General features: G+C 57.9%; 53 protein-coding genes and 4 pseudogenes (1 of these 57 running past the window's edge). 30 read left to right on the top strand and 27 right to left on the bottom strand.

Features of this window, described 5'->3' with window-relative positions; all coding sequences use genetic code 11:
* The first annotated feature begins 429 nt into the window (after positions 1-429).
* Positions 430-1,506 (top strand): acyltransferase, encoded by a 1,077-nt coding sequence (locus tag GSF67_RS24750; RefSeq protein WP_006312255.1) that lies wholly within the window; start codon positions 430-432, stop codon positions 1,504-1,506.
* A gap of 106 nt (positions 1,507-1,612) precedes the next feature.
* Here the strand turns inward: GSF67_RS24750 and GSF67_RS24755 are convergent, their stop codons facing one another.
* The 6 genes from GSF67_RS24755 to GSF67_RS24780 all read right to left on the bottom strand — a co-directional run bounded on the left by GSF67_RS24755 (position 1,613) and on the right by GSF67_RS24780 (position 8,806).
* Positions 1,613-2,074 carry a DUF411 domain-containing protein gene (locus GSF67_RS24755; RefSeq protein WP_006312256.1) on the bottom strand — a complete coding sequence of 154 codons (462 nt, stop codon included), beginning with the start codon at positions 2,072-2,074 and terminating at the stop codon, positions 1,613-1,615.
* Complete coding sequence (locus tag GSF67_RS24760) at positions 2,071-5,241, bottom strand: efflux RND transporter permease subunit (protein WP_006312257.1); 3,171 nt, start codon at positions 5,239-5,241, stop codon at positions 2,071-2,073. The genes GSF67_RS24755 and GSF67_RS24760 overlap by 4 nt, the downstream gene beginning before the upstream one ends.
* Entirely contained in the window at positions 5,238-6,644 is a 1,407-nt protein-coding gene (locus GSF67_RS24765; RefSeq protein ID WP_006312258.1) for an efflux RND transporter periplasmic adaptor subunit, read from the bottom strand. The genes GSF67_RS24760 and GSF67_RS24765 overlap by 4 nt, the downstream gene beginning before the upstream one ends.
* Positions 6,641-7,039 (bottom strand): FixH family protein, encoded by a 399-nt coding sequence (locus GSF67_RS24770; protein WP_006312259.1) that lies wholly within the window; start codon positions 7,037-7,039, stop codon positions 6,641-6,643. Before GSF67_RS24770 ends, GSF67_RS24765 begins: the two co-directional genes overlap by 4 nt.
* A gap of 94 nt (positions 7,040-7,133) precedes the next feature.
* Positions 7,134-7,496 (bottom strand): hypothetical protein, encoded by a 363-nt coding sequence (locus GSF67_RS24775; protein WP_244399809.1) that lies wholly within the window; start codon positions 7,494-7,496, stop codon positions 7,134-7,136.
* 743 nt (positions 7,497-8,239) lie between these two features.
* Positions 8,240-8,806 carry a cytochrome c gene (locus GSF67_RS24780; protein ID WP_006312263.1) on the bottom strand — a complete coding sequence of 189 codons (567 nt, stop codon included), beginning with the start codon at positions 8,804-8,806 and terminating at the stop codon, positions 8,240-8,242.
* An 804-nt stretch (positions 8,807-9,610) separates the two neighbouring features.
* On the opposite strand from GSF67_RS24780, the gene GSF67_RS24785 reads away from it, so the two are divergent.
* Complete coding sequence (locus GSF67_RS24785; protein ID WP_006312264.1) at positions 9,611-11,056, top strand: multicopper oxidase family protein; 1,446 nt, start codon at positions 9,611-9,613, stop codon at positions 11,054-11,056.
* An 11-nt stretch (positions 11,057-11,067) separates the two neighbouring features.
* The gene (locus GSF67_RS24790) at positions 11,068-13,296 is read left to right on the top strand and encodes a copper-translocating P-type ATPase (RefSeq protein WP_035215071.1); all 2,229 of its coding nucleotides are present in this window, start codon (positions 11,068-11,070) and stop codon (positions 13,294-13,296) included.
* A gap of 160 nt (positions 13,297-13,456) precedes the next feature.
* Here the strand turns inward: GSF67_RS24790 and GSF67_RS24795 are convergent, their stop codons facing one another.
* The 4 genes from GSF67_RS24795 to GSF67_RS24810 all read right to left on the bottom strand — a co-directional run bounded on the left by GSF67_RS24795 (position 13,457) and on the right by GSF67_RS24810 (position 16,658).
* A complete protein-coding gene (locus GSF67_RS24795) occupies positions 13,457-13,789 on the bottom strand; it encodes a four-helix bundle copper-binding protein (RefSeq protein ID WP_006312266.1) in 333 nt (110 codons plus the stop codon).
* 1 nt (position 13,790) lies between these two features.
* Complete coding sequence (locus tag GSF67_RS24800) at positions 13,791-14,213, bottom strand: DUF305 domain-containing protein (protein WP_006312267.1); 423 nt, start codon at positions 14,211-14,213, stop codon at positions 13,791-13,793.
* Between the two features lie 425 nt (positions 14,214-14,638).
* Complete coding sequence (locus GSF67_RS24805; RefSeq protein WP_006312268.1) at positions 14,639-15,994, bottom strand: ATP-binding protein; 1,356 nt, start codon at positions 15,992-15,994, stop codon at positions 14,639-14,641.
* A complete protein-coding gene (locus GSF67_RS24810) occupies positions 15,981-16,658 on the bottom strand; it encodes a response regulator transcription factor (protein ID WP_035215103.1) in 678 nt (225 codons plus the stop codon). The genes GSF67_RS24805 and GSF67_RS24810 overlap by 14 nt, the downstream gene beginning before the upstream one ends.
* Before the next feature lie 194 nt (positions 16,659-16,852).
* On the opposite strand from GSF67_RS24810, the gene GSF67_RS24815 reads away from it, so the two are divergent.
* The 10 genes from GSF67_RS24815 to GSF67_RS26165 all read left to right on the top strand — a co-directional run bounded on the left by GSF67_RS24815 (position 16,853) and on the right by GSF67_RS26165 (position 24,942).
* Entirely contained in the window at positions 16,853-17,125 is a 273-nt protein-coding gene (locus GSF67_RS24815; protein ID WP_083815839.1) for a hypothetical protein, read from the top strand.
* 102 nt (positions 17,126-17,227) lie between these two features.
* The gene (locus GSF67_RS24820; protein WP_128822131.1) at positions 17,228-17,674 is read left to right on the top strand and encodes a hypothetical protein; all 447 of its coding nucleotides are present in this window, start codon (positions 17,228-17,230) and stop codon (positions 17,672-17,674) included.
* 87 nt (positions 17,675-17,761) lie between these two features.
* Complete coding sequence (locus tag GSF67_RS24825) at positions 17,762-17,983, top strand: hypothetical protein (protein WP_083815840.1); 222 nt, start codon at positions 17,762-17,764, stop codon at positions 17,981-17,983.
* A gap of 5 nt (positions 17,984-17,988) precedes the next feature.
* A complete protein-coding gene (locus tag GSF67_RS24830) occupies positions 17,989-19,449 on the top strand; it encodes a TolC family protein (RefSeq protein WP_006312271.1) in 1,461 nt (486 codons plus the stop codon).
* A gap of 13 nt (positions 19,450-19,462) precedes the next feature.
* Entirely contained in the window at positions 19,463-20,821 is a 1,359-nt protein-coding gene (locus GSF67_RS24835) for a multicopper oxidase family protein (RefSeq protein WP_006312272.1), read from the top strand.
* A gap of 33 nt (positions 20,822-20,854) precedes the next feature.
* Positions 20,855-21,331, top strand: a complete 477-nt coding sequence (locus GSF67_RS24840) for a plastocyanin/azurin family copper-binding protein (RefSeq protein WP_006312273.1) — start codon at positions 20,855-20,857, stop codon at positions 21,329-21,331.
* A gap of 20 nt (positions 21,332-21,351) precedes the next feature.
* Positions 21,352-21,636 carry a copper-binding protein gene (locus GSF67_RS24845; RefSeq protein ID WP_006312274.1) on the top strand — a complete coding sequence of 95 codons (285 nt, stop codon included), beginning with the start codon at positions 21,352-21,354 and terminating at the stop codon, positions 21,634-21,636.
* Between the two features lie 165 nt (positions 21,637-21,801).
* Positions 21,802-23,052, top strand: coding sequence for an adenylate/guanylate cyclase domain-containing protein (locus GSF67_RS24850; protein ID WP_244399811.1), 1,251 nt, complete (start codon positions 21,802-21,804; stop codon positions 23,050-23,052).
* 808 nt (positions 23,053-23,860) lie between these two features.
* On the top strand, positions 23,861-24,199 hold the full coding sequence (locus GSF67_RS26160) for an acyltransferase (RefSeq protein WP_006312276.1): 339 nt from the start codon (positions 23,861-23,863) through the stop codon (positions 24,197-24,199).
* Between the two features lie 245 nt (positions 24,200-24,444).
* Positions 24,445-24,942: a hypothetical protein gene (locus GSF67_RS26165; protein WP_244399813.1), complete on the top strand. Its 498-nt coding sequence runs from the start codon at positions 24,445-24,447 to the stop codon at positions 24,940-24,942.
* A 241-nt stretch (positions 24,943-25,183) separates the two neighbouring features.
* Here GSF67_RS26165 and GSF67_RS24860 read toward each other — a convergent pair whose 3' ends face one another.
* A complete protein-coding gene (locus GSF67_RS24860; RefSeq protein ID WP_006312279.1) occupies positions 25,184-25,798 on the bottom strand; it encodes a recombinase family protein in 615 nt (204 codons plus the stop codon).
* A gap of 125 nt (positions 25,799-25,923) precedes the next feature.
* On the opposite strand from GSF67_RS24860, the gene GSF67_RS24865 reads away from it, so the two are divergent.
* A complete protein-coding gene (locus GSF67_RS24865; RefSeq protein WP_035215076.1) occupies positions 25,924-28,809 on the top strand; it encodes a Tn3 family transposase in 2,886 nt (961 codons plus the stop codon).
* Between the two features lie 88 nt (positions 28,810-28,897).
* Here the strand turns inward: GSF67_RS24865 and GSF67_RS24870 are convergent, their stop codons facing one another.
* Positions 28,898-31,102 (bottom strand): tetratricopeptide repeat protein, encoded by a 2,205-nt coding sequence (locus GSF67_RS24870; RefSeq protein ID WP_157998608.1) that lies wholly within the window; start codon positions 31,100-31,102, stop codon positions 28,898-28,900.
* A gap of 347 nt (positions 31,103-31,449) precedes the next feature.
* Positions 31,450-32,577 carry an RHE_PE00001 family protein gene (locus GSF67_RS24875; protein WP_006312283.1) on the bottom strand — a complete coding sequence of 376 codons (1,128 nt, stop codon included), beginning with the start codon at positions 32,575-32,577 and terminating at the stop codon, positions 31,450-31,452.
* Positions 32,578-32,767: 190 nt separating this feature from the next.
* On the opposite strand from GSF67_RS24875, the gene GSF67_RS24880 reads away from it, so the two are divergent.
* Positions 32,768-33,916 carry a site-specific integrase gene (locus GSF67_RS24880; protein WP_035215106.1) on the top strand — a complete coding sequence of 383 codons (1,149 nt, stop codon included), beginning with the start codon at positions 32,768-32,770 and terminating at the stop codon, positions 33,914-33,916.
* Between the two features lie 94 nt (positions 33,917-34,010).
* On the opposite strand, the gene GSF67_RS24885 is transcribed toward GSF67_RS24880, so the two are convergent.
* From GSF67_RS24885 to GSF67_RS24920, 8 genes and pseudogenes are all read right to left on the bottom strand, one after another.
* Positions 34,011-34,607, bottom strand: a complete 597-nt coding sequence (locus GSF67_RS24885; protein ID WP_006312285.1) for a sulfite exporter TauE/SafE family protein — start codon at positions 34,605-34,607, stop codon at positions 34,011-34,013.
* A 96-nt stretch (positions 34,608-34,703) separates the two neighbouring features.
* Positions 34,704-35,900 (bottom strand): arsenite efflux MFS transporter ArsK, encoded by a 1,197-nt coding sequence (gene arsK, locus GSF67_RS24890; protein WP_006312286.1) that lies wholly within the window; start codon positions 35,898-35,900, stop codon positions 34,704-34,706.
* Positions 35,897-36,621: pseudogene (gene arsH / locus GSF67_RS24895) on the bottom strand (arsenical resistance protein ArsH). The gene arsK and the pseudogene arsH overlap by 4 nt, the downstream one beginning before the upstream one ends.
* The gene (gene arsC / locus GSF67_RS24900; protein WP_006312288.1) at positions 36,596-37,018 is read right to left on the bottom strand and encodes an arsenate reductase (glutaredoxin); all 423 of its coding nucleotides are present in this window, start codon (positions 37,016-37,018) and stop codon (positions 36,596-36,598) included. The pseudogene arsH and the gene arsC overlap by 26 nt, the downstream one beginning before the upstream one ends.
* A 4-nt stretch (positions 37,019-37,022) precedes the next feature.
* Entirely contained in the window at positions 37,023-38,063 is a 1,041-nt protein-coding gene (gene arsB / locus GSF67_RS24905) for an ACR3 family arsenite efflux transporter (RefSeq protein WP_006312289.1), read from the bottom strand.
* A 5-nt stretch (positions 38,064-38,068) separates the two neighbouring features.
* Positions 38,069-38,512, bottom strand: a complete 444-nt coding sequence (gene arsN2, locus GSF67_RS24910; protein ID WP_006312290.1) for an arsenic resistance N-acetyltransferase ArsN2 — start codon at positions 38,510-38,512, stop codon at positions 38,069-38,071.
* Positions 38,509-39,039, bottom strand: a complete 531-nt coding sequence (locus GSF67_RS24915; RefSeq protein ID WP_006312291.1) for an arsenate reductase ArsC — start codon at positions 39,037-39,039, stop codon at positions 38,509-38,511. Before GSF67_RS24915 ends, arsN2 begins: the two co-directional genes overlap by 4 nt.
* On the bottom strand, positions 39,036-39,392 hold the full coding sequence (locus GSF67_RS24920; RefSeq protein ID WP_006312292.1) for a helix-turn-helix transcriptional regulator: 357 nt from the start codon (positions 39,390-39,392) through the stop codon (positions 39,036-39,038). The genes GSF67_RS24915 and GSF67_RS24920 overlap by 4 nt, the downstream gene beginning before the upstream one ends.
* Positions 39,393-39,433: 41 nt before the next feature.
* Here GSF67_RS24920 and GSF67_RS24925 point away from each other — a divergent pair, with 41 nt between their 5' ends.
* A complete protein-coding gene (locus GSF67_RS24925; RefSeq protein WP_006312293.1) occupies positions 39,434-39,955 on the top strand; it encodes a DUF6428 family protein in 522 nt (173 codons plus the stop codon).
* Between the two features lie 190 nt (positions 39,956-40,145).
* On the opposite strand, the gene GSF67_RS24930 is transcribed toward GSF67_RS24925, so the two are convergent.
* Positions 40,146-40,577 carry a hypothetical protein gene (locus GSF67_RS24930; RefSeq protein ID WP_006312294.1) on the bottom strand — a complete coding sequence of 144 codons (432 nt, stop codon included), beginning with the start codon at positions 40,575-40,577 and terminating at the stop codon, positions 40,146-40,148.
* The gene (locus GSF67_RS24935; protein ID WP_006312295.1) at positions 40,564-40,842 is read right to left on the bottom strand and encodes a type II toxin-antitoxin system Phd/YefM family antitoxin; all 279 of its coding nucleotides are present in this window, start codon (positions 40,840-40,842) and stop codon (positions 40,564-40,566) included. Before GSF67_RS24935 ends, GSF67_RS24930 begins: the two co-directional genes overlap by 14 nt.
* A gap of 74 nt (positions 40,843-40,916) precedes the next feature.
* Between GSF67_RS24935 and GSF67_RS24940 the strand changes: the two are divergent.
* Positions 40,917-41,435, top strand: a pseudogene (locus tag GSF67_RS24940) (integrase); the annotation flags it as partial.
* Between the two features lie 7 nt (positions 41,436-41,442).
* Positions 41,443-41,897 (top strand): annotated as a pseudogene (locus GSF67_RS24945) (DUF305 domain-containing protein).
* A 36-nt stretch (positions 41,898-41,933) separates the two neighbouring features.
* On the opposite strand, the gene GSF67_RS24950 reads toward GSF67_RS24945, so the two are convergent.
* The 4 genes from GSF67_RS24950 to repA form a co-directional block, all read right to left on the bottom strand.
* Positions 41,934-42,905, bottom strand: coding sequence for a ketopantoate reductase family protein (locus GSF67_RS24950; RefSeq protein ID WP_006312303.1), 972 nt, complete (start codon positions 42,903-42,905; stop codon positions 41,934-41,936).
* Positions 42,906-43,510: 605 nt separating this feature from the next.
* Positions 43,511-44,755 (bottom strand): plasmid replication protein RepC, encoded by a 1,245-nt coding sequence (gene repC / locus GSF67_RS24955; RefSeq protein ID WP_035215080.1) that lies wholly within the window; start codon positions 44,753-44,755, stop codon positions 43,511-43,513.
* A gap of 157 nt (positions 44,756-44,912) precedes the next feature.
* On the bottom strand, positions 44,913-45,908 hold the full coding sequence (repB, locus tag GSF67_RS24960; protein WP_006312309.1) for a plasmid partitioning protein RepB: 996 nt from the start codon (positions 45,906-45,908) through the stop codon (positions 44,913-44,915).
* A gap of 84 nt (positions 45,909-45,992) precedes the next feature.
* Positions 45,993-47,183, bottom strand: a complete 1,191-nt coding sequence (gene repA / locus GSF67_RS24965) for a plasmid partitioning protein RepA (protein ID WP_006312311.1) — start codon at positions 47,181-47,183, stop codon at positions 45,993-45,995.
* Positions 47,184-47,560: 377 nt separating this feature from the next.
* Here repA and GSF67_RS24970 point away from each other — a divergent pair, with 377 nt between their 5' ends.
* From GSF67_RS24970 to trbI, 12 genes and pseudogenes are all read left to right on the top strand, one after another.
* Positions 47,561-48,199: an acyl-homoserine-lactone synthase gene (locus GSF67_RS24970; protein ID WP_006312313.1), complete on the top strand. Its 639-nt coding sequence runs from the start codon at positions 47,561-47,563 to the stop codon at positions 48,197-48,199.
* Entirely contained in the window at positions 48,196-49,167 is a 972-nt protein-coding gene (gene trbB / locus GSF67_RS24975) for a P-type conjugative transfer ATPase TrbB (RefSeq protein ID WP_006312315.1), read from the top strand. Before GSF67_RS24970 ends, trbB begins: the two co-directional genes overlap by 4 nt.
* Entirely contained in the window at positions 49,157-49,567 is a 411-nt protein-coding gene (locus tag GSF67_RS24980; protein ID WP_006312317.1) for a TrbC/VirB2 family protein, read from the top strand. Before trbB ends, GSF67_RS24980 begins: the two co-directional genes overlap by 11 nt.
* A complete protein-coding gene (locus tag GSF67_RS24985) occupies positions 49,560-49,859 on the top strand; it encodes a conjugal transfer protein TrbD (RefSeq protein WP_035215083.1) in 300 nt (99 codons plus the stop codon). Before GSF67_RS24980 ends, GSF67_RS24985 begins: the two co-directional genes overlap by 8 nt.
* Positions 49,860-49,869: 10 nt before the next feature.
* Positions 49,870-52,332 (top strand): conjugal transfer protein TrbE, encoded by a 2,463-nt coding sequence (locus tag GSF67_RS24990; protein WP_006312326.1) that lies wholly within the window; start codon positions 49,870-49,872, stop codon positions 52,330-52,332.
* On the top strand, positions 52,304-53,113 hold the full coding sequence (gene trbJ / locus GSF67_RS24995) for a P-type conjugative transfer protein TrbJ (RefSeq protein ID WP_035215087.1): 810 nt from the start codon (positions 52,304-52,306) through the stop codon (positions 53,111-53,113). Before GSF67_RS24990 ends, trbJ begins: the two co-directional genes overlap by 29 nt.
* Positions 53,110-53,343: an entry exclusion protein TrbK gene (trbK, locus tag GSF67_RS25000; RefSeq protein WP_006312336.1), complete on the top strand. Its 234-nt coding sequence runs from the start codon at positions 53,110-53,112 to the stop codon at positions 53,341-53,343. Before trbJ ends, trbK begins: the two co-directional genes overlap by 4 nt.
* On the top strand, positions 53,337-54,527 hold the full coding sequence (gene trbL / locus GSF67_RS25005) for a P-type conjugative transfer protein TrbL (RefSeq protein WP_006312337.1): 1,191 nt from the start codon (positions 53,337-53,339) through the stop codon (positions 54,525-54,527). The genes trbK and trbL overlap by 7 nt, the downstream gene beginning before the upstream one ends.
* A 14-nt stretch (positions 54,528-54,541) precedes the next feature.
* Positions 54,542-55,204: a conjugal transfer protein TrbF gene (locus tag GSF67_RS25010; RefSeq protein WP_006312340.1), complete on the top strand. Its 663-nt coding sequence runs from the start codon at positions 54,542-54,544 to the stop codon at positions 55,202-55,204.
* A gap of 50 nt (positions 55,205-55,254) precedes the next feature.
* Complete coding sequence (gene trbG / locus GSF67_RS25015; RefSeq protein WP_006312341.1) at positions 55,255-56,076, top strand: P-type conjugative transfer protein TrbG; 822 nt, start codon at positions 55,255-55,257, stop codon at positions 56,074-56,076.
* Positions 56,076-56,555 (top strand): conjugal transfer protein TrbH, encoded by a 480-nt coding sequence (gene trbH / locus GSF67_RS25020; RefSeq protein ID WP_006312342.1) that lies wholly within the window; start codon positions 56,076-56,078, stop codon positions 56,553-56,555. Before trbG ends, trbH begins: the two co-directional genes overlap by 1 nt.
* A gap of 11 nt (positions 56,556-56,566) precedes the next feature.
* Positions 56,567-57,671, top strand: a pseudogene (gene trbI / locus GSF67_RS25025) (IncP-type conjugal transfer protein TrbI); it runs 202 nt beyond the window's last position.

Genomic DNA, 57,671 nt, shown 5'->3' on the forward strand with positions numbered 1-57,671 from the left:
GCCTTCGACTTCTTCCGTGGCACTTGCACGCGCGGCATCTACGACAATATGAAGACGGCGGTCGAGGCGGTCTTCATGGGGTCGTTTGCGGCAGGGGGCGAAATCCTACGCTAAGCTAAATGCTTCAAACTGCTGGACGCTATAGCACTTATGCATTGCCACGATGCGGGCGGGAGGAACTTGACGAGGTTGAATCTGCGATCGTGGAACGATTTCGGAGAAACCGTCGATAAGTTCAAGCGGCCGGGTGTAAAGGGAAGGCCTCCGGAAGTTCGTGCGCGAGAATCTCTGCGGCGGTTCGCCCCCGAACATTCAGTAACGATCTCTGCGAACATAAATTAACTGTCAGCATGCTAACGTTTGCGAACGGAAGTTGAAGAGCGTGCGGTTACCTCGAACAGAGGCGAAATTATGGTTCGGTGAGCTAAAATGTTGTTCAGTAGAGACCCAAATACGCATCGCATTTTCGAAATCGAGTGTTTACGTGGCTTCGCGGCCCTCTACGTCGTTTTCTTCCATGTCCTGAGACCGGAAATTCAGACCTATTCTTACGTCCTGTCCATCCCGTTCCGGTTCGGGCAGGAGGCGGTTATTCTTTTCTTTCTACTGTCTGGTTTTTCTATCAACTACTCTTGGTCGAAAAAAAATGAGAGAAGCTTCAAAATTTTTGCAACGGACAGGCTTCTCAGGATCATGCCGATTTTTCTAGTCGCTCTTGTCGTTTCTTATTTCTGCGCGGCATTCTCCGTCCGTGAATTGATCGACATGGACCTTGGTGCGTTCGCCGGAAATGCTATGATGCTTCAGGACAGACCTAGACCCGGAACAATCGTCGAGCCTTACATGGGTAACAAAGCCCTATGGTCTCTCTCTTATGAAGTCGCTTTTTACCTATTCTATTATGTGCTCACCCGGTTTTCTCCTGCGAATCGGAGAACATTCATAGTTGGTGTCACCTCGTTCGTGTTCTTTCTTCTGATGCTGGTTTATCCCAATCAGCTCAGCCGTTTCCTTTCTTATTTCTGTATCTGGTGGCTGGGCGCGGTGATGAGCGAAATTTACCTTGGACGCATTCAAACGAGAGAGTTTTTCCTGGCGCTCGTGCCCGTTTTTCTCGTTGCCTTGTGCCTTGCCGTTCTAGCATCCGACGCCCCGGCCGAAATCGATGTCGGAAGCAGCATCCTGTTCCCCTTTCTGGAACTGCGACATTTTGCAGGTGCTATAGTCATTGCTCTCGTCATTTTCGGGTGGTCCGTTATGGGATGGAAAGGCTTCAGGCGGCTTTTTGGGCCTTTTGTTGTATTAGCGCCGGTTTCCTACGCACTCTACGTACTTCATTACCCAATTATGTCCGTTGCAAGAGAGAATTTGAACCTATCTCCGTGGCTGGCCATCCCCCTGACAGCGATGCTGACCCTAGTAATTTCCGGTGTTCTCGAAGGTCCTTTTCAGCAAACCGTTAATCGTGTGATCAAAACCCGTCAGAAAAAAAGCAAGGCATTTTAGTACCGGCCTGCAACGCGGACAGGTGGTCAGTCAACAATCGGCCGCCTGTACAAGTCCCGCGAGACAGTGGCTGCCATTCGGCGGATCGGCCAATATGCCAATTCCTTTAATAGCTGATCGGCCTCACGCGCATGTAGATCGCCGTTCCTCCGGTTTTGTCGACGCTCAATACATCGTAGGATGCGACCGCCGGATCGTCTCCCATACCGAGCGAGCCGACTGGCATCCCTGGAACGGCAAGACCAAGAATATCTGGTGCCTCACTCCTGAGTTTCACGACTGCTTCGAGAGGAACGTGACCCTCGATGAAATACCGGCCGATAATTGCGGTGTGGCAACCTTCGGCAGTTTTCGGTACGCCGTGCTTTCTCTTTACTGCATCCAGATCAGCAACATCCTTGACGTCGACCTGGATGTCGGCATCAGCCATAGCGCTGGCCCAGGCCCCACAGCACCCACAAGATGGATCCTTGTAGACCACCATCACCGGCTGGGACGCAGTGGCGGGTTGTGTGCTGCTAACCGCCAACGTGGCAACAGCGGTGCAGATAAATTGTCTCCTGTTCATGCAAGAGCTCCTTCGCTTTGGTTTTCATGGAATACTGGAATATGATCGCCGGAAGATCGCGGTAGCCGCCATCCCTTTACCAGGGCGTAGACAGCTGGAATGACGACTAGCGTGAGGATCGTGGACGATACCATGCCTCCAATCATTGGCACGGCTATTCGTTGCATGATTTCCGATCCTGTTCCTGTGCTCCAGAGGATAGGGATCAGACCGGCCATGATCGCGACTACTGTCATCATTTTCGGCCGGACGCGTTCAACCGCACCCACCATGATCGCATCCCGCAGATCATCCTTCGTCAACGGGCGTTTCTCGACGAGACACAATTCGCGTTTTTCACGGAGGGCATGGTCAAGGTAGATGAGCATGATTACGCCTGTTTCCGCTGCGACACCCGCAAGTGCGATGAAGCCCACAGCCACGGCGACTGACGCATTGAACCCCAGCCACCACATCAGCCAGATGCCTCCGACGAGCGCAAAAGGCAGCGAGAGCATAACGATGAGAGTTTCCGTCAGCGCTTTAAAATTCAGGTAAAGAAGCAAAAAAATGAGTGCCAGGGTGACAGGCACCACGATAGCAAGTCTGGCCTTTGCGCGTTCCAGATATTCGAACTGGCCACTCCAGGCGACCGAATAGCCAGAGGGCATCTCGACGCTTTTCTCGACGGCGTCACGCGCATCAGCAACATATCCGCCGAGGTCGCGTCCGGCGATATCAACGAAGACGTAAACTGCTAGTTGACCGTTTTCCGTTCGAATGCTTGTTGCGCCACGGCTCAAACGAACCTCCGCCACCTGACCAAGCGGAACTGACCCACCGCCTGGAATGGCAACCTGGACATCCCGAGCAATCGATTGTGGGTCACTACGGAATGCCCGGGGATAGCGCACGGCAACCCCGTATCGTTCACGCCCTTCTACTGTGGATGTTACGACCTCTGCTCCGAGCGCTATGGAAATGACGTCCTGGACGTCATCGATTGTCAATCCGTACCTGCCAAGCGCGAGCCGGTCTGGAATGATATCTAGGTAATAGCCACCTATCACCCGTTCTGCATAAGCGCTTGATGTGCCCGGAACTGCTTTCAGAACAGTTTCGATATCGCGGGCAATCCGCTCCATTTCCTTGAGATCGCTGCCGAAGACTTTGACACCGACAGGCGTGCGAATACCAGTCGAGAGCATGTCGATGCGAGCTCGGATCGGCATGGTCCAGGCGTTCGACACACCAGGGAACTGGAGCGCGGCATCCATTTCCTGTTTGAGGCTATCTATCGTTACGGCTGGTCGCCATTCGGACTTCGGTTTTAGCGTGATGATCGTCTCGAACATTTCGGTTGGTGCGGGGTCGGTGGCGGTCAATGCCCGCCCGGCTTTCCCGAAAACTGTCTGAACTTCAGGGAAGGACTTGATGATCCTGTCCTGCGTTTGGATCAGCTCCGCCGCCTTGGTAACGGACAGACCTGGCAGCGTTGTCGGCATATACATCAACGTTCCCTCGTTCAAGCTGGGCATGAACTCGGTACCAATCTGGCGAGCGGGCCAGATCGTCATAGCAAGCGTCACGATAGCCAACAAAATGGTAAAGACTTTCGCTTTCAGCACCCCATTTATGATCGGACGATAGACCCAAATCAAAAAACGATTGAGGGGATTTCTATGCTCGGCAACAATCTTTCCGCGAACAAAGACAATCATCAGAGCTGGCACAAGCGTGACGGACAGGAGCGCGGCGGCAGCCATCGCGAAGGTCTTCGTGAACGCCAGAGGCCCGAACAGTCGGCCCTCCTGAGATTCGAGCGTGAAGATTGGCAAGAACGATACGGTGATAATCAGCAAGCTGAAGAAAAGCGCAGGGCCGACTTCGCTCGCGGCCCCAATCAGGACCTCTGACCTGCTCTTGTCAGGGTGAGCGCGCTCGAGATGTTTGTGTGCATTTTCGATCATGACGATGGCCGCGTCGATCATCGCTCCGATAGCAATCGCGATGCCACCAAGGCTCATGATGTTCGCGCCAATTCCAAGCGCTCGCATCGCGACGAAGGCCAAGAGGATGCCCACCGGCAGCATAATAATCGCCACTAACGCGCTTCGGATATGGAGAAGGAAGGCAATTGTCACGAGCGCAACCACAACCGATTCCTCGATCAGCGTACTCTTCAAAGTCTCGATTGCGGCCTCGATCAGCTGGGACCGGTCATATACCGGAACCACTTCCGTTCCAGCTGGTAGACTCTTCGAAATGGTTGCCAGGTTGTCCTTCACGCCTTCGATTACCGACAACGCGTTAGAACCGAACCGCTGAAGCACAATCCCGCTTGCGACCTCACCTTCGCCATTCAGTTCAGCTATGCCACGCCTTTCGTCCGGAACGACTTCGACGCGAGCGACATCCTTCAAACGAAGTGGCGCACCCATCTCGGTCGCAAGAACGATGTTCTCGATATCTGAACTGCCCTGGAGATAGCCTTTTCCCCGCACCATGAACTCGAACTCGGACAACTCGACCGTGCGACCGCCGACATCGCGGTTGCTGCCACGAATTGCGGCAGTCACTTGTCTAAGCGTGATCCCTTGAGCCCGAAGTCGAATAGGATCGACCACAACAGAATACTGCTTCACAAAGCCACCGACGCTGGCAACTTCTGACACGCCGTCGGCTTTGGCCAATCCGAAACGGACCACCCAATCCTGCAGAGAACGCAGTTCGGCCAGCGACAGCTCTTTGGCAACAAGGGCATACTGATACACCCAACCAACGCCCGTCGCGTCTGGCCCAAGACCGGGTGCGACGCTATCGGGTAGTCGGCTGGCTGCTGCGTTCAGATATTCCAGAACCCGGCTGCGCGCCCAATAGGGATCGGTACCATCTTCGAAGATGACGTAAACGAACGAAACTCCGAAGAATGAAAAACCACGCACCACCTTTGAGCGTGGCACCGTCAGCATTGATGTCGTCAGCGGATAGGTCACCTGATCTTCAACGACTTGCGGCGCTTGGCCCGGATAGTCCGTGTAGACAATCACCTGAACGTCGGACAAATCCGGAATGGCGTCCAGAGGCAGCGTTCTGATAGAATAAATCCCCGCAGCAACCGCGAGTGCAGCGCCAACGAAGATTAAAACGAGGTTCCGGGCTGACCAGGAAATCAGGTTTGCGATCATGGCTTGCTCTCCGTCTTAACGAGGGCGTTAAGGGCCGAGGTCAGGTTGCTTTCCGCATCGAGAAGGAAGTTTGCGGTTGCGACAACGCGCGCACCAGGGTCGATACCCCTGACTATTTCCACTTCGTCGTTCCCTCGAACGCCGAGCTTTACATCACGGGTTTCAAATCTGCCTTCGCCCTTGTCGATGAAAACAATCTGGCGGTCTCCGGTATCAATGACCGCCGAAGCCGGCACCGAAAGAACTGGTGCCTCTCCACCCGTTTCCACCTCGACTTCTGCGAACATGTTCGCGCGCAGAGTACCCGTCGGGTTCGGAACCTCGATCCGGATTTTCGCCGTCCTCGTCTGCGTTTGCAGGTCCGGGTAGATGAGGGCTATTGAGCTCTGGGTTTGCTCACCCGGTGCGTTAGAGAATCTAACGGTTACGGGCTGGCCGACCTTAATTGCTGCAAGATCATATTCTGGCACGTCAGCGATGACCCAAATCACCGAATTGTCGGCGAGCCTGAAAAGCGTGGCACCGGCCTCGGCCATCATGCCCGGTATTGCCTGCCGTTCGAGGACCACGCCACCCATTGGCGCGAAATATTCCAAAGAGCGCGGTACGACCCCTCCTTTGGTAATTTCATCTATGGTCTGATCCTGGAGGCCCAGGTTACGCAGTTGTTGTCTGGCACCATTGGTTGCCATGCCGCTCATTCCGGCTCTTACAGAAGCCGAAAATTCGGCCGCAGCGCGTGCGATATCTCCCGAATAGAACGAAAAAAGATGATCACCTGCTTTGACCTCGTCACCTGACGTAACGCTCGCGACGTTGTCGATAAACGCGTCTGTTCGCATCGAAACAACACGGCTGCGACGCTCGTCGAATTGCACCGTGCCAGGTATTCTGATGCGCCGCGACATCTTGCGACGCTCGGCGATGGCTGTTCTGACGCCGGTTTTCTGTAGCTTGCCCAACGGCACACGCAGTTCCCCTGCCTGAGGCTGGTCACCGTCGTAGACCGGAAGATAGTCCATCCCCATGGAATCCTTCTTCGGAACCGGGGATGTGTCTGCGAGGCCCATGGGATTGCGGTAGTACAGCACCCTACGCGCGCCGACCTGTTGGACGTCAGGTTTGACAGGTTCGAAGCTGACGTCCTCACTTTGTCGCACCTCCAGGAATGCACGGCCATCCAGCGTCTTTTTGGGACTGAGTGAATACTCCGGTAACCCATCCGGGTGGCGGAAATAGATTACCTTCCCCGAGCCTTTTGCCTGAACAGGCGATGAAATCGCCCTCATCGCAACCAAGGTTTTGAGTTGCTCACGACCGATACCGTTTATCCCGGCGGCATAGGTCCCGGCCCCAACGATGACGAGCGACGATGAGGTGAAAATAATCCTGCCAATGCTCATGGCTTAGCCTGCAGCACGAGTTCGCCTTGAACCGTCTCTGGCTCGCCCTGCATCTTGACCGCGAGCTTAAAGCGCCAGCCGCCCTCCATGGGAAGATTGGCTTTGAAGCGGTAGACACCGGCTTCATCCGAGGGAAGTGGGTCCAATGTCGTCGTCATGGCTTCCATTCCCTCGGGAGCCATATCCAGGCGGGTCGCGAAAATGACCGCATCCGGGACCGGTTTGCCGGTACGCTTGTCTTTGAGAAGGACGGAGACAAGCGCTTCCGGACCTTGGGGAACTGACGAATGAACCAGTTGGAATTCATAGTCGGTAGAGCCCGCCAGAGCTGCAGGCGGGATGGAAAGCAGGAAGGCAGCGATCAGAGACCGCGAAGTATGAGAGAAGTTTTTCATTGGAATCCCACCAAAGCGCGCAACAGGCGTCGCTCGTGCGTTTACGTTCAAGCAGACCAGCAATGGCACTGCTTTTGTTCGAAAAAGGGTGAGATTAAATTTTCGGTGGACGTGCGGGTGGCTCTGAGACAGCAGACCGGAAATCGTCCTCGCTTGGCAGAGAGAACTTCAGGTCGTGCATCGCGAAAACAGACTTCCATTGTGCGTTTGAGCCAAAGCTCCCAATCAGGCTGGTGGAGCAGATCAAAGCAAGCGGGCAAGGTTTACCGCAGTCGAGCTTTTTCACTGGCTGCTCGTCCGGGCAGCCCTGCACATTCGTCCCGCTGCCCATATTCATCTGCGCATCCAGTCCAGGCGTCATCGCAGCCATGGCCACACCAATGGTTGCCGGAGCGAACAGCAGTCCCAGCAAAGCAACTAGCAAAAGGGCGCGCCGCAGCGCAGCAATGACTACCATGTTCATACTCTGGCACAGAGCGATGCGCCTGTGAAGTAGGTGGTTGCGTCGAAAACCGCGACCGAAAGGCGCGGAAAGTTTTTAAAGACCTCTTGACCTCCTTGCGTTGGAAGCCTCAACTCAGTCTCATCAATAAATCGGAGAGTCCCTATGATCAGTTTGAAGTTCTCGATATGATCTCCGGCCATCGTGTTGGCACAGTAGACAAGGCGATCAAAATCGGTGGTCCCGACGCCGTCGCGAAGTTCACTCTGGGCACCAAGCCTGTCATGGTTTGAGAGCAATGCGGCAGATGAAGTTCTCATTGCCCCGATCACAGGCTATATTCCGTCGCTTCAGAGTGACTGTTTTCGCGAGTTGTGATTTATCCGCAGATCAACTTTAGTAAGGCAGAGAGGAACGGACCACGTCGGGCGGCAAGAGAAAATTTCGGCAAGGCGGCCAATTGATACTCCCGCACCGTCAACGGCTGAAACGTCGCGCTCGGCCCCGAGTTGTGAGACAGGCTAACCGTCGGTTAGCTCTTATTGGGCTGATATGTAGCCTTATCATTCTTGCTTCGATAGCAATTCATGCTTTCGTCAACTCTTAGGTAAAGCAGATACGCCGACAACTCACTGATATTACAGATGCTGCAACGGCAATTGTACAGCGTGTTCGGCGAGAAGCTCAGCCGGTCTCACCGGAGAGAAATAACGGAGCTTCAAACGGGCCGGGTCGCGATCAAGGCCATCGTTACATGGCTATTGTGAGCGGAACTTCGTGTGGCACGATGAGCAAGTCTGCAGCATCATATGGAATGTATGTTCAGCAGATATCTCGGATTCCGAGCGTTCGGGCTTGTAACGGGAGCCAAGAATACCACCTTGCATCTGCTCCCCTTTCTTCATGCGCATGTCCTCTGACATTGGACCAGGATGCTGCTCTGCAGCTTTGATCAAGTTGTCGGCATAGTTCTTCAGGTCCGTTGCCAGCTCGGCGAACCGATCGTGGTCCGTCGCTATTACCTTGGTCGCTTTGGAGCCGTCTGAAGCGGTGGCGTTGTCAAAATGATTGATCATTCGGTAACCGGCGCGTTCGCTGATAGTCATCGCCGCGTCTTCGAATAATTGCGCGGAATAAGTTTCTGGTGATTTAAACATGCCAGCGATGGACTTGGCTGCCAAAGCGATAGCCTTCATCTCCTGCTGGCGGGTCACAACTATTTCGTTCGGCTCGGTCAATCCTTCCGAGCTTACCGAGACAACGAGAGCGATGGCTGTACCAAGACACTTCGTCCAGTGATTTGCCCCAATGGCTCTGGCTATCACCTGAGAACCCTCCCGTATCGTTCGGTTATGCCTCGCCGGTAAATGTCGAGGGTGATGTGTCGCCGTGCATATCGACCAGCTTTTCCCTTACCTCAGCGACGATAGCTCTTCACAACGACGGAGGCCAATTATTCCGACACCCGAGCATTCGGCCAGCTTTAAAAAACGACCACGATTAAGAAATCACTGAGGAACAAATTATTGCCGAACGGTGCAATTGTTCGCATATTAACTTCTTTCTACCGAGCGGTAAGTAAGCGCACGGCCCCCTTGACCTTACCACCATTGGAAGGAGCACCATCAGCTTTGGGAGGTTGGGATTGATAGAGATCAAGGTCCGGCACCCTTGAACCTGTAACGTGCAGATGATGTGAGAGTTTAAATGAGCTGGCACGACAAGGGATCAACGTTCTGGAGGCTGGTGGTGGCGCTTGTAGCGGCCGCGATCATTTTCGCCGCGCCTGCTTCTCACGCCTCTACTTCGCCATGCAGCGCCCCAAAAGTCGCAGCCGACGCCTATCATCAAGAGCATGGCGATCGACAGGCAGCGGGTAAAATGTCGCCCGACAAAAAATCGTGCTGCAGTGCGACCTGCGCAGCTTGCGTCACGGCTATTATGGAACTCCACCCGCAAATGCCCCCGTATTTTCCGGCGCATCCGATTATCGAGTGGTCCTTCTATCCTTTAGGGCGAGAACCAGCGCCTGGCTTCGAGCCGCCTCGATCTGCTGCCTGACAACTTTGCATACGCGCAGAACACAGAGCAAAATAGTCGGCACGCCGACAAAGATCGAGAGAGAAATCATGTACCGTCGAGACTTTCTAAAAACACTCGCCGTTGGCGCGGCAGCATTTTCGCCAGTTGGCACAGCAGTTGCCCGTGCGAACGCGTCTGCAATCGAGCTGACTATTGTGAAACGTGTTCTTGAAGTCAGCGGGAAGCCCGCGACCGTTTTCGGGTTCACGAACCGAGATGGCGGTCCGGGGCTCATCCTGGATGCCGAGACACAATTCAACGTTAGCCTTCGCAACGATACGGCCGAAGAAACTTTGATCCATTGGCACGGTCTGACGCCGCCGTGGAATATGGACGGCGTACCGGATAATCCAGCTGCACTGTTGAAAGCCAAGGAAATCCGACAGTACGATTTCCCGGTTGGAAAGGGCGGCACCCATTGGATGCACGCTCATACACTCCAGGAGCAGAGCCTCCTGGCCGCCCCTTTGATCGTTCGGACCGCGGAAGATCGCGCCCGCGACGAGCAAGAAGTTGTAATCCTTCTTCATGACTTTTCATTCAAATCGCCCGAGGAACTGCTCGCAGAGCTTCAGTCGGAAAATCAGGCCCACGGCATGGAAATGGGTGGCGGCAAAATGTCGTCGATGACGAACATGCATGCCGGCCATCAGATGCCGATGGACAATGATTCAAATACAGGAATGCCGACGATGGACCTGAACGATATCGAATATGATGCCTATCTGGCCAATGATCGGACTCTGGATGATCCCGAGGTCTTCCAGGTGGAGAAAGGTGGTAGAGTTCGGTTGCGCATCATCAACGGTGCCACAGCGACGGCCTTTACTATCGACACTGGCTCTATCGATGGTGAGCTGTTCGCTGTTGATGGGATCGACATTCAGCCAACTCCCGGCCGTCGGTTCCCTGCTTCGATGGGTCAGCGGCTGGACATCCGGCTGCAATTGCCCCCCGGTTCGGGGACATTTCCCGTGCTAGCACTGCGTGAGGGTGCCAGAGAGAGAACAGGCATCATACTCGCTACCGCTGATGCTTCGGTGACCAAGCTGGAAGCCGTTGATTCAGAGAAAGGCCCTGTTCTCGATCTCGCTTTGGAAGAGCAACTCATTGGCCTCACACCTCTCCCCATCCGTACACCTGACCGGCGCTTCGGATTGATGCTGAGTGGAGATATGGCGAAATACAAATGGCAGATCGAAGAATCCGAGCCTTTGAATGTCACCAAAGGGCAGCGTGTACAAATCTCGATGCATAACATGTCGATGATGGCACACCCCATGCATCTGCATGGACATCATTTCCAGGTGGTCGCGATTAATGGCAAACAATTCGCCGGAGCCGTACGAGACACCGTGCTTCTACCGCCGATGGCCCAGGTAACCATTGAGTTCGATGCGGCCAACCCGGGCCGCTGGCCGCTCCATTGCCACCACCTCTATCACATGGCGGCAGGCATGATGTCTTTTGTCACCTATGGTAGTGCAATCTAACGGAGGCAGACATGACGAACGAACATCGCGGGCATGCCCGCCATCCTCATGATCATCACAATGAACATGGTCAAGGGCCGTCGAACGCGGTCCCGCTTAAGCCGAAAGTTGTTACCGGTTCTGGAGAAGACGTCGTCTACACCTGCCCGATGCACCCGCAGGTCAGGCAGATTGGCCCAGGTAACTGCCCCATCTGCGGTATGACGCTGGAGCCTGAGACTCCGGAGGTCGCATCTGGACCTAGCGCCGAATACATCGACATGTCCCGGAGGTTCTGGATTAGTCTGGCTCTTTCGCTACCGGTTCTCGCATTGGAGATGGGTGGGCACCTGACGAACCTTCATATGATACTCGCGCCCCAGACCTCTAACTGGATTCTGCTTGTACTGGCTACGCCTGTCGTTCTTTGGGCAGGGTGGCCCTTCTTCGAACGCGGCTGGCAATCGGTCGTTACGCGCCACCTCAACATGTTCACCCTCATCGCGATGGGTACAGGCGTGGCTTGGATGTACAGCGTGATCGCGACCATCATGCCAGGCATTTTTCCGGAAACTTTCCGGTCCGGAGAAGGCGCTGTCGCGGTCTATTTCGAGGCGGCTGCCGTCATCACCGTCCTCGTTCTGCTGGGACAGGTGCTCGAACTGAGGGCGCGTGAACAGACTGGCGGTGCGATCCGTGCACTGCTCGATCTCGCACCAAAAACGGCACGGCGGGTAAATCCTGATGGGTCCGACGAAGACATCGGATTGGAAGTGGTAGCCGTTGGTGATCATTTGCGTGTCCGCCCCGGCGAGAAAGTTCCGGTCGACGGGAAACTGTTGGAGGGCCGCAGTTCCGTCGATGAATCCATGATCACCGGCGAATCGATGCCGGTGACGAAGGAGGCCGGTTCGAAACTCATCGGCGGCACCATGAACCAGACCGGGGGCTTCGTCATGGAGGCAGGGAAAGTTGGCAAGGACACCATGCTTTCACAGATCGTGAAAATGGTTGCGGAAGCTCAACGGTCCCGAGCACCTATCCAGCGCCTGGCCGACGAAGTGTCCGGATGGTTCGTACCGGTGGTAATCGCAGTGGCAGTGCTCTCGTTCTTCGTGTGGTTCTCTATCGGTCCTGAACCTCGCTTTGCGCATGGTCTTGTCGCTGCGGTTGCTGTTCTTATCATTGCCTGCCCGTGTGCCTTGGGTCTGGCGACGCCCATGTCGATCATGGTCGGTGTTGGCCGAGGGGCGAAGCTGGGTGTACTGATCAAAAATGCCGAGGCTCTGGAGCGGTTCGAAAAGGTCGACACTTTGGTTGTCGACAAGACCGGGACCCTTACGGAAGGCCAGCCGAAGGTGACCGCTATAGTTCCAAGCGAAGGCGTGTCCGAGACCGAGTTACTCAGGACGGCTGCAACTCTCGAACGATCCAGCGAACATCCACTTGCGCTGGCAATCGTTACCGCTGCTGTCGAAAGGAACATCCAGCATGGAGTCGCGCAAGAATTCGATAGTCCCGTCGGCAAGGGAGTGACCGGTGTTGTCGACGGTCGGAGGCTTATCCTGGGCAGTCATCGCATTATGGAAGAAAGCAGTATCGATGTTTCATCGGTTACTGCGCAGGCAGAGGCGCTACGGAACGAAGGCGCAACTGTCATTTTCATGGCCGCCGATGGCAGAGTGGAGGGATTGTTCGCGATTGCCGATCCCGTGAAGGTAACGACCCCCGAAGCGGTGAAGGCGTTGGTCAATGAAGGCGTCCGCGTCGTTATGCTGACCGGTGACAACAAGACCACGGCTCTTGCAGTTGCACGGCGTCTCGGAATTTCCGAAGTCGAAGCCGAAGTTCTCCCTGAAGATAAGAGCAAAATTGTTGCCAAACTCCGAGGAGAAGGCAGGATTGTCGCGATGGCAGGAGATGGGGTCAACGACGCGCCCGCCTTGGCAGCGGCGGACGTCGGCATTGCCATGGGCACTGGGACCGACGTTGCCATCGAAAGTGCAGGTGTCACTCTCCTGAAAGGCGACCTTCAGGGCATCGTCAGGGCCCGGCAACTCAGCAGGGCGACTATGGCAAACATCCGGCAAAACCTGTTCTTTGCTTTCTTCTACAATGCAGCAGGGATACCTGTGGCGGCCGGTATCCTTTACCCTTCGTTTGGCCTTCTGCTATCGCCCATCATTGCCGCAGCGGCCATGGCCCTGTCTTCCGTCAGCGTGATCGGCAATTCCCTGAGACTGAGAAGTGTCAAGATATGACAAACGGAGTAGGGGCGCAGGTAGAACAAACCCGGCCTGGTCCTGAGGCCAACACGGCTGTCGTTTGTATTTATACATTGGAATCCACCGCCCAGTAACGGAGACTTTACGGCCTAACTTTGTCGGGAGTGGTGGCCGGGGAATAGCCCCGGCCGTTTGGTCAAGCAGCCATTTTTTCACAGCTTTCCGCGCATTTGCGACAGGCCGTGACGCAGCTCTCCATGTCCCCAATACGATCACAGTCGTCGGCGCACTGGCGGCAAATCTCGGCGCACTCCCTACAGATGTGCTTGTGATGTTCCGTGCCGATCAACATGAAATGCGCGGACGTTCGGCAGATTTCAGCACATGCCATCATGAGCTTGAAATGCTTTGGCTCAGTATGCTGCCCACCCATTTCCAGGCAGTGGGCCATGGCCGTCGACAGGCATTCGCTGTAGCAGGCCAGGCAGTTTTCGGTGCAGGCCTTCATCTCGGGTGATGGGTGATACATTTTATTTAACCTCCTTCTCAACCCAGGCTGTCATCTCCTCGATCTCCTTCGTCTGGGCATCGATGATTTTCTGGGCATTGGCTTTTGCTTCGGCGTTATCGCCATGCTTCAGCTCGACCTGCGCCATGCTGATGGCGCCCATGTGGTGGGCAATCATCCCGCAGACGAACGAAACGTCAGGATCCTTTTTCATCATGCCCTGCATCATGTTCATACCCATGGTCTTCATGCCCTCCATCGACTCCTTCTGGTAGTCGGTCATTTCGGGCATAGAGTTTTCATGGTCTTTCATAGCCATATCGCCTGATGCGGCCGCGCCTGATTTGCATTTCTCCGGATATGCGGTCTGAGCGAACGCCGGAAGGGAAGCGAGCATTGATGCAAAAGCAATCACGGTGGAGGATGCTCTAAAAAAGTTTTTCATTTTTCAAACTCCTGTTGAATTGAAGGGTCGTCGCAGGAGGTCGGATTTGGGAGGCGGATCGGGGGAACGATCCAGGTAGAGAGCGGCAGAAGTTCGAACTGAGTGGTCAAGACGATAGCCGATGGCTACTGGCAAACCAGTCGTAGGAGCTCTCTGAGTTATCGGGCAGCAGTGCAAACCCGTACAGCAGTTCTTCAGAGGCTGCGTGCTGTGGTGAGTGTCTGACGTCCCGGCATGAACCGCCGCACAGCCCTTCGAATCCGCAGCAAAGCCCTGAGGCGCGCCAATGATGTGAAACACCATCAACAACGCGCTGACAGCGGCGAACAGACGGCAAATGGTTCTCTGCTTTTGCATTCGTGGCTCCCGAATGCAAACGCAAACTCCAGGGTCGCACAAAGGTTCCCTGAACGTCTTTGAGTTATTTAAGCCTGTGGGTCTTGAAATACGACGACCACACGAAGTCCTGGCGAATTATCCGAAAGAGTTGCGGTAGCGCCGTGAAGCTCACAGATCGCTTTGACGAGGCTTAGCCCTAATCCCGATCCTGTTGTGGTCCTGCTTTTCTCAAGGCGATAAAACCGGTCAAATACACGCGTGTGCTCTTCCTCAGGTATACCGGGTCCGTTATCGGCGACACTTAGTAAGACTTGGCCACCATGGCGCGAAGTTCCAATCCAAATACGTGAACCCACCGGAGCGTGGCGCATAGAATTTGCCAGTAAGTTTGCGAGCAATTGTCGGATAAGATCGGGGTCACCAACAACCCAACAGCCGCTCGAATCTCCATGGATCGTTAGGTCATACCCTTCCTCGCCAGCAATGACATCATACATTTCATAAATATCTCGAATGAGTTCGCAGAGATCGAGATTAGTGAAGCGAGCGGTTCTGCTTCTGGACTCGATCTGTACGATACGCAAAAGCGCATCAAAAGTATAAGCAACCGATCGGATTTCTTCCAAGGCTTTCTCTACGCCCTCCCTCATCTCATCAGCTGAGCAGGCGTTCAGAGCGTCTTCCAGTACAAGGAACGTGCGGCCAATGGGGGTCTTCAGGTCATGGGCGACATCGGTTGTCACCTGTTTTAGCGCAGCAACGCTGGCTTCCAGCCTCGCCAACGCCACGTTGATCTCCACCGATAATGTGTCGATTTCATCCATGCGCGACGAGACCGGAAGCCGTTTTGACAGCTCACCGTGTCCAATGGCGTGGGCGATTTGGGTTAGCGACGAGATACGGCGTCGGGTTCTATAGGCTAATATAGCCGCCCCCGCCATTCCTATGGAAAGAACGATGGCCGTCGCCCATCCGAAACTGACGAGAACAATTCGCGTCAGTTCGTCGGTGTCTCCATAGCTGGTGCCAACCACAAGTTCGTTTGGTCCCAACGAACCGTTGAAAAGCTTGTAATAGGAGGCACCGTCATGCTGGTCGTCCGGTTGTAGAATCGAAAATCCAACTGGAACGTTGGAAAATCGGGCATTTCCTGCGATCAACTCTCCTGCTGTTCCCCGCAAGGTATACATAGTCTCCTGACGCCGGATCGCGGGTCCGTGACTGTCAATCATTTGAACCGCGCCTTGCAAACCACGAGCGTCGAAGGCTGACTCGATCTCTCGGAAGCGCTCCATCACATTCAAGTTCAACCGTTCATCAAGAAAACTCACCACCATCTGGTACGCAGCAACGTTCGCACCAAGTGATGCGACGAAAAATAAGGCGATATAAATTATCGCCAGCCTGACAGCGGTGTTCTTGAAAAAACTATTGCCGAGCATGGAGTGTATAGCCCGTGTTTTTAACGGTGTGCAAAAGTGGTTGGTCAAATGGTTTGTCGATTTTAGCCCTTAGCCGGCTGATGTGCGTTTCCACGACAGAGCTTTGGGGATCGAAATTGAAATTCCATATTTTTTCGAGAAACATCGTCTTTGTCAGCACGCGCCCTTCGTTTCGCATAAGGAACTCCAAAAGCGCGAACTCCCGAGGTAACAAATCAATGTGTTGACCCGCCCGGGTTATCGTTCTGCTGACGAGGTCCATATCCAGGTCGCCAACGCGCAGGCGTGTTTTCTCTGTCGCGATTGGGGGACGTCGAAAAAGTGCATTTATTCTTGCGGCAAGCTCCGAGAACGCGAATGGTTTTACCAGATAGTCGTCACCACCTGCTTCCAAGCCTTCAACGCGGTCGTCAACGCCGCTCATCGCCGTTAAAAATAACACGGGTACACGAACTGAGGCAGCCCGAAGGCTCTTCACGAGGTTGAGACCATCCAGTCCTGGGATCATTCGATCAATGACGAGGACATCGTACCGGCCATCGAGCCCAGCGGCGAGCGCCTCTCGCCCATCTGCAATCCAATCAACCGTGTGGCCTGAAGAATTCAGCCCTTTCACGATATAGTTTCCTGTGGTGTTGTCGTCTTCCACTAAGAGTATCTTCATAGGCGAAAGAGTTACCTCGCAAATCACGGTTGCTCCCGGCGGGATAGTGTTCATCGCCGCGCAATTCTGGCTTTCTTGCGGCAATGGACCCATGTGCGGTTTTACAAATTTGTATAGTTGGCGACAGGTGGCTGAAAAGCACGTGGTCTAACTTCACAATACTGCAAGATCGCAGTGCCACGAGGTGTTGTAAAATGATCAATAAACTAGCTATCGCCGCTTTCTCCCTAATCGCCGCATCCTCCGCCGCTTCGGCAACCAGCATGCTTAGCGAAGCTGCTTCGCCGATTGCCAAAATCACGCAAGGCCACGGAAAACCAGGTGATACGGCCACGTCAGTCTCCGATCCGGATGTCACTTTTCGCGTATTGGACAGCGGAAAGGTCGAACGGACCAACAAACGTTTTGGGACTGCAGCGATCGTAGACCCGTTGGCAGAATTCCGGACTGGCAGACGTAACAGATGAGAACTGAAGTGACATGCGCTCGGCTGGACAATTGGTGGCCGAGCGCATCGTTACCGTTTAGCTTGCCGTCGCTCTTAACGTCGAAGCAACTATGCGAATTTTTTGTTTGAAGCGACGACTGTTGACAATTTTCCAGGATGCGGTGATGTGATCCATATGAAACCGATGCATCGATTCATATCTGCAGCCTTGACGCTGATCTTTCGACTAGCGATCGTGGTGTCGCTTGGGGGATACAGCGTTTCTGCGCTAAATGCGGGGATGCATCCCGATCAACCCGCGCAAGTCTCCCAGCAAGAAATGTATCACGGTTTGCACATGGGTCATCAAGCCGCCACGTCGGATGATGATCGTCGTGGCGGTTTGGGTGAACACTCGAATTTTAACGATTCGAAGAAGTCCTGCTGTCAGGACTATTGTAGTATAGCCGCGATAAATTGCGGAAATGTCCATCTGAAGCATCCTCGGGTTGAGCCCGTTCGAGCGTTTCTCAATGACGCCCGCTATGTTGGACAGGCACCGACTGTTCCCTTGCCGCCTGATATTTGAGAACTAGCGCCCGCACGCCGGGTCTTGCTGTGCTTTCGCGGTTCATACGCGCTTGCATAAACGCGATCATATTCTCGGATTCTCCCCATGAAACGTTTGTTCCTGGTGGTTGCCGTGCCGCTTGTTGTCAGCGGATGCGCATCCACTCTGCCTGAAGTCGTAGCTTCTACTAGCAACCCCGACACCGCGTCCGATATACGGACCGCCCGGTATCAGAACCCCATAGGGGAATACACCCACCGCATCCCTGTCGACCCCAAGCCATGGCGTGATCTCAACGATGCGCAGGCTCCCAAGAAGAAGGGATGAGTGCAATGACGACACGCTACATGAAGCTGATATTCAGCCTCGCTCTTCCTCTTGTCACCGCCGGATGCGTCACGACCGACTATTCCGCCAGCGACGCAGGCTTCACGAACGCTTCGCTCAAGAGCGCCGAGGCCACGGGCAAGCAGACTGTCTGGATACAGAACCAGAAGCAGGCTCAGGCGGCACGCGACAGGGTGAAGACCCTCATGGCCAGGAAGACCATCGATGTCGATACGGCAGTTCAGGTCGCGCTCCTGAATAACAAGGGTCTACAGGCTTCCTATGCCGATCTCGGCGACAGCGCCGCTGACGCGTGGCAGACGCAGCTTTCGGTCCTCCCGACATTCTCAGTAGGTGTTTCCGGGATCGGTACGCCGGGCCTTGAGGCCTACCGGGTTCTCGAAGGCGCGATTGCGGCCAACATATTGGCGCTGGCCACCTACGACCGGAACATCAAACTGGCCGACAATCGTTTCCGTCAGGCACAGCTTAAGGCGGCAATAGCTACAATCTCGCTTGCTTCGGAAACCCGCCGGGCATGGATCAATGCCGTCGCGGCGTGGGAAAACGTCGCGTATCTTAACCAGGCCAAAGTCGCCGCCGATGCCTCCTCCGAACTTGCGAAAAAAATCGGCGAGGCGGGCTCCATGCCAAAGGCGGAGCAGGCTCGCGAGCATGTCTTCTATGCCGAGCTCACAGGCGAAACAGCAAAGGCTCGTCTGGAAGCGAAGCTCGCGAAGGAGGAGCTGATCCGGCTTATGGGTCTGTCAGGTTCTGATATTGATTTCCAGATCCCCAACCGCCTCCCCAATCTGCCCAAGGCCCTAATCAAACGCGACGACATCGAGGCCGAGGCGATCCACAAGCGTATGGATCTGCAAGTGTCAAGGCTCGAACTCCAGGCAACCGCGCAGTCTTACAAGCTTGAGGACGTGACGCGCATCGTCACGGACATAGAACTTGTCGGCACCTGGGAGAAGGAGCGCGAACGCGAGGACGGCAACATCATGTCGGACATCTCCAAAGCTGCCGCGCTCGAATTCACAATTCCGATCTTCGATTCCGGTCAGGCCCGGCTCCGTAAGGGTGAGCTTGCCTATATGCGGACCGCTAACCAGCTTGCGGAGTTGGCGGTGAATGTCAGGTCGGAGGCGCGTTCCGCCCATGTCGCATACAAGTCGAATTATGACATCGCCAGACATTACCGGAACAACGTCGTGCCGCTGCGCAGCGCGATCGAGCAGCAGTCCATGCTCAATTACAATGGCATGATCACCAGTACGTTCGAGTTGATCTCGGACACGCGGGACAAGATCACCTCAACCATCCTCGCCGTCAACGCCAAGCGCGACTTCTGGCTCGCCGAGGCCAACCTTGCGCCTGTCATATACGGCGGCAGCACAGGTTCGTCCACAGCCGAGACTGAAGTCGCGTCGGCCGGAGAAGCGCCTGCGGGCGGCCACTGAGAAAGGACCCAGAATGTTCAGCAGAAGACAATTGCTTGGAGCGGGCGCCGCAGGCGCGGCGCTCGTATCCTCGAAAACCTGGGCGCAGACTTCCAATATGGGCCTCCCCGAAGCGGCGCTCATGGATACGGCGGCAACACAGAATCCTGTCAAGCCATCGACCGGTCCGGACTACAACCCGGTCGTCACCCTCAACGGCTGGACCCTGCCGTTCCGGATGAACAATGGCGTCAAGGAATTCCACCTCGTCGCCGAACCGGTAGAGCGCGAGATGGCCGAGGGCATGACCGCCTATCTATGGGGTTACAACGGCCAGTCCCCCGGACCGACCATCGAGGCTGTCGAGGGTGACAGGGTGCGCATCTTCGTTACCAACAAATTGCCCGAACATACGACGGTTCACTGGCATGGCATGATCCTGCCTTCGGGTATGGACGGCGTAGGCGGCCTGTCGCAACCGCATATTCCGGTCGGCAAAACCTTCGTCTACGAGTTCGATCTCGTGAAATCCGGCACCTTCATGTACCACCCGCATTCCGACGAGATGGTGCAAATGGCCATGGGAATGATGGGCTTCTTCGTCGTCCATCCCAAGGACCCGGCGTTCATGCCTGTCGATCGCGACTTCGTGTTCCTGCTCAGCGCCTTTGACATCGACCCGGGAACTTACGTGCCCCGCGTCATGGAGATGACCGACTTCAATCTGTGGACATGGAACAGCCGCGTCTTCCCGGGTATCGATCCGCTGGTGGTATCCAAAAATGACAGGGTCCGGGTTCGGGTCGGCAACCTGACCATGACAAACCATCCGATCCACATGCACGGCTACGATTTCGAAGTTACCTGCACGGACGGAGGCTGGGTACGACCCGAAGCCCGCTGGCCGGAAGTGAGCATCGACATTCCGGTCGGCGCGATGCGGGCCTACGAGTTCGACGCCAAGTATGTCGGCGACTGGGCGATCCACTGCCACAAGTCGCACCACACCATGAACGCGATGGGTCACGAGATCCCGACCTTTATCGGGGTAGACAAGAAGGACGTTGCAAAGAAGATTCGACAGTTCCGCCCGGAATACGTGCCGATGGGCACCGCAGGCATGGCCGACATGGGCGAGATGTCGATGGAAATCCCGGAGAACACCGTCCCCATGATGACTGGCTGGGGTCCCCACGGCCCAATCGAGATGGGTGGTATGTTCTCCGTGGTGAAGGTCCGCGAGGGAATCTCGGCGGGCGACTATACGGATCCCGGCTGGTACGAAAACCCGCCCGGCACGCAGGCATGGGAGTGGACAGGCACTCCGCCCGACGCAACCAAGGCGAAGGACGCGAAAACCCAGCTCACTCCTGATCATTCGAACCATGGCTGATTGAATCAGTTTCTTCAACTTAAGGAAAAAACCATGAAAACATTTGTCACGGCGATGCTTGTCGCAGCTCTTTCCACCTCGGCTCTGGCGTCCGGTTCACACGAAGGCGGTCACGGCGAAATGACCGTCGGCGAGCCCGGCGAAAAGGCGAAGGCGACACAGACCATCCGCATTACCATGAAAGAGACTGACGACGGCAAGATGATCTTCACACCGAATACGTTCAAGGTGCGGAAGGGTCAGACCATTGTGTTCGCGATCAAGAACGCGGGCGAACTGGATCACGAGTTCGTCCTCGATCAGGAAGACAAAGTCATGGAGCACAAAGCCGTTATGGAAAAATTTCCGGAAATGGAACACGACGATCCGAACGCGATCCGACTTGCGGCAGGCAAATCTGGCGAGGTCGTGTGGAAGTTCACGAATGACGGCGTCTTCAAGATCGCTTGCCTCGTCCCCGGTCATTACGACGCCGGAATGCACGGCGATGTCACAGTCGCAACGAAGTAAACGGAGGCTAGAGAACTGACATGAAAACTATCGCCAATATAGCACTTGCCGCAGCCATCACCCTCGTGTCCACAGCAGGTGCCTTCGCCCAGGAGTTCACCAATGGGACGGTCAAGAGTGTAGATGAAAAGGCAAAAAAGGTGACGCTTATTCATGAGGAACTGAAAAACCTCGAAATGCCTGCGATGACTATGGTCTTCCAGGTAACCGATCAGGCAGTCTTGCAGAAGTTGAAGGTCGGCGCGAAGGTTGAGTTCGTCGCTGAGCGCATCAACGGCAAACTTACCGTCACTCAAGTCAAATAAGGTGAGATCCGGGCCTCTGCAGGCCCGGATCTTTTTTTCAGGGCAGTTGCATGGGCTGCTGTACCAAAAAATGGATCAATGGATCAGATCTCAGTCCCCTTCGGTAGCAGTGCATCTTCGCGTGAGATACGATCAGCGTCGCTTCGTTTCGTGGTCCTATCGATCTTGTTTGCCAATCTTGCGTTTGGAGACGACTTCAATAACTCGTCTATCCATGCAGTCGTCAGCTCGATCTACCTGGTCACAAGCATCGCATCCGTCGCAGCAGCGATATATTTTCGGGAGAGGAAAAAACTCGGAGCCTGCTTCGTGATATTCGATGCCATGCTCGTTGTAGTGATCCTCTATGAGCATATCCTCGCCAGCCCCGTCACAGAAGATCACTATCTCACGACTTCAAGTTTGGTCGTGTCCTTCATTCTGCTGAACCATGTTGCATTGAAGCAGGACCGCAAGCTCATTTTGCTGTTCTCACTGATTGTGGTGGCCGGATGGCTCCTTATGCATGGTGCGATGGCTTGGCGCCATCACACCATGCAGCCCGGCTCGTGGGTCGACAATTTCTTCAATCAAGACCTCGCGCTGACCTTAAGTTTTATCTTCACCGCCCTGGCCGTCTATCTACTTTCACGCGATCACGAGCGAACCTTGACGCAGGCTTTGAAGATTGAAGAAAAAAGACATAACCTGTCCCGGTTTTTCTCGCCAACGGTCGTGGCAGATCTGCAAAACGCGAGTGGCATCCTCGATCTGGAGCGGCGGAACGCTGCAATCATGTTCATTGATATTCGCGGCTTCACCTCCTACGCAGAAAGTTCTCCCGCTCACGAACTTGCGCGAGTTCTCGCCGAGTACCGGCATATCGTTGCTGGCACGGTATTCGCTTTTGGTGGAACCGTAGACAAATTTATTGGCGACGGGGTGGTGGCGGTTTTCGGTCAGCCCAGACCAAGGGCAGATGATGTTGAGCGCGCGCTTAAGTGTGCATTGGAATTAACAACCACTCTAGAAACATGGCGTCTGAGGAACATCTCCGAGGGTGGCCCCGATCTTAATACAGGGATAGGTCTACATTACGGGACTGTTCTCGGCGGTGTACTGGAGAGTGGTTTTCACGACGAATTTACCGTGATTGGCGACGCCGTTAATGTAGCACAACGACTTGAGACAATCGCAAAGATTTTGCAGTCACCCCTTGTGGTGTCAGAATCTGTTATCAATGAGGTCACCGAATTCATCGAAGGATCTCTGTGGGTCCGAAAGTCGGGTATCAAAGTTCCCGGCCGAAACGCGTCACTTAATATCGCTTACCTCCGCCAGGACGTCTTAAACCGGCTAGCGTTCAGGAAATCGGCGAGGTGCACAGAGCCTTCAGCAAATCTTCCTTCCAATCACCCCCGTCAACCTCAAGGCTAGGCACGTAAGTTGCGCCGCCCACCAATACTTTACCCCGTCCAGAGCAATCCACTCGTGCCGAATGGAGATTATCGTCATTGTATATGACTGCCCCATGTGTATCGAAGCCGATCAAACCAATCGTGACATCAAAGTCGTAGCCGCGCGCAGGCGACGCGGCCACAGACATGATAGAAAGATTGACTGTCATGCCATCGTCGAATTGGGAAACGTGGAATGGCTGCAACTCGGAAGATAGCGTTTCAACGGCCGTGAACGCAGTCGCAACAATCACTAGTTGTGCCGATATTTTCCACATAGACCTCTCCCAAGGTACTACGGGTATAATACCACTCTGCAGGTGGTTTGCGCGAGGGTCGAAACAAGATTTGTTTTCCCGCCCCTAGGGCCGACGAACGTCGGGCATGTTGCAAAACTCACCGGTGCAGCCGCAGTGATCTGAAGCACTCCGGTCCGCTGCGCAAGGCGCCCGTCTGTGTCACAGCGAGAGCGTAGGCCTTTGGGCATCGTATCTGAACGAGGGCGCCTCAGCGCCGTCATAGTTTACGAAAAATTTAGATTAATTCGATCGATCTGAAGCCGCCTATTTTGATCTGAAAAAAGAAAGCTAAAACTTTCGCAAACACGTCCTCGGGCCGTGTCCTTATCCCTTCAGGCACAACCATGGATCGTTGCAATGAAAATTATTGCCAATTCAGATTCCACATATTTTCTATCGGCGCGAAGTATCGGATCTCAAACCACGGAGAAGGTTCAATCCAGAGCGGTTGGCCCCGATGTGCTCCGGTCTTTGGCGATCCTCCTCGTCATGCTGGTGCATATCCCCGTTGAGGCGACTCCGTCCCTGCTGGTCGGCGTCCGCAACTATGCATGGTTAGGAGTCGACATTTTCTTCGTCCTTAGCGGATTTCTCATCGGAACCCAGCTTTTCAAGGAGGTTTCGAGGACGGGCAGCGTGGGCTTGAAGTCCTTCTATCTCCGCCGCGCTTTCCGCATCTTCCCGGCTTTTTTCGTTGTTCTTGGCCTTTATACGATTTTCCCCGTGCTTCGGGATGCTCCGACCATGCAACCGATCTGGAGCTTCGCGACCTTCACCGTCAATTTTGAGTTTGATCCCCGTGTTGGTCGTGCCTTTTCGCAAGCATAGTCGCTTTGTGTCGAAGAGCATTTCTATCTGGTTCTGCCGCTCCTTGTGTTGCTTGTACATCGCCGGATCCGCATGGGGTGGACGCTTGTAATCGCCGGCGCGGTGATCGTCGCGGGGATGATCCTTCGTTACGCCCTCTGGGAAAGCCACGTCGGTACTCTCGTTGAAGCCGGCAAGCTGCGGGATGCTTTCGCCGTCTATCTCAGGACGTGTATTATCCGACATACACCCGGGTCGACGGCCTGATGTTCGGCGTGATGCTTGCGGTGGCGCGTTTTTTCAAACCGGAACTCTGCCAGCGTTACACGCCTCCACGTGTTGCTATCCCGGTCGGCGTCGCTTTGATCGTGGCAGCACTTGCGCTGTTCTCGGTCCGAGGGCCTCTTGCAGGAACAAACCTCTTTTTCGTCTTTCAAGGACAACTCGGTTCTGTCGTCGGCTTTCCTCTGATTTCGATCGGAATCGGCCTCGTTCTTGGTGCGATGCTCGATTTGGAGCAGGTGCTGAAGCGCTGGCCGGTCCCGGGGGCTGTGATGGTCGCCACCTTGTCCTATAGCCTATATCTCACTCACAAGTCGGTCTTCCATGTCGACAGGCTTATCTTGGGCGAAGCGAACCTTCAGGGTGGTCTCGGCTTTGTGGTTTACCTGATGACCAGCTTTGCCGTCGCAGCCGTGCTCTGGCTCAGCGTGGAAAGAACATTCCTCCTGCTTCGAGACCGTGTTCTCTCTCCGAGCAAGTGAGCTGAACTGCCATCTCCGGGTATCGCCGCTAATCAGATCAGCGGGCATCCTCGTGGCTGGCAGTGCGTATGGTGGTAGCAGCAAAACATATCCGCTGCTGTCCTGTCCATGATCGGGGCGAAGAATACCACGCCTGGTGTTTGGCCGCCAGAAAGTCATCGGCAAAGCCGAGAAAGGCTGCGACATTCTTTTTTGTATTCCTTGGCACTGAGGTAGATGCATTTGCGGAGAGCCTGTTCTCCTACGTCAAGCCAAGTACCCGCTTTCCGTAGTCTCTCAGTTCGCCCTTGGGGCCGACATACCGGTATAGGGTGACGCGCTTTATGCCGAGTTCCTTGCACAGATCCGAAACGGGTGTGTCGCGTTGCGCCATAGCGGCCTGCGCAAGACGCACTTGCGCTTTCGTCAGGGCAAACTTGCGACCGCCTTTCCTGCCTCGTGCTCTCGCAGCGGCCAGCCCCGCCATGGTGCGCTCGCGGATCAGGTCCCGTTCGAACTCGGCCAAGGTGGCGAAAATACCGAACACCATGCGGCCGGATGCGGTCGTGGTGTCGATCTGAGCGCCCTTTCCGGTCAGCACGCGTAATCCAATCTTGCGTTCAGACAAATCCTTCACGGTGTTGACGAGGTGGGCAAGCGACCGTCCGAGGCGATCAAGTTTCCAGACCACCAGCACATCGTTGGCACGCAAGGACTTGAGGCAGGCGGCAAGACCAAGCCGATCATCACGACTGCCGGAAGCACAGTCCTCATAAATGTTTTCCTGCTCGATGCCGACGGACCGCAGCGCGTCGTGTTGCAGGTCGAGGGACTGCGAACCATCGGCTTTTGAGACTCGGGCATACCCAATCAGCATGTTTCTTAAACGTTGGTTTGAGGCGGTGTGTCGGACGCGAATGTTTTGTTGGGTAGAATTGTATCCCAACCAGCTTCATAAACAAAGCATCTTAAACATGATCAAATTTTGAAAAAGGAACATAAATGCCGCGTCGCGTCACTCTAACTGATCGGCAAAGGGATGCGCTGTTGCGCCTGCCGACCTCGCAAGCGGATTTGCTGAAGCACTATACTCTTAGCGATGAGGATCTCGGCCACATCAGGCAACGCCGGCGCGCTCACAACAGATTCGGCTTCGCCCTGCAACTGTGCGTCCTCCGCTATCCCGGCCGGGTATTGGCTCCGGGTGAACTGATACCGGCAGAGGTCATTGATTTTATCGGAGTGCAGCTCGGCCTCCATGCCGACGATCTTGTCGAATATGCTACCCGTGAGGAGACGCGGCACGAGCATCTTTCCGAACTGCGGGCACTCTATGGATTCCGCACCTTCTCCGGACGTGGTGCGCGTGATCTGAAGGAATGGTTGCTCCGCGAAGCCGAGATCGCTGTGTCGAACGAGGATATTGCCATTCGCTTCGTGACCGAATGCCGTCGCACGCGCATAGTTCTTCCCGCGACATCGACGATCGAGCGGCTTTGCGCAATGGCCCTGGTCGATGCTGAACGACAGATGGAGACAAGAATTGCCAGTCGCTTGTCGCAAGAAATCAGGAAGCCGTTGTTAGCGCTGCTCGAAGATACTGTTGACGACCGGGTAACTCGGTTCGTCTGGCTGCGGCAATTCGAGCCAGGCTCGAACTCATCGTCTGCCAACCGGCAGCTCGACCGGATAGAATACCTAAAACGCGTCGTTCTCCCCGAAGATTTGCTGGCCGGTGTCCCTGCCCATCGCGTGACACGTCTGCGTCGGCAAGGCGAACGATATTATGCTGACGGCATGCGCGATCTTCCGGAGGACAGGCGGCTTGCAATTCTGGCCGTCTGCGCGTCGGAATGGCAGGCAATGCTTGCCGACGCCGTGGTCGAAACCCATGACCGGATCGTCGGCAGGCTCTACCGGGCGTCGGAACGGATTTGCCAGGCGAAGATCGCCGACGAAGCAAACGCGGTGCGCGACACTCTGAAATCCTTCGCTGAAATCGGCGGAGCCCTGGTCGATGCACAAGATGACGGACAGCCGCTGGACGACGTTATCGCAAGCGAATCAGGCTGGGACGGCTTCAAAACCCTTGTCACGATGGCAGCCAGGCTGACCGCCACTATGGCGGACGATCCCCTCCACCATGTGCTGGACGGCTATCACCGTTTCCGCCGCTATGCTCCTCGCATGTTGCGCCTGCTCGATCTCCGGGCTGCGCGGGTCGCACAGCCTCTTCTGGAAGCGGTTACGGCCCTACGCACTGGCTTGAACAATGCCGCGCATACGGCCTTTTTGCGGCCGAGCTCGAAATGGCATCGTCACCTTCGTGCCCAGGCAGCCGGCGATACTCGCCTCTGGGAGATCGCGGTGCTGTTCCATCTGCGCGATGCCTTCCGCTCCGGGGATATCTGGCTGGCCAGGTCCCGGCGCTATGGCGATCTGAAACATGTACTCGTGTCGGCGCGGGCTGTGGCCGAAAGCGGTCGTCTGGCTGTGCCATTGCGGCCGGAGGAATGGTTGGCAGATCGGCAAGCTCGCCTCGATATCCGGTTGCGCGAGCTTGGCCGTGCTGCTCGCGCGGGCACAATTCCCGGTGGGTCCATCGAAAACGGCGTCCTGCATATCGAGAAGCTCGAAGCCGCCGCGCCGTCTGGTGCCGAGGATATTGTTCTCGATCTCTACAAGCAGGTCCCGTCTACGCGGATTACCGACATCCTGCTTGAGGTGGAAGCTGCAACCGGTTTCTGCGAAGCCTTCACCCATCTGCGCACGGGAGCGCCCTGCGCCGATCGGATTGGACTGATGAACGTCATTCTCGCGGAGGGGATCAATCTCGGCCTTCGGAAGATGGCAGATGCTACCAATACCCACACCTTCTGGGAATTGATCCGCATTGGGCGGTGGCATGTCGAGGGCGAGGCCTACGACCGGGCGCTGGCCATGGTGGTCGAGGCGCAGGCGGCGTTACCTATGGCGCAATTCTGGGGCGCGGGTGTCTCGGCATCGAGCGACGGGCAATTCTTCGTGGCGACAGAGCAAGGCGAGGCCATGAACCTGGTCAACGCGAAATACGGCAATACGCCAGGCCTGAAGGCTTACACCCACGTCTCCGATCAATACGCACCGTTCGCGACCCAGATGATCCCCGCGACAGCGAGCGAAGCCCCCTATATCCTTGACGGCCTGCTCATGAATGATGCCGGCCGTCATATCCGCGAGCAATTCGCTGACACGGGAGGCTTCACCGATCACGTCTTTGCTGCATGCGCCATTCTCGGCTACCGGTTCGCTCCTCGTATCCGGGACCTGCCATCCAAACGGCTCTATGCGTTCAATCCACCGACAGCACCAGCGCATCTGCGCCCTTTAATCGGAGGCAAGATCAACCAGGCCATGATCGAGCGCAATTGGCCTGACATCCTGCGTATCGCCGCCACCATTGCAGCCGGAAGCGTTGCGCCAAGCCAGATCCTACGCAAACTCGCCTCCTATCCGCGGCAAAACGAGCTGTCCACAGCCTTGCGGGAAGTTGGCCGCGTCGAGCGGACCTTGTTCATGATCGACTGGATTCTGGATGCCGATCTGCAACGCCGCGCCCAGATCGGTCTCAACAAAGGCGAAGCGCATCACGCGCTGAAACGGGCTATCAGCTTCCATCGGCGAGGCGAAATCCGCGATCGTTCGGCGGAAGGGCAGCACTACCGTATTGCCGGCATGAACCTGCTCGCCGCCATCATCATCTTCTGGAACACCATGAAGCTCGGCGAAGTCGTCGCCAACCAGAAACGAGCCGGAAAGCCGTTATCACCCGATCTACTGGCCCATGTCTCGCCGCTCGGTTGGGAACACATCAATCTCACCGGAGAATATCGTTGGCCGAGACCTTAGCGTAGGATTCCGCCCCCTCCCGCAAACGACCCCGAAAATCGCCGGACAAATTGAACTGATCGCGCATGCAAGCTCCTGTGTTGCGCCTTCAGGGCGTGTTTATCCATTGATGTAGCTGGCTTAGGATCGTCTGCCATTCTGGATCCCTCATTTGCCTCACTAGGCGCCTCGCACGCTTCCAGTAGTGAAGCGCTGCTTCACGATCGCCCTGATGGTTACATGCTATCCCCAGCGTACACAGCACGATCGCGAGATTTCCGCGATCGCCGCTGGTGGAGGATATGGTATCGATCTCCTGTTCCAGCAACCGCCGGCATCGGTCGAAATCCTTTACCTCGAGGTAGACTCTCGAAAGTGCCTCTATCGCCGCCCTCAAACCATTATATTGCAGGCCTATGCTCCGGTCGGTGATGTCAACGGCGCGTTCCAGCGCCTCCTTCGCTCCTGCGATATCTCCGCTGCTATACCGCGTCTGTCCAAGCGAAATGAGAACATCCCCCAAAAGCGGTGACTCATCACCCTGCCGTTCCTCAATAAGTCGCATGGATCTGGATAGACACTGGAGGGACGGGTTGAGTTCTCCCTTCACCCGCAGGACTTCGCCCTGGACATAGAGCGGTCGCCATAGGATAAAGGCGTTTCGGCCGAACGCCTCCTCAGCGATTGCAATTGCCCTCTGAGCGTGGCTCTGTGCCATGGGTTGGTCGGAAAGAAGTTGGGTTTCTGCTTGGCCCGTCAGGGCGTTAACCAGAAGCGATCGCATTCGCTCAAAGTGTTCGCTGTCCGCATCCCCTTCGACACGGTTGCCGGCACTGGCAATGCTCGCCGCCTTCTCAAACAACGCAGCGGCTTCGTCTGGAAGGCGTGGCAGCACCGCGCGGGCAAGATTATAATACGCCTGGCCCATCCGAAAATCACTTCGAAGAGCGCTCGCTTCCAATAACGCAACGGCTTCCCGATGTCGATCAATCGCGTCGCCGACGTTCCCGGCAATCCGGTCCACGACTGCAAGACGGCTTAGAATATTGCCTCGGTCTTCATCAGTAGCTCCAGCGATTGTCCCGCACAATGCCAGCGCCCGTTCGAAGGTCGCTCTTGCTTCGGTATAGGTTCCTCTTTCGTACTGCGCCTGGCCAAGTTCTGCGTATAAATCGATCGCGCTAGTGTCGGCTCGATCGGCCGCGGACGCTGCCGCATGCAAGATGTGGGGTTCCAAAGCGACGAGCAGGCGCGCGTCCATGATTTTGTTCACGTTCTGCGCGGCAAAGATCAGATAGTGCTCAACGTCTTCGGCGGTGCTTCCTTCTGGGGGCGGTTCCAGTTTACTAAACGCTGCAACGAGTTGATGGACGACGAGAGACCCATCCGCCAATTCTGAAAGAAGACCGACTTCGGCGAGCCTGAGAACTGCTTCTTCCTGCAGTTCAAGAACGGTCGCATCTGCGCCGACAGCGTCTTGGGGGGAAAGAGCATAACGGGGTATTGGCACCCCCGGGGCGAAGTGGCTTGCAAAGCTCAAAAGCGCGCGCGCCATTCGGCCCAATTCGCCCTCCGTGTTGAGTTGGTCGTAGCTCAAGGCGAAAGTACGTGCGATGTGCTGTTCATGACCCGTCGGCGACCAACCACCCGCCGTCATGGAACGGTGTGTCAGGACCGATGACCTGCGAAGAGCCTCCAGATATTTGTCTAGTGACCCAAGTGCTGAATGCCGAAACTTGGCCAAGAAGAGCCCCGCAAGATGGAGAGCTAACGGCAGGTCTCCAAGCTCTTTCGCTATCGCATTCAACACAGGATCGTCGTTCGTCAAATCGCTCCGCGCGCTTCCAAGCAAACTCAGGCTGTCCTGCCGGTCCAAAGAATGCAGGCCGATAGATGTTATCCCGAGCGCTGGATCCCAGTTGGGCCTTCGACTGGTCAAAAGCACTCTCGCTCCGCCGGTCGTCGGGCGCCATTTCGAAAGCGTTAGGTCATCCTCACATGCGTCAAAAATCAGCAGGCGCGGTGTCATCCGCTGCCAGGCCGAGCGTAATAATGTTAGCTGGTCGGGTAGGGCCAACTCCCCGTAAGCAGGATGCAGATTGAGACCCCATCCGCACGCCGCCAACTGGGTCGGAATTGCCTCAGGCTCACCGCAACTGATCCAGAAGACGCCTCCTTTGAAAAACTGCCCATAACGATGCGCAAATTCCACGGCGAGCTGCGACTTCCCCATCCCGCCGAGGCCGGTAGTTGCAATGGTTGGGACAAGGGTGGAGGTTACCGGTTGAAGAAGAAGCTCCGCCAGGTCCCTCATGTCGCCTTCGCGCCCCCTAAACATGGGATTTGCCCTCCATGGCAGCACGGACCCGGTCGGCAACGGCGATGGAGCCGGCACATCAAAACTTGATGCCGACTGGAGAAGCGCGAAAGCTTCCGTCAACGCGGAGGCATCGTCCTCTTCCGAGCCGAACGCATCCGTGGCTATGGATATATTTGCGTGCCTGAAGTCGCCGCTTAGATCAAATCTGTCTCTCACCCCTGCAATGTATAACGGTCGCGATGTTTAGCAAAGATGGTGTTGCTCGTGTCACGGTGCCTTGTTCACATTGCGCAGCAGCAGTGAACCTATCCGGTATCTACGGGAATGTGTCTCCTCTAAAGCTATAGCACCCCCCACGCCCGAAACCTCCCCCTCCCCGTCATCTCTCTGAGGCCGAGTTCCAAAACAATCCGCCGCGCCGCCTGCGGCGTCACCTCGAGCGCCTTCGCCACCATCCCGGCCGACACCAACGGTTTTGCCATGACGAGCTCGACCAGCTCCGGCAATTTTGACGACGTCCGCCGCCCCTCCAGTTTGCGATCCATCATCGTTTTCGCCAGCGCCAGCCGATTATGCTCTTTCATGCCGACCTCGCCGGCTGTCAAAAATCCGTGGGCGATGGCCAGCAGCCGGGTTTCCCGATCGCGATGCCGGCGCCGATCAACGGGAATGGTTTTGAGGCCAAGGTTGATGGCAGCGAGATGAGCACCTGACGTGACGCCCGCTTGGCGCAGGATCGCGGCACAAAACAGCCGGCCGAGCCAAGGCGCGTGCTGAAGCACAGAAAGTTCGTTCCAGGCATCGAGAGCGATGATGGCCTGCAGCACCGCCGGTAAGCTTTCGGCCTGCCGCAGCACGCCGCGCCATTCGTCGATCCGGGCATCCTCGTCCCAGTCGAGATCATAGACCAGCGGATCGGCTGGAGCCCGGCCGGGCTTTTTGGCTCGTTCGATCGCTGCGTCAGAGCGCGCAAGCAGCGCATCGATGGCGGCATAGTCGACGCCAGGTAAATTCTCCGCGTCATTACCATCGTCTCCCTCCCCTTCGGGACCGATGGCGACCGCTGGCCGAACCATGCGGGCCGGCTCCGCCTCAGCGCCGACCGGATTGATGTCCGACGTCTGTCGCAAAGTTCGGATACCCTCTGCCGATAACGCCCAGCCGGGGAGATGGGCGGCAATGCGCCGGCGGGTGCGCAGCACGTCGCGGGCAATTGTCAGCTCATGGGTGGGTGTGCGAATATCCTTCGTGGCGTCATGGAGGACCAGGTCTTCGAGATGCACGAGTTCGCCGTCGATCCACAGCGAGGCGCAGGCGTCGGTGAACTGAGATCGTTCGAGGAATCCCGGACCGACCGTTGAACGGCCGATACGCTCATCCAGACGCGTGAGCGCGATACCTGCGTCGAAAGCCGGTCGCATCAGGGGTGTCATGCTGATTTTCGCGAGATCGTAAGCCATTGAAATCATGGTAAATGGTTTCTCAACGGAACTCTATCTATATATTGCAGTTCCTCACATGGTACGATTTTCGATTGATGCGCTAACCATCGATAAGTATCCCTTATCGATGGTAGTTGATTTCGCGGCGCAAATCGAGGAAAATCGGGGCAAATCACGGTCCCAGCAGCCGCCGAAACCCGCGATTCCGGAGCCTCTCGTGGCCAAAGCGAAGTCATCACAGACGTCCGTCGAGCGGCGCGCCGAAGAGCTCGATACCATTGCGTCCGTCCTGCCGCTCGAACGCCGCGACGAGCTCGCCGAGCTGTTGACCGATCAGGACGTCGAGACGCTGCGCCATCTCGTTAATCAGGGCATGGGTGACAATACCCTGCGCGCGCTCACATCCGACCTCGCTTACCTCGAAGCCTGGGGGCTGGCGACCACCGGCAGTTCTCTTCCCTGGCCCGCACCGGAAGCACTACTGTTGAAATTTGTCGCCCATCACCTCTGGGATCCGGAAAAGCGCGCAACAAATCCCGACCACGGCATGCCAGCTGCGGTCGATGAAAACCTCCGGCGCCAGGGTTTTCTGAGATCCGTCGGCCCGCATGCGCCATCGACGGTGCGCCGGCGGCTGGCAAACTGGTCGACGCTGACCAGGTGGCGCGGCCTCCATGGCGCCTTCGCCTCCCCTGCCCTGAAATCAGCCATTCGTCTGGCCGTGCGCGCCGTTCCGCGAACCCGGGCGCGCAAGAGCGCAAAAGCGGTCACAGGCGACGTTCTGGCAAAGCTGCTTGCGACTTGCGAGTCAGACAGCCTGCGCGATCTACGCGACAAGGCAATCCTGATGGTGGCCTTTGCTTCCGGCGGCCGGCGGCGCAGCGAGATCGCTGGCCTTCGCCTGGAACAACTGACGATCGAAGCTCCGATCGAGACTGAAGGCGGCCCTCCCCTCCCCTCGCTCGCCATCCATCTCGGCCGAACGAAGACAACAAGCGGCGAGGAAGATGATATGGTCTTCCTTACAGGTCGACCCGTTGAGGCGCTGAATGCGTGGCTGGCAGCGGCAAAAATTGACAAGGGCAGCGTGTTTCGGGGGATCGGGCGCTGGGGGACGGTCTCGAGGCGGGCGCTCGATCCGCAGTCGGTCAATGCGATTCTAAAACAGCGGGCGGAGATGGCGGGGTTGGACAGTGGGGAGTTTTCGGCGCACGGGTTGCGCTCGGGCTATCTGACGGAGGCGGCCAATCGCGGCATACCACTTCCCGAAGCCATGGAGCAGTCCCGCCATCGCTCTGTTCAACAAGCCTCCAGCTATTACAACAGTGCTGCGAGGAGGACCGGCCGGGCAGCACGGCTCCTCTAGGACGGTCACCCCGAGGTGGGTGAAGGGCGGTACTGGTTCAGTTATACAACAATGCTTCCGATCATCCGCAGGGCCCCTGCTATCAGAAGGAAAGCTAAGATGCCGCGCAGCGTCTGGGGCTTGAAATAGAACGCTCCCAACCACGAACCGATATAACCTCCGACGCCACACATAGCAGCCAAAGCTGAAGCTCCGCAGGCAGGGCGGGCATGGTGGCCCATGCACCTGCCAAGCCGGCCCCGGAACTAACGAGGTTGAACACCGCCGAGATCGCCGCGACCTGACGCGACGCTGCCCACCTTAGCGCCAGCACCAAGGGCGCCAGGAAGATGCCGACGCCTACCCCCGTCACACCGGACACGATGCCCAGCACCCCACCAGCCACGAGCGAAGGCATAAAGGGCGGACCTTTGGTGTGGGCTTCGCCACCACGGCTAGATACCGGGCGCAGCATCTGCGCGCCTGCAATGAACAACAGGATTCCGACCAACGGCTGATACACCGCCGCAGGCAGGTGCAGCGCGCCGCCGAGCAATGAGAAAGGCAGGCCAAGGATTGCGAACGGGTAGCACGTGCGCCATGTGACCAGAACAGCCCGGTAGAAGCGAACGCAGCCGATGGCCGAGACGAGAATGTTGAGGGCGAGGGCTGAAGGCTTGATAACGGAGGGCGAGAATCCGGCCAGTCCCATCAGCGCCACATAGCCCGTGCCCCCGCCTGACCGACGGAGGAATAGAGCAGAGCGACGATCCCAGCGAGAGGGGCAAAGAGGATATGCAGCACGCGATCAGCCTACTATGCCCTGCCGACGAAAGCTCCCAAGGAGGACGAACAAGGCGAGGGCCAGCAGGCCGAGGCCGACGATGGCTGCCAGGGACAGCGAGAACCCCAGCCATTCCATTGCCAACGCCATGACGACGGGGGCCGAAGCCGAGACGATCAGTCGAGCGGCCATCATCTTCCCTTGCAGCTTGCCGTAACCTTCGCTGCCGAACAGCGCCAGCGGCAGGGTGCCGCTGACAATGCTCAGCAGGCCGTTGCCCATGCCGAACACCACGGCAAAAACCATGGCTCCAAGTATGGAGGGCGCGGTCAGGTCCAGGACCAGAGCGCCTGCAGGTATCAGTGCCGCTGAGATCATCGCCAGGTGCAGCGCGTCAAGGTGTTTTCCGAACAGCATGTTGATCAGGCGGCTGGCGACCTGAGACGGGCCGAACAGGGTGCCGACGAGCGCGGCCGTGGTACCGCGCCCCAGGCCGGCCAGCAGCGGCACCATGTGGACCAGGACGGAGGCGCTGGCGAGATACTGCACGGCGAAGGCTGTGGTCATCAGGATGAAGCCCATGCGCCGGTGCGACGACGCCAGGGAGCCGGCGACCGGCGCGGCCGGATTGGTGGCGGCCTCCCTGCGACTGACGGTCAGTCCATAGGACAGCCAGGCGTGAAGGGGCAGGCAGACAAGCAGATTGAGGCCAGCGAATATGAGGTAGACGTTCTGCCAGGACAGCTGGGCGTGCAGCGCCGAGGTAATCGGCCAGAAGATCGTTGAGGCGAACCCGGCAATGAGGGTGAGATAGGTGATGCTCTGCTGCGCCACCGCCGGCCGGAGCTGGACCAGCAGCGCGAACGCCGCGCCGTACTGAACCAGGTTGGCAGATACTTCGAGTGCGACCAGCGCCATTACGTAAGCCCCCTGCCCCGGCGCGTAAGCACAGGCTACCAGCGCGGCGGCCGCAACGGCAGAGCCGATGGTCATGACCCGCCCGGCGCCGATGCGGTCAATCAAGACGCCGAGCCAGGGAGCGGAGAGACCGCCGATCAGCAGCGCCACCGAGAGCGCGCCGAAGATCCATTCCTGAGGCCAGGACAGGCTTTCAGCCATGTCCGGTGCCAGAATGCTGAAGCTGTAACAGAGGGTGCCGTAGCCGACGTTCTGGGTGACACCAAGGGCGAGGATCGCGCCGATCGGCATGCGCTGGGTCATATGGACTTGAGGCTCACGCGCTGCTCGAGCTTTTCGGCCTCTTCCTTTCGCTCGCTGTAGCGATCGGTGAGGTAGGCCGAGCCGTCACGGGTCATGAGCGTGAACTTGACTAACTCCTCACAGACGTCGACAACGCGATCATAGTAGGAGGAAGGTTTCATGCGACCGTCCGCGTCAAATTCCTGAAAGGCCTTGGCGACTGACGACTGATTGGGGATCGTGATCATCCGCATCCAGCGACCGAGAACGCGGAGCTGGTTGATGGCATTGAATGATTGCGACCCGCCGGAAACCTGCATCACCGCCAGCGTCTTGCCCTGGGTTGGCCGCACGGAGCCGACCGAAAGCGGGATCCAGTCGACCTGCGCTTTCATAATGCCGGTCATAGCGCCGTGGCGTTCCGGCGAAACCCAGACCTGGCCTTCCGACCAGGCGGACAGGTCGCGCACTCCTGCACCTTGGGATGGCTCGCCGGTTCCGCATCTGGAAGCGGCAGGCCTGCAGGATCGAAGATCCGCACTTCGCAGCCGAAGTGCTCCAGCAGCCGCGCCGCTTCTTGCGCCAGAAGCCGGCTATAAGACACAGCCCGCAGAGAGCCGTAGAGGATCAGGATGCGCGGTTTGTGCGATGAGAACGGAGGACGCAGCGCGTCCAGGTCTGGCTGACGAAGATGCGACAGGGATGCGGCAGGCAGATCAGACAACGCGCTTGCCCTCCGCATCGAGAACCTGTTCGCCGTCTTCCTTGGTGAAGGCGCCTTTGTCGGTATCCGGCAGGATGTCCAACACCACTTCGGACGGCCGCGCCAGACGCGTGCCGAGCGGCGTCACGACCAGAGGCCGGTTAATCAGGATCGGGTCCTTGAGCATCGCGTCGAGCAGCTGATCGTCACTGAGAGCAGGATTATCGAGGCCAAGCTGCGCATAGGGCGTGCCCTTCTCGCGGATCGCCTGGCGCACGGTGAGGCCGGCGTCAGCGATCATCTTGACAAGCTGATCGCGGCTTGGCGGGGTTTTCAGGTATTCGATCACCGTAGGCTCAATGCCAGCGTTGCGGATCATCTCCAGCGTGTTGCGCGACGTTCCGCAGGCGGGGTTGTGATAGATTGTGGCATCCATGGTTTCAGGCCCTTTCGATGGTGGAAGTGGAGGAGCGGACGGCGGGGCCGCGCTCGTACCAGCCCTTGCTGCGGTTGACGATCCAGACCACCGACAGCATGACCGGCACCTCGATAAGTACGCCGACGACGGTGGCCAGCGCCGCGCCCGAGTTGAAGCCGAACAGGCTGATGGCGGCGGCCACCGCCAGTTCGAAGAAGTTGGACGCGCCGATCAAAGCCGACGGGCCGGCGACACAGTGCTCCTCCCCGCTCATACGGTTGAGCAGGTAGGCGAGGCCGGAGTTAAAATAGACCTGGATGAGGATCGGCACGGCCAGCAGTGCGATCACGCCCGGTTGCGCGAGGATCTGCTCGCCCTGAAAGCCGAACAGCAGCACCAGGGTCGCCAGCAATGCAATGAGTGACACCGGCTGCAACCTGGCGCCAAGGCGGTTCACGTCGGTCCACCGGCGCAGGATCTGTGCCGCGATCACCGGCAGGACAATGTAGAGCACGACCGACAGGATCAACGTATCCCAAGGCACCGTGATGGCGGACAGACCCAACAGCAGCGCGACGATCGGCGCGAAGGCCACGACCATGATCGTGTCGTTCAGCGCGACCTGGCTCAGCGTGAAATGCGGTTCGCCTTTGGTCAGGTTCGACCACACGAACACCATGGCGGTGCATGGCGCGGCGGCCAGAATGATCAGGCCGGCGATATAGGAATCGACCTGACCGGCCGGCAGGTACGGCCGGAACAGATAGCCAATGAACAACCAGCCAAGCAGCGCCATCGAAAATGGTTTTACCGCCCAGTTGATGAACAGGGTGACGCCGATCCCGCGCCAGTGGCGGCCGACCTGACCGAGGGACGCGAAATCGATCTTAAGCAGCATCGGAATGATCATCAGCCAGATCAGCACTGCAACCGGCAGGTTGACCTTCGCGACTTCGGCGCCGCCGATCGCCTGAAAGGCGCCGGGCATGAGGTGGCCGAGGGACACCCCGACGATGATGCAGGCGAAGACCCACAACGTCAGATAGCGTTCAAACGTGGACATAATTTTTACCCTTTGATAGACTTGGCAAACAAGCCGGCAGACGCCGGGCACAGGCTTGCTGCCTGGCGAGTTTGCAGGATCGCCGCCGGCGCAGCCGTGCGCTCGACTTTCACGAACCCCAGATGTTCAAAGAACGCGGCCGCCGATTCCGTCAGCAGATAGACGGTATGGGCGCCGCCGCGCCCCGCCTCGTCAAGCAGCCGGCTAGAGATAGCTTCGCCATAACCGCGCCCGCGTTGGTCTGGCAGGACGACCACGGAGCGCAATAGTGCGCAGTCGCCATAGGGCTCCAATCCACCAAAACCGACGATTTGACCCCGGTCCGCAAAGCGGAAGAAGGTGCGCCCAGTTAGCTCCAGATCGTCGACCGGAAGTCCCGCCGCCTGCAGGGCTGCCTGCAGGTCTTTGTCGTGCCCGCTGGCCGGCTGCTGATCCAAAACGTAGCTCACGCGACGTCGCCCTTGCGGCTGGTGCTGCCTTCCATCGTGCCGATGGTGCGGAGCCGGGTTTCCAGCGCCAGCTTGTCGATCGAGGCCAGGGGCAGGCTTAAGAATGCGGTGATGCGGTTCTTGAGATAGCGGGCCGCCTGGGAGAAGGCCTGGCCCTTTTCGATGAGGGAGCCCTCGACAGCTGCTGGATCTTCAACGCCCCAGTGAGCAGTCATCGGGTGGCCGATCCAGACCGGGCAGGCTTCGCCAGCGGCGTTGTCACAGACCGTGAAGATGAAATCCATTTGCGGTGCGTCAAGCTCCGCGAAGACGTCCCAGCTTTTTGAGCTGAAGCCCGTTGCCTCGTATCCGAGGCCGCGCAGCGTATCCAAGGCCAGTGGATGAACCTCGCCCTTGGGCTGGCTGCCAGCAGAGAACGCGCGAAACCGGCCCTTGCCCTCGCCATTCAAAATGGATTCGGCAAGGATCGAACGGGCTGAATTGCCGGTGCAGAGGAACAAGACGTTGTAAACGCGATCAGCGGTCATTGTAGGTTCTCCTTAGGGTTTGGCGCGCAGCAGGCGGCGATTTCGGTAGCCGGTGCGCAGATTTCCGGGTGACCGGCGCAGCAGTCTTCCATCAGGAAGCGGACCAGCGCGCCCAGTCCGTCATAATTTGCGGTATAGATGATCGAGCGGGATTCGCGCTGCTGATTGATCAGCCCGGCACGTTCCAGTTCCTTCAAATGGAATGAGACGTTGGACGGGGAGACCTCCGCCTTTTCCGCGATCGCGCCGGCAGCCATTCCGTCCGGACCGGCCACCACCAGCATGCGGACGATGTGGAGCCTCGTTTCCTGCGACAGCGCCGCAAATGACATGAGGGCTTGACGTTCTTCCATATTTCTACAATCCTTGAATTATTGAAACAGGAGTAGCCGAAATGAACGCACTCGACAAGCCCCTTCTCGAAACCGATATCAGCCTTGGTCGCCTGCTCGACACCATCGACGGCGTCCGGGACATGCCACTGATCTTTTCCTACGACGGCCGGCCGGTGAAGGGCGGCTATCACGTGACCGAGGTGAAGGCGGGACAGTTCGCAGCACTCGACTGCGGCGCTGAGCACGAGGAGTGGTCGGAAATCTTCGTGCAGCTGTGGGACATCGATGAGGGTGACCGCGCCCACATGCCGGCCGGAAAGTTTGCCGCAATCATCCGCAAGGTTTCGGAGCACTTGCGGCTGGAAGGATCTGCCAAGCTGACCTTCGAAGTCAGTGACGGCATCCGGCCGATGCAGCTCTATTGCGCGGCGTCCCCTGCGCTACACAGCGGCGCACTTCACGTCGATCTGGTGCCTCGTCCCGCGAGCTGCAAGCCGCGCGATCGCTGGCTGGCGGAGGAAAACCAGAAAGCCTCGGCGTGCTGCGGTCCGGCACAGAAAACAGGATCATGCTGCTCCTGAGTCCGCTCAAGTAGGGTGAGTCCGGCGACTAGGGAGAATGCCTTGCTCTTTGGAATCAGTGAGATAGACTCAGCAAAATAAGGACGGCCGACAGGATAAGGTCGGGTCAAACGTCACCCGCGGTGATCTAAACGGGATGGAAATGACTGGCGACAGAGAGGCGGGAGGACTTTCCTCCGCCACACCGCAACTATTCGCTTCGGGCCGTCGCGCGATGACGTTGCGCACGGGCCTGCTCAACAAACCGGCGCCTGACCTCATCAAACAGGGCCGGTGGCAAGGCCCCGTAGTAGCCCGTTTCGCTATCGACCGGCCTGACGTCGGGTCCCGGCCAGACAAACCGATTGCTTTCCGTCAGAACAATCCAGGAGCGTTCGTCGTCAAGACCCAGACGCCGCTTGGTGGCAGCCGGGATTTCAACGGCGTCTTGCGGATCGGATGGCGGCGAATGCGTGACGGGCAAAACTCTCACGGCCGGCGTTCCGTCTTCCAGAGTAGCGACGATCGCCAGGACAAGCACCGGACGGTCCTTGTCTGCCTCCTCCCGTCCTTCGAGATGCTGCCAATGCCAGAGATAAGAATATCGGAAGAGCCAGCCGACCTTTGGTTCAGTCGGCAGCATGCTTTTCCGTCAACAGTTCGGCATTGAGATGATCCAGGCCCGGCTCCATCCGCGAAGCTTCAATGGCTGCGAGTTCATCGTCACCAAGGGCTGCCGAGAGTTCAACCCGGCGATCCCGTTTCGCCAGCCGGAGATAATCCTCATAAGCTATCAACACCGTGCGCGGGCGGCCGTTCTTGGTGATGATCACCGGCTCACGGACAGCGGCATCCTGATAGGCCCCGAAATTTTTCGACACCGCCGCAGCGGTTACTGTGGATGTCATGGCAAAACTCCTTTGCTCCGTAATATACGGGATTTACGGAATATATGCAAACACGTGGTCTTGGGTTGCGCAAGATGAAGCTAACATCACCGACTCTGGCCGCAACTGACGAGTCAGTGCTGAAGCGCGCCGGGGAACTGGATGCTCTGGACGCCATCCTTCCGTTCGACCGCCGCGACCAGCTTGCCGAGCTTTTGACCGACGACGATGTGGCGACCTTGAAGCATCTCGCCAGCGAGGGGCATGGGCGAAAACACCATGCGGGCCCTGGCGTCGGATCTAGCCTACCTTGAAGCGTTGTGTTCTGTTGCGACCGGCACTCCCCTTCCCTGGCCGGCACCCGAAAGCCTGCTCCTGAAATTCGTCGCGCACCATCTGTGGACTCCGATCGAACGCGAAACCAATCCCGATCATGGCATGCCCGAAGACGTCTCGATCGCACTGCGGGCCAAGGGCCTCCTGAGAAGTAGCGGCCCGCATGCGCCGGCGACCGTTCGCCGCCGGTTGACCTCCTGATCGCTCCTCACCCGCTGGCGTGGTTTGACCGGATCGTTTTCGGCCTGGCGGTCCGGGCCAGCAATCGCCCGCGGCAGAGTCATCATGTTCAGTCTGATGTACCTGAACTCGATCACGTCACCTATAGCCAGACCCGAACCTGAATGGCACTCCTGATGGGCGCGGTGATGGCGGTCGTGATGATTAACTTTATGTGGTCGATGTACAAGGACAGGACCGCGAATGCGATTATCGTCGCCGCGAGTGTCGTCGTCTTCGCCGGATCTCTCTGGCTCGTGTGCAGCCAGGAGACGGTCTCCGATGTCAGTTACATGAAGGCGATGATCCCACATCACTCGATCGCGATCATGACAAGTGAACAGGCGCATGTTAGAGACCCGCGGGTGCGGAAGCTGGCAGATGGGATTATCGATGCGCAAGTGCGCGAAATCGGCGAGATGAAATCATTGATCGCAGATCTGGAGGCTCATCCCGTCCCCGACAATGCGCCCGACTTTCCATCCTATCGCGAGCGAGGCGCCCCGCCGCCGACACAGTAAAGTGTCATACTGGCGAAAGCTGATCCAAATGGTGCTCTAGGCGAGAGACAGCGCCCGCTTGACCTCATCAAGGGGAATTGTTCCTGGCTGCAGTTTCTCCCGCACCATGCGCGCGGCGAGTTCACAGAACCAGGCATTGGCCGGCGCTGGGATGCCGTGCAGCCGTCCCAGCAGAACAACTTCGCCGTTGAGATAATCGGTCTCGATGGATCCAGTGGACCGCGCAAGGCTTTGCGTCGATGAGCTTCCTGCCCGGCTGAAACCCGGGACGGACGCAACGTTCATCAGCTTCCCGCGGTTGGGATCGGAGTCACCGACACCCTGCCACTTGATGCCCGCAGCAGCGAAAACCATCTCCGCCTCTTTGCGGAGAGTGGCGGTAACAGATGCGGTATCGCCCTGGCGCCCGCATGCAGCTTCAACAATATTGCTGAGGTTCAAAAGGAGCTTTCCATATTTGGCCTTCATCACGTCTGGCGACAAAAAGGCTGGGAGGCCCGCCGCAGTGAGCGTCTTCGCGACGGCTTCATCGACACAGTCGCTCCCATACGGATATCGACCAAGGTAGAAATATCCCGAGTGCGGTGACCCGAAGGCGACGACCTCACCAGGCGTGACAAAGTCGGTCGGCATCATGACGCTCACACCATGCACATTGGCAAAATGCCGCAATGCCCTGCGCTCGTTCTCGACGCCGTTCTGGAAACAGAAGACCGCTTGGTCCCGAAGGCCGGCTGCCGAGAGTCGTTCGATGACGTCGCCCATATGCTGGGTCTTCGTACAGACCATCACCACATCGTCGGGGCGAAGCTTGATCGCACTCGGCCTCTCCACGCATTCGAAGCGACGGATGTCGGTTCCCGCAGGCGTGCGCAATGTCAGCCCGTTCGCCTGGATAGCCTTCAGCTGCTCGCCGCGGGCAATCCCGATGACCTCCTCCCCGGCACCAGCAAGTGAGACGGCAATTGTGCCGCCGATTGCACCCACGCCATGGATAATGAAACGCATGTTAAAAACCTCGTATGGGCGATATGGAGAGCCCCAATTCCGGTTTGCATGCTAAATGCCCCTGACAGTCTGTGTAAAGCAGCATGGACGATATGATTTTCGAGGTGATTCCATCCCACGGTAGTCACCACGGACCATCTGGAGACAGGCGATGAAGTCTCCGGCTAGCCGTCATGACGTCTCCGGCGTAGTCTTTGAGGGCTCGGGCAGTATCTAAGCAAGGCAAGCGATCATTTTTTTCATTCACGTGTCAGGCAATGAGAACCTGGAACTTCTCAACCTGAGCCCTCGCCTCGCACGGCTCCATCCTTGCCCTGCGAGCATTGCGCCATAAAGTTCGCAGGGCGTGATCAATATTTAATGTTCTCTCGTGTCCAGTTGACGATCAGCGCATAGGGCCTCGCGACACGACCATTGATCTGCTCGACCCCCAACTGCTTCTGTCTCGTCTTCCACATGCAACAGCCCCTCGCAATTCCATAGTCAACGCTGATAACTGCCTGTATTGAAACAGCAAATCACCAAAAAAAACGGCTGACAAGTTTAGGTGCTCCAGCGCCACAGTCCGATCGCGTTTTCCTACAGCCAATGATTTCGGTCCCGTGTCAGGCCGACCTTCGGTGCCCGGCGCCATTCGCCTTCATGAGAGCCATCAGCATTGGCCCGAGCGAAAACTCGCCGCGCTCAGAGCGCCTGGTCAGATCCCGCAGATATCCGCCTGCCGACGTTATGAAATTCGACCGCTCGAAAATGCAGGCCACAGCCACCGCGGCATTTTCCGGCCCCATAGCGTTGCACGCCTCCTCGTAGGCAGAGGGGCTGACGCCGAGCATCGAGCGCACAACAACGGCCGCCTTCAAGAGCTCGCGCCAGTGCTCAATGCGCCCGCCGGGCCCGTAATCAGTGATCTGCGGGCAAGCACGAAGGACCATTCCGAGTGGGAACGCCTTGATCGGCTCGCGTCTCGTCTTCTGTGTTTCCTTCGGCTTATCCCCCGTCAGAGATTTGTCCGCCGACTTTTCGCCCTGCTCGTTTCGAGAGCTAGGTTCAAGTTCATTGATGGATTCGGTTTTTGAATTCTGTATGTGCCGGTCATCTTGAACGGCATTGCCATGCATTTTTTCCGTTTTAAGCTGCATTTCCAGAATGTTGAGGACCTCTTCCCGCAGGAGCTCCATTTCATCGAGCGCAGTTTCGACCTGTGGACGGTTCGGGTGCCGAGGAAGGCGGGCGAGAATGCTGACATACTCGGACTCCACATGGTCCCAATTACCGTCCGCGCCCTCTTCAATGGCGGCCGAGATCAACTTGCGCACATCGCGACGGCAGATCGTCAGCGCTTCCCTTGCGCGGCGGAAGCGCGCGCGCTCGGCGGCGACGTCCTGCGCCATGATGGCGAGCTCCGTGGCACGAGCTAGCAGCGGTGTCAGGTCAAATCCGTAGGCCTGTTCGACCTCGCCATCCCGGTTGCGGTGCGCGTAGCGTTTACCGTTCGGGCTGTCGCGCCGCAGGATGAGGCCGGCATCGACAAGCGCGGCAAGTTGCCGACGCAGCGTCGTCTCGGTGATTCCGTGCGCTCGCACGGACAACTGAGCGTTGGACGGGAAGACGACCAGCCCCTGGCTCAGATCCAGCTCCGCGTGAGGGTGAAACGTCAGGAGGGCATCAAGGACGGCAAGTGCCCGGTCCTGGATCCCCAGGCGTTCCCGTGCTTCACATACGTCTCGAAAGACCTTCCACTTCTCGACGCGCATTTCCGGCCGTGGATCTTCGATCGCCATCTGACTCCGTACCAGGGCGAGCGACATCGGCCGCCGCCCAAAGGGCGTCGTCACATGTCCTGTCTGCATTTTTCTTTCACCTTGTTTCGGGCAAAGGAAATCAGCTCACCAAAAACGGCGCCAAGACTCTTGACTGTGATTCCGGGAAATGCGATTCTCGATCCTGCTAGAGATGACGAGAGAGGCTTCCACGGTTCGCCGTTTGGGGGCCTTTTTCTTTTGCGGTTCAGTCTCCGTTTGTTTCAGTTTTCGATCCTTTGTACTCATCGTACAAACGACCCATGTGTGAAGACAGCCATTCGCTGAACGGCCTGGCTTCAGCATTGGTAAACTCGATGGCAACCTTCCTTGCCTTCGAATTCATCACCATGTTCAATCCGCGATCGGTCGAGGTCCAGTCCCGGACAGGGGCTTCTGCCTTCGGCTTCTTGGCGACTGATTTGGCCTTGTATCGCTTCAGATGATCATGAAGTTGGTCGAAGCGGTCGCCTTCTGGAAGCGCCTGGAAGTCGGCAGACTCCACGTGCTCACTGGCAACCTTGGACAGGGCAGGGGCAAGGACAAGCTGGCGGAGGCTCAGCCACCGGTCGCGCCCGATTTTCTTGGACGCACCCAACGCCGCTATAACCGATGCCGGCACTGCCTCGATGACCGCGAGCATCTTCGAGAGCATCGCCTCGTCAATCGCAAGCGAAGAACGCACTGTCTCCTTGGTCATTCCCGACGCAATCAGGTTCTGGGCGAAATAGGCGCGCTCTATGAAGGACAGGTTTGACCGCGCCGCGTTCTCCTGGCCCTGAACAATGGCGGAGGTGGTGTCGTCCAGCTGCTTTACGATTGCCTTGACCGGAACTCCAAGCTCGCGCGCGACCTTGAGGCGGCGATGGCCGAACACCACCACATATCGCTTTGCGTCCGTCGAGCTCGGACGAACCAGAATAGGCGTCGTCTGACCTGATTCCCTGATCGCCTGGAGCAGTTCCTGAAACTCCTCCCCATCGTCGGACAGACGGTCAGCAACGAAAGAGGCATCGATTAGCCGCGGATCAAGGTCCACGATCACCTCGCCTTCCATCAGCTTCTTGGTGTTCTCGGCCATATCCTCGATGGAGCGGACAACCGTCTTTGCGGCTCCTGTCATTCCGTAACCGGGCCTGGTTGGCGTCTGGCTCGCCGCGATGGCCGCCATGTCCAGCTTGGCGAATGGATTTTCACGCGACATGGCTGGCCTCCGGACGAACGTTCAATTGCGACAAGTCATTCATCGCGCTCACAAAAACGGAAAAAAAAACGGCTGACAAGTCACTCATTTTCGCCCCCAGACACCATGAATGAGATCGACGATTTCCGCGTTGGCGGCATTGAGACTTTCCATCGCGCGGTCGTAGGTCGCGCGGACGAACTCGCCCCGCTCGACCTCGTACAGGGTCTGCTTCTTGATCGACGCGTCGGAAATCGCCGTAGATTTCAGGACGTGATTTCTCAACATCTGCTGCGCGAACATCGACTGCATGAACCCGACCATCTGGGCCTGCGGAATATCCGTCGGCTCAAAGCGGGTGATGAGATAGCGGAACCACTGCACCCGCATCTCCGCCCCGGCCTCGGCGACAGGCCCCATGATCCCGCCAAGCATCATGAGAAACTGGCTCATCGACATGATGTCCAGCATTTGAGGATGGATGGTGATGAGGATGCCTGTCGAGGCCATAAGTGCGGTGATCGTGAGGTACCCCAGTTGAGGAGGGCAGTCGATGACAACGACGTCATACTTGTCGTCGACCTGCTTCAGGGCACTGGCGATCCGCATGTAGAACAGCCGTCCGTCCTCGCCCTTCCTGGACGAGATCGCCAGCGGCACGTCATATTCGTATTCCTGGAGAATCAGGTTCGCCGGGACGACATCCAGTCCCGGGATGTTAGTCGGCTGGATGACGTCCGCGATCGACTTGCGTTCATCATCGAAGCGAAGCGCCTCGTAGAGAGAGGCAGTGTCGTCAAGCTCCGGCTGGATCCCGAAGAGGGAGGTGAGCGAGGCCTGCGGATCGAGATCGACCGCCAGTACTCGATGTCCGGTGAGAGCAAGATACTGGGCAAGGTGCGCAGCCGTGGTGGTCTTGCCGCTGCCCCCCTTGAAATTAACGACCGAGACAACCTGCATCGGTTCGCCTTCCCGGCGCCTGGGCACGTAGTTGCGCTTGTCGGACTTCTTGTTTGCCTCGAGATAATCCCGGAGCTCGAGCATCTGGTCTGCCGTATAATACCGACGCCCGCTGACCGACTCGATCTTCGGCCCCTTGCCATCAGAATGGAGTTGCCTCAGATGCGTCTGGGTCACCCCCATGAAATCGGCGACTTCCGCGAGCTGGAACTTGCGCAGTCCCTTGCGAGCGTCCGGCGGGTATTGCTGGCTGCGCAACATATGCAACGCGCTTGAGATCTTCGACCCCTGCTGGGCGATCTCGATATCAAACCTGTTATGCAGCTCAGTGCTCATTTTGCGAACTATTTCCCGGAGGTCTTCACTTTCGAAAAAATGGCTTCGAGGCCATCATTTGCGAAACTATCATCCGATTCCCATCGCGCCGCAAGACATTTAAGGTTAACAACAAGTTAACGCACGTGCCGAGAATCGGCCCGGTTCAGCGAATCCGCGATATCTTTCCGCCAGTTAGGCAGATTCCATCAGTTGCGTATAGTCAGTAGAAACTGCAGATCTGCAGTTGCAGGTCCTGCGCTTATTGCTCACCGTCGACGCCTCATGGGCTCATGGCTCCCTCCTGCGAGAGAATCAGCATCTGCAGATCTGCAGATAGCCAACCGTGGATTGAGGTGATCTTCATCCCGCCTGACGAAGTTCAAGCGGAGATAAGAATGCAGGTTCTTGCAATCTCGCCCGACCGATATGTCGAGCATCGAAACCTTCTGAAGCAGATGTACCGGCTGCGCGCCAACGTATTCAGCGAGCGGCTCGAATGGGACGTCACCGTCACCGATGGCGGCGAGAGGGATCAGTACGACGACCTCAATCCAACCTACATCCTCACCACCTTTGGCGGCAGCAAGGTTGTCGGATGCACACGCCTCCTTCCGGCACTCGGCCCGACCATGCTGGAACGGACCTTCCCGCAGCTGCTCGCTGATGGTTCGCTCCATGCGTCCGGTGCAATGATCGAGAGCTCGCGCTTCTGCGTCGATACGACCTTGCCCGCCGGCAGGGGAGGGGGCCAACTCCACCTTGTGACTCTTACCATGTTCGCCGGCATCATCGAATGGTCGATGGCAAACGGCTATGACAAGATCGTCACCGCCACCGACCTTCGCTTCGAGCGTATCCTGAACCGGGCGGGATGGCCGATGGCGCGTATGGGTGTACCCGTCGCGATCGGAAATACCGTCGCCATTGCCGGCATACTTCCAGCGGATCAGGAGAGCTTCGAACAGGTTCGCCCGTCGAACTATCGGTCCGCTCTTCCCCGTACCGATGATCATTCGGAGAGGAGCGCAGCGTGACCCAGCTTCGCTCCCATACAAGACTTGTCCGCAAACTCCAGGACGCACTTGGCGACCAGCTCTGCCTAGCGCTTGACGATGCAACAGTCGTCGAGATCATGCTCAACCCTGACGGCCGACTGTTCATCGAACGCCTCGGTCATGGTGTGGCCGAAGCCGGGCTGATGACACCAGCGGTCGCGGAAGTGGTTATAGGCAGTGTCGCCCACGCTCTGCAGTCGGAAGCGGACGACGAACGCCCGATCATCTCCGGGGAGCTGCCCATCGGGGGCCATCGATTCGAAGGCCTGCTGCCACCCGTCGTGTCCGCGCCGGCGTTCACGATTCGTCGTCGCGCCTCGCGTCTCATCCCGCTCGATGATTATGTGACCTCGAACGTGATGACGGAGGCCCAGGCATCAGCCATCCGCAGTGCCATCGATGCTCGGATGAACATCGTCATTTCCGGGGGTACTGGCTCCGGCAAGACCACCCTCGCCAATGCAATCATCGCCGGAATCGTCTCGGCGGCGCCAGATGATCGCATGGTGATCCTCGAGGATACCGCCGAAATCCAGTGCGCCGCCGAAAACGCAGTCTGCCTGCATACCAGCGATACGGTCGACATGGCGCGATTGCTAAAAAGCACCATGCGACTGCGTCCAGACCGCATAATCGTCGGCGAGGTCCGCGACGGAGCAGCGCTGACCCTCTTGAAAGCCTGGAACACTGGTCATCCCGGAGGGGTCACTACCATCCATTCGAACACCGCGATGTCGGCGCTGCGCCGGCTTGAGCAACTGACTGCCGAGGCCAGCCAGCAGCCAATGCAGGAGGTGATCAGCGAGGCGGTCGATCTCGTCGTCTCGGTCGAGCGGACGGGAAAGGGGAGGCGGGTCCGCGAGGTGATCCATATCGAGGGATACCGCAACAACCACTACCAGACCGAACACTATGCCCAGATCGACGAGGACAGTCATGTTGCGTAAGACCTATCCCATTTTTGCACCAATCACGGTCGCCGCCATCACCTTCACTATCTCAGCGCCCGCATTCGCGGGCTCCGGCGGCGGTGGTCTTCCGTGGGAGTCGCCACTGCAGCAGATCCAGCAGTCGATCACCGGTCCCGTCGCCGGGTTCATTGCCCTTGCCGCAGTCGCGATCGCCGGCGCCATGTTGATTTTCGGCGGAGAACTCAACGATTTTGCGCGTCGCCTTTGCTACGTCGCCCTGGTCGGCGGCGTTCTCCTCGGCGCGACACAGATCGTCGCTCTTTTCGGTGCAACCGGTGCGTCGATCGGTGGGCACCATGCCGAAGCAGGGGCTGCTCCAAATGTCCCTAGGCCCGTGACGACACTATCCGTGGCAGGGGGGTGGCATTTTGGCTGAAGCTGGCTCAAACCTTACTCGGTCCCGGGTGCATCGAGCCCTGTCGCGTCCCAACCTGTTGATGGGCGCCGATCGCGAGCTTGTCCTCGTCACGGCGCTCGCCGCCGTCATCCTGATATTCGTTGTGCTCACCTGGTATGCCGCTCTGTTCGGGATCGCAATCTGGCTGGTCGCTGTTGGGGCGCTTCGCATGATGGCGAAAGCCGATCCGTTGATGCGAAGGGTCTATATCCGGCATATCTCCTACAAAACCTTCTACCGCGCGACATCGTCGCCGTGGCGCAAATTCTGAAGGGGTCGAGATGGTTGCCCTCAAATCCTTCCGTCATTCCGGACCATCCTTCGCCGATCTCGTGCCCTATGCCGGCCTAGTCGATAACGGCGTCGTCCTGCTGAAGGACGGCTCGCTGATGGCCGGCTGGTACTTTGCCGGGCCTGACAGTGAAAGCTCGACGGACGCCGAGCGCAACGATGTCTCCCGCCAGATCAATGCGGTCCTGTCACGACTCGGCTCCGGCTGGATGATTCAGGTCGAGGCCGTGAGGGTGCCGACCGCAAATTACCCCAAAGAATCCGGCTGCCATTTTCCTGATCTCGTCACCCGCGCTATCGACGCGGAGCGACGGGCACATTTTGAGAAGGAAAGAGGGCATTTCGAGAGCCGGCATGCACTGATCCTGACTTGGCGGCCGCCGGAGCCACGCAGGTCCGGCCTGACCCGCTATATCTATTCGGACACCGCCAGCCGGTCCGCCACTTATGCCGACAAGGCGCTCGAAACCTTTCTGACGTCGATCCGGGAGGTCGAACAGTATCTTGCCAATGTTGTTTCGATCCGACGGATGATGACATGCGAAACGCCGGAGCGCGGCGGTCATCGTGTCGCCCGCTACGACGAACTCTTCCAGTTCATCCGCTTTTGCATCACCGGGGAAAATCATCCGGTGCGCCTGCCAGAGATCCCAATGTATCTCGACTGGCTGGTCACGGCCGAGCTGCAGCACGGTCTGACGCCACTTGTCGAGAACCGATTTCTCGGCGTGGTGGCGATCGACGGCCTGCCCGCCGAAAGCTGGCCGGGAATACTCAACAGTCTTGACCTGATGCCGCTCACTTATCGCTGGTCGTCCCGCTTCGTATTCCTTGACGCCGAGGAGGCGCGCGCAAGGCTCGAGCGTACCCGCAAGAAGTGGCAGCAGAAGGTCAGACCATTCTTGGATCAGCTCTTCCAGACGCAGTCGCGGTCACTCGACCAGGATGCCATGGTGATGGTGGCAGAGACAGAGGACGCAATCGCCGAAGCCTCGTCGCAACTGGTGGCCTACGGCTACTATACGCCGGTCATCGTCCTCTTCGATGAGGACCAAACCCGTCTTCAGGAGAAGTGTGAGGCGGTCCGCCGCTTGATCCAGGCCGAAGGTTTTGGTGCCCGCATCGAGACAATCAACGCGACTGATGCCTTCCTCGGCAGCCTGCCGGGCGTGTCCTATGCCAATATCCGCGAGCCGCTGATCAACACGCGCAATCTCGCGGACCTTATCCCGCTTAATTCGGTCTGGTCGGGAAGCCCGGTGGCGCCATGCCCATTCTATCCGGCCGGATCGCCTCCGCTGATGCAGGTTGCTAGCGGATCGACACCCTTCCGGCTGAACCTGCATGTCGACGATGTCGGCCACACGCTGATCTTCGGCCCAACCGGTTCCGGCAAATCAACGCTGCTCTCATTGATCGCGGCCCAGTTCCGACGATACGCCGGTGCGCAGATCTTCGCGTTCGACAAGGGGGGCTCGATGCTGCCGCTGACGCTGGGGCTCGGCGGCGATCATTATCAGATCGGTAGCGATGCTCAGGAAGCAGGAGACGGAAGGGTACTCTCTTTTTGCCCGCTGGCCGAGCTCTCGACCGATAGCGATCGTGCTTTCGCCTCCGAGTGGATCGAGATGCTGGTGGCATTGCAGGGCGTGACGATCACTCCGGACTACCGCAATGCAATCTCAAGGCAGGTCGGCCTGATGGCCGAGTCCCGCGGGCGCTCCCTTTCAGACTTCGTCTCCGGCGTGCAGATGCGGGAGATCAAGGACGCCTTGCACCACTACACTGTCGATGGGCCTATGGGGCAGCTTCTCGACGCCGAGGAGGACGGTCTGGCGCTCGGCGCCTTCCAGTGCTTCGAGATTGAGGAACTGATGAACATGGGCGAGCGCACCCTTGTGCCCGTTCTGACCTATCTTTTCCGACGCATCGAAAAGCGCCTCACCAGTGCACCCAGCCTGATCATTCTCGATGAAGCCTGGCTGATGCTCGGTCATCCAGTGTTTAGGGACAAGATCAGGGAATGGCTGAAGGTGTTGCGCAAGGCCAATTGCGCAGTGGTACTGGCCACCCAGTCAATCTCGGACGCCGAGCGCTCCGGTATCATCGATGTGTTAAAGGAGAGCTGCCCAACCAAGATCTGCTTGCCGAACGGTGCGGCCCGTGAGCCGGGCACGCGCGAGTTCTACGAACGCATCGGCTTCAACGAGCGGCAGATCGAGATCGTCGCAACAGCGATCCCGAAGCGGGACTACTACGTCGTTTCGCCCGAGGGCCGGCGCCTGTTCGACATGGCGCTCGGTCCCGTCGCGCTCTCCTTCGTCGGGGCATCCGGAAAGGAAGACCTCAAGCGCATCCGCGCCCTTCATTTCGAACATGGGGCCGCATGGCCTCTTCAATGGCTCCAGCAAAGGGGGGTCGCCCATGCCGACACGCTCTTCCAAACCCAATAGGACATTGCACACCGCGCTTGCTGCGGTCCTCATGCTCTCGTCCGCCCTCCCGCTTCCAGCGCAGGCCGGTGGCGTCACCGGACAGGCGACAGAATGGACGCAGCTTGCCAACAATACCGAACTGATCAGTCTCGTCGGCAAATCTGCCGAGCAGGTGAACAATCAGATAACCCAGATCTCGCAGCTGGCCGAGCAGATTCAAAACCAGCTCAACATCTACAAGAACATGCTGCAGAACACGGCGCAGCTTCCGGACCATGTCTGGGGCCAGGTCGAAAACGATCTGAAGAACCTCCAGAACGTCGTTAACCAGGGCCAGGGCGTCGCCTTCTCCATGGGAAATGCCGACGATGTCCTCAAGCAGCGTTTCCAGAGCTTCGCCGACATGAAGAGCAACCTGCCGGACGGGGCGAGTTTTTCCACGACATATCAGAGCTGGTCCGCCACCAATCGCGACACGATTGCCGGCACCCTGAAGGCCGCCAACCTGACGGCCGAACAATTCTCCAGCGAGGAGAGCACGATGTCGCAGCTCAGGTCGATGTCGGAATCGTCCGACGGCCAGATGAAGGCCTTGCAGGTCGGGCACGAGATCGCCGCGCAGCAGGTCGCGCAGATGCAGAAACTGCGGGGTTTGGTTTCCCAGCAGATGACAATGATGGGAACGTGGTTCCAGTCCGAGCAGGCGAGACAAGATCTGGCGCAGGCCCGGCGCGAACAATTCTTCAGCGGGACCGAGCGTGACATCAGGGGGGGCCAGACGATGGAGCCGCGCTGGTGAGCCCGCGTCTGGTCGTCATTATCACCCTCGTCGCGGTCGTTTCCGCGGCCGGTGCAAGCTTTATCACCTGGGTCGTCGTTCAGCAGCAGGCCACGCCAGTCTCAGGGTCAGGCACCGGCCCAATGAATTCATCCTCTGATGAAGAACAGCGCCAACATCGCGAACAGTTCTTTGGTGGGAACTCCGACCGCGATATCCGCGGCGGTCAGGAGATGAAGCCGCGATGGTAGCCGTTCCTTCTTCCCGCACGCTTGAACGAATGTTCATTGCGATCGCGGTCGTCCTGCTTGCGACCACCCCAGCGCTGGCGCAACAGGGCCAGGTCCTGACCACACTCGAAAATTCCGTCGTCACCGCTGCCAAGGGCTGGGAGACGACGGTGATGAATGCAGCTCGCTCGTTGTTCTGGATCCTCGCCGGCATCGAGGTCGGGATCGCGGCAGTCTGGCTGGCAATCAACGCTGCCTCGCTCGACAGCTGGTTTGCTGAACTGGTCAAGCGCATCATGTTCATCGGCCTGTTCGTCTTCATTCTCGACAGAGGACCTGAGTTCGCCAAGGCAGTGGTCGACAGTCTTTATCAGATTGGTGCCGGTGGTGGCTCCGCCTCTCCCGCCAACATCTTTGATGCCGGCATTCGTGTCGCGACCAAGATGTCGGAACAGGCGAAGTTTGGCCTGTGGGAGGATAATGCGCTGGCGATCGCCGCCGTCTTCGCCATGGTCGTTGTCGTCGTGTCCTTCTCGCTAGTCGCTGCGATCTTCGTGGCCGTCATGGTCGAGATGTATCTCGGGCTGCTTGCCGGCATGATCATGCTGGGGCTCGGCGGTTCCTCCCATACTAAGGACTTCGCGATCAAATATCTTGTCTATGCCTTCTCCGTCGGCATGAAGCTGATGGCGCTGGTGATGATCGCCAAGATCGGCTCGGACATCCTTCTCGGTCTGGCCGAGGCCCCAACGGCGGCATCGGAACAATTCATCACCACGCTGGCGATCGCCGGTATCTCGGTCGTTGTCTTCGTCATCGCGATGTATGTGCCGCCCATCCTGCAGGGCGTGGTCCAGGGCGCGTCGGTCGGTGGCGGAATGGAAGCCATTCGCCATGGCGGGCAGGCCGCGTCTTTTGCGGCGGGTGCCGGCTTTTTGGCAACTGCAGCGGCGAGCAGAGGGTTTCAGGCGGCGACGACTGCAAGGGCAGGTGGAGCATCTCTCGGCAGCGCTGCGCTGCGCGGCATGCAGGCCGGGATTGGCGGGGCGGCAGGTGCGGTCGGCTCCGCAGCAAAAGAAAAAGCGATCGGCTCGCCCGGCGCCTATGCCGGATCGATGCTCGGCCTTGCCAACGCCAAGCTCGATCAACAATCCGGCCGGCCGGGCACACCGCCCCCACCACCGCCGATCAATGACAGCAAGTGACGGAACGCTACAGAATGGCCGGACAGAATATTCCCGATAATCCCTATGTTGCTGCGCGCAACGAATGGAACGAGCGCTACGGTTCCTATGTGAAAGCGGCTGCCGCATGGCGCATCGTCGGCATTGCCGGCATGACCATGGCCGTCATCGGCTTCGGGTACGCGCTCTATCAGAGTACCCAGGTGAAGCTGATCCCTTATATCGTCGAAGTCGACAAGCTTGGTACGGCCGTCAATGCAGGCTTCCCGCAGCAGATCGAATATGCCGATCCACGCGTGGTGCGCGCCACACTCGGCAATTTCGTATCCAACTTCCGTTCCGTCACGCCGGATGCGGTCGTGCAGAAGCAATATATCGACCGGACCTATGGGCTGCTGCGCACGTCCGATCCCGGCACGGAAAAGGTCAATGCCTGGTTTCGTTCGAATTCGCCCTTCGAGACGGCGAAGACCGCGACGGTGGCGATCGAGGTCAACAACATCGTCGCGCTGTCGAACCAGAGCTACCAGATCGACTGGACGGAGTTCGAACGCGACCGCCGCGGCAAGGAGACTGCCACTCGCCGCTTTCGCGGCATCGCCACCGTGACACTGACGCCGCCTCAGGACGAGGGCGTTATCCGCCTCAACCCTATCGGCCTCTATCTCCGCGACTTTGATTGGACTGCGCAGCTTTGAAAGGCATGGCCCCGAACATGAACAGATCACACGAACTATCTCGGGTCACGATGAGCGCCGGCATCATTGCTATCGTCGTTGCTGCCTCTTCAACCCTTTTCTCGTCTACTTCTCTCGCCGCCGACGGTGTCACTGCCAACGAGGCGAAAGGCATGGGCATTTCGACGCAATGGCGTGGGAGCCGCGGGCTCGTCACGAAAGGTGCGGATGGAAAGGTGATCTTCCTGTATGGCGAAGTGCAGCCGTCCGTTGTCTGCTCACCGCTGCAGGTCTGCGACATCGAGCTTCAGGGTGGCGAGGTCGTTCGCGATGTGCTGGTCGGCGACACCGTGCGCTGGAAGGTCGAGCCTGCAACCTCGGGCGCGGCCGGTGGGCAGGCGATCCATCTGATCGTCAAACCATCGGAGCCCGGTCTGGTCACCTCGATGGTCGTGACGACGTCGCGGCGGACCTATCATATCCAGCTGAAATCGCATGGCACGCAGTATATGGCACGCGTCGGGTTTGAGTATCCCGAGGATGTCTCGGCAAAGCTTGCCGACGTCAACGCGCGGCTGGAAGCCAGCACGATTCCAGGCGCTGGCGTTCCTGCCGAGCAATTGAGTTTCGCCTATTCCGTCTCGGGCAGCGCCGGCTGGCGGCCGACACGGGTCTATTCGGACGGGCAGAAAACCTATATCCAGTTTCCGCGGTCGATCTCTGGTCAGGATGCGCCGGTCCTCTTCGTCGTCTCGGGCGGCCAGAACCGCATCGTCAATTATCGCTTGAAGAGCAACATGATGGTGGTCGACTATAATATCGATCGTGCCGTCCTCATCTCAGGCGTCGGTTGGAAACAGCAGAAGGTGACGATCAGCAGGGGAGGGCGATGATGCTAAACCTCCCTCGCCACAGACCGAACCGCCGCGGCCCCTTCCGCCACCTTGCTTACGCCTGCGTCCTCGCCATCCTCCTTTCCGGATGCCAGTCGATGGATCCCGATGGTCTCGCATCGAGCGCGGCACCTCCAGAAATCTCCGGACCGGCGGCGGGCGCGATCGCCGGCGATATGGTCAGCCGTCTTGCCGAACAGATCGGACAGGGAAAGGCGACCGTGGCGCTTAAACAGGATGGCTCTCCTTTTGGACAGGCGCTCGAAGCGGCGTTGAAGGGATGGGGTTATGCCGTTGTCACCGATCAGAAGACGGATAGCGGCGCGGCCGTCATCCCGCTCGCCTATGTGATCATGCCTTATGATGGCCAAGTGCTTGCACGGCTCTCGACGAGCAGTGTTGAACTCGGACGCGCCTATACCTTGACGACATCTGGTGCGACACCGGCAAGCGCCCTGTCGCTGATGCGGCGCGGGTAGGGGAGAACATCATGGTACAATCCCTCAACCTTGGCGGTGCTGCGAACAGTCAGGCTACAACGGGGATCAAGCGGGTAAACCGCGTGCCGATCATCGTCGTGATTGTGCTGTTGGTCGTCTTTCTCGGCGTCATTTTCTATGGGCTCGCCTCGCGCGGACTTTACTTTGGCAAGGATAGTGGTCTGGACACGAGTTCCGGCAATCCAGCCTCGACCTATGCGGACCAGATCAAACGCGGCGTCACCGACGGTATCATTGGCGAGCCGCAGCAGCAGACGACGTTCCAGCCGACGCCGGTCGAGACGAAACAGGTCGAAGAGAAGGCGGCCAATCCGTTCACGCAGCCCGAACAGAGACAAGAGCAACGGCACGGATCGGAATTGGAGCCGCAAGAAGTGTGGCGCGCGCGCCTGGCGCGTGAGCAACAGGAGCAGGTTCTGCGCGAGCAGCAGCGTCAGCGGATGGCACGGATGCAGGCACGAGACTCCGCCTATGACGCGCCGCTTGCCATCGATCGCGGCAAGCTGGAGGCGCGCTCGGAAAAAGATGAGAGTGCAAAAGCTCGGATGATGACAACAGGCGCCCCCAACACAAACGCGTCCGATCTTTACGCCGCGGCCTTGCGCGCTGGCTTAGGTGGGCAAAACGTCGATCCAAACGGGCAGAGCTCCAAGGAAGACTTCTTCATGCCGACCTCAAGGACCTCGGCTATCTGCCAAGCCGCGTCGTGCCGCAGCAGTCCCTGTACGAACTGAAACGAGGCTCGGTTATCCCGGCGACATTGATAACAGGCATCAATTCCGACCTTCCAGGGCGTATCACCGCTCAGGTCAGCCAGAATGTCTATGATAGCGCGACCGGCCATCGCCTGCTGATCCCGCAGGGCACGAAACTATTCGGTCGCTATGACAGCAAGGTTTCATTCGGTCAAAGCCGCGTTCTCGTCGTCTGGTCCGACATCATCTTTCCTAACGGCTTTACATTGCAGCTTGGCGGCATGGCTGGCACGGACGCGGAGGGCTACGGCGGCTTCTATGACAAGGTGAACAACCACTATCTCAAGACTTTCGGGTCTGCGGTCATGATCGCGCTGATCGGGACGGGCATCGACATGGC

The sequence above is a fragment of the Agrobacterium sp. CGMCC 11546 genome (assembly GCF_013365515.1).
Lineage (GTDB): Bacteria > Pseudomonadota > Alphaproteobacteria > Rhizobiales > Rhizobiaceae > Agrobacterium > Agrobacterium fabrum.

Excerpts from the sequence above, each read along its gene's own strand:
- GSF67_RS24750 (WP_006312255.1), top strand. The coding sequence starts at position 430 with ATGTTGTTCAGTAGAGACCCAAATACGCATCGCATTTTCGAAATCGAG.
- GSF67_RS24755 (WP_006312256.1), bottom strand. The coding sequence starts at position 2,074 with ATGAACAGGAGACAATTTATCTGCACCGCTGTTGCCACGTTGGCGGTT.
- GSF67_RS24760 (WP_006312257.1), bottom strand. The coding sequence starts at position 5,241 with ATGATCGCAAACCTGATTTCCTGGTCAGCCCGGAACCTCGTTTTAATC.
- GSF67_RS24765 (WP_006312258.1), bottom strand. The coding sequence starts at position 6,644 with ATGAGCATTGGCAGGATTATTTTCACCTCATCGTCGCTCGTCATCGTT.
- GSF67_RS24770 (WP_006312259.1), bottom strand. The coding sequence starts at position 7,039 with ATGAAAAACTTCTCTCATACTTCGCGGTCTCTGATCGCTGCCTTCCTG.
- GSF67_RS24775 (WP_244399809.1), bottom strand. The coding sequence starts at position 7,496 with ATGGTAGTCATTGCTGCGCTGCGGCGCGCCCTTTTGCTAGTTGCTTTG.
- GSF67_RS24785 (WP_006312264.1), top strand. The coding sequence starts at position 9,611 with ATGTACCGTCGAGACTTTCTAAAAACACTCGCCGTTGGCGCGGCAGCA.
- GSF67_RS24790 (WP_035215071.1), top strand. The coding sequence starts at position 11,068 with ATGACGAACGAACATCGCGGGCATGCCCGCCATCCTCATGATCATCAC.
- GSF67_RS24795 (WP_006312266.1), bottom strand. The coding sequence starts at position 13,789 with ATGTATCACCCATCACCCGAGATGAAGGCCTGCACCGAAAACTGCCTG.
- GSF67_RS24800 (WP_006312267.1), bottom strand. The coding sequence starts at position 14,213 with ATGAAAAACTTTTTTAGAGCATCCTCCACCGTGATTGCTTTTGCATCA.
- GSF67_RS24805 (WP_006312268.1), bottom strand. The coding sequence starts at position 15,994 with ATGCTCGGCAATAGTTTTTTCAAGAACACCGCTGTCAGGCTGGCGATA.
- GSF67_RS24810 (WP_035215103.1), bottom strand. The coding sequence starts at position 16,658 with ATGAAGATACTCTTAGTGGAAGACGACAACACCACAGGAAACTATATC.
- GSF67_RS24815 (WP_083815839.1), top strand. The coding sequence starts at position 16,853 with ATGATCAATAAACTAGCTATCGCCGCTTTCTCCCTAATCGCCGCATCC.
- GSF67_RS24825 (WP_083815840.1), top strand. The coding sequence starts at position 17,762 with ATGAAACGTTTGTTCCTGGTGGTTGCCGTGCCGCTTGTTGTCAGCGGA.
- GSF67_RS24830 (WP_006312271.1), top strand. The coding sequence starts at position 17,989 with ATGACGACACGCTACATGAAGCTGATATTCAGCCTCGCTCTTCCTCTT.
- GSF67_RS24835 (WP_006312272.1), top strand. The coding sequence starts at position 19,463 with ATGTTCAGCAGAAGACAATTGCTTGGAGCGGGCGCCGCAGGCGCGGCG.
- GSF67_RS24840 (WP_006312273.1), top strand. The coding sequence starts at position 20,855 with ATGAAAACATTTGTCACGGCGATGCTTGTCGCAGCTCTTTCCACCTCG.
- GSF67_RS24845 (WP_006312274.1), top strand. The coding sequence starts at position 21,352 with ATGAAAACTATCGCCAATATAGCACTTGCCGCAGCCATCACCCTCGTG.
- GSF67_RS26160 (WP_006312276.1), top strand. The coding sequence starts at position 23,861 with ATGCTGGTGCATATCCCCGTTGAGGCGACTCCGTCCCTGCTGGTCGGC.
- GSF67_RS26165 (WP_244399813.1), top strand. The coding sequence starts at position 24,445 with ATGTTCGGCGTGATGCTTGCGGTGGCGCGTTTTTTCAAACCGGAACTC.
- GSF67_RS24860 (WP_006312279.1), bottom strand. The coding sequence starts at position 25,798 with ATGCTGATTGGGTATGCCCGAGTCTCAAAAGCCGATGGTTCGCAGTCC.
- GSF67_RS24865 (WP_035215076.1), top strand. The coding sequence starts at position 25,924 with ATGCCGCGTCGCGTCACTCTAACTGATCGGCAAAGGGATGCGCTGTTG.
- GSF67_RS24870 (WP_157998608.1), bottom strand. The coding sequence starts at position 31,102 with ATGAGGGACCTGGCGGAGCTTCTTCTTCAACCGGTAACCTCCACCCTT.
- GSF67_RS24875 (WP_006312283.1), bottom strand. The coding sequence starts at position 32,577 with ATGATTTCAATGGCTTACGATCTCGCGAAAATCAGCATGACACCCCTG.
- GSF67_RS24885 (WP_006312285.1), bottom strand. The coding sequence starts at position 34,607 with ATGGGACTGGCCGGATTCTCGCCCTCCGTTATCAAGCCTTCAGCCCTC.
- arsK (WP_006312286.1), bottom strand. The coding sequence starts at position 35,900 with ATGACCCAGCGCATGCCGATCGGCGCGATCCTCGCCCTTGGTGTCACC.
- arsC (WP_006312288.1), bottom strand. The coding sequence starts at position 37,018 with ATGGATGCCACAATCTATCACAACCCCGCCTGCGGAACGTCGCGCAAC.
- arsB (WP_006312289.1), bottom strand. The coding sequence starts at position 38,063 with ATGTCCACGTTTGAACGCTATCTGACGTTGTGGGTCTTCGCCTGCATC.
- GSF67_RS24915 (WP_006312291.1), bottom strand. The coding sequence starts at position 39,039 with ATGACCGCTGATCGCGTTTACAACGTCTTGTTCCTCTGCACCGGCAAT.
- GSF67_RS24920 (WP_006312292.1), bottom strand. The coding sequence starts at position 39,392 with ATGGAAGAACGTCAAGCCCTCATGTCATTTGCGGCGCTGTCGCAGGAA.
- GSF67_RS24925 (WP_006312293.1), top strand. The coding sequence starts at position 39,434 with ATGAACGCACTCGACAAGCCCCTTCTCGAAACCGATATCAGCCTTGGT.
- GSF67_RS24930 (WP_006312294.1), bottom strand. The coding sequence starts at position 40,577 with ATGCTGCCGACTGAACCAAAGGTCGGCTGGCTCTTCCGATATTCTTAT.
- GSF67_RS24935 (WP_006312295.1), bottom strand. The coding sequence starts at position 40,842 with ATGACATCCACAGTAACCGCTGCGGCGGTGTCGAAAAATTTCGGGGCC.
- GSF67_RS24950 (WP_006312303.1), bottom strand. The coding sequence starts at position 42,905 with ATGCGTTTCATTATCCATGGCGTGGGTGCAATCGGCGGCACAATTGCC.
- repC (WP_035215080.1), bottom strand. The coding sequence starts at position 44,755 with ATGCAGACAGGACATGTGACGACGCCCTTTGGGCGGCGGCCGATGTCG.
- repB (WP_006312309.1), bottom strand. The coding sequence starts at position 45,908 with ATGTCGCGTGAAAATCCATTCGCCAAGCTGGACATGGCGGCCATCGCG.
- repA (WP_006312311.1), bottom strand. The coding sequence starts at position 47,183 with ATGAGCACTGAGCTGCATAACAGGTTTGATATCGAGATCGCCCAGCAG.
- GSF67_RS24970 (WP_006312313.1), top strand. The coding sequence starts at position 47,561 with ATGCAGGTTCTTGCAATCTCGCCCGACCGATATGTCGAGCATCGAAAC.
- GSF67_RS24980 (WP_006312317.1), top strand. The coding sequence starts at position 49,157 with ATGTTGCGTAAGACCTATCCCATTTTTGCACCAATCACGGTCGCCGCC.
- GSF67_RS24990 (WP_006312326.1), top strand. The coding sequence starts at position 49,870 with ATGGTTGCCCTCAAATCCTTCCGTCATTCCGGACCATCCTTCGCCGAT.
- trbJ (WP_035215087.1), top strand. The coding sequence starts at position 52,304 with ATGCCGACACGCTCTTCCAAACCCAATAGGACATTGCACACCGCGCTT.
- trbL (WP_006312337.1), top strand. The coding sequence starts at position 53,337 with ATGGTAGCCGTTCCTTCTTCCCGCACGCTTGAACGAATGTTCATTGCG.
- GSF67_RS25010 (WP_006312340.1), top strand. The coding sequence starts at position 54,542 with ATGGCCGGACAGAATATTCCCGATAATCCCTATGTTGCTGCGCGCAAC.
- trbG (WP_006312341.1), top strand. The coding sequence starts at position 55,255 with ATGAGCGCCGGCATCATTGCTATCGTCGTTGCTGCCTCTTCAACCCTT.
- trbH (WP_006312342.1), top strand. The coding sequence starts at position 56,076 with ATGCTAAACCTCCCTCGCCACAGACCGAACCGCCGCGGCCCCTTCCGC.